Source organism: Sphingomonas olei, assembly GCF_045369765.1.
Classification (GTDB): domain Bacteria; phylum Pseudomonadota; class Alphaproteobacteria; order Sphingomonadales; family Sphingomonadaceae; genus Sphingomonas; species Sphingomonas panaciterrae.
In genome coordinates this window covers 1-56614 of sequence record NZ_JBIQEU010000003.1, presented here as the reverse complement: position 1 = coordinate 56614, position 56614 = coordinate 1, and the positions used below count along the sequence as shown (strand labels likewise).

Annotated in this window: 53 protein-coding genes and 1 tRNA gene (1 of these 54 cut by a window edge); 21 read left to right on the top strand and 33 right to left on the bottom strand. The window is 66.5% G+C overall.

Annotated elements, in window-relative coordinates:
- On the top strand, positions 1–163 hold the 3' portion of the coding sequence (locus ACH0BU_RS04730; RefSeq protein WP_046411562.1) for a RidA family protein. It extends 302 nt beyond the left edge of the window; 163 of the gene's 465 nt are visible here — the last part of the coding sequence; its start codon lies beyond the left edge, outside the window; it ends in the stop codon at positions 161–163.
- 149 nt (positions 164–312) lie between these two features.
- Positions 313–1440, top strand: a complete 1128-nt coding sequence (locus tag ACH0BU_RS04725; protein ID WP_145119942.1) for a GNAT family N-acetyltransferase — start codon at positions 313–315, stop codon at positions 1438–1440.
- Between the two features lie 3 nt (positions 1441–1443).
- Here ACH0BU_RS04725 and ACH0BU_RS04720 read toward each other — a convergent pair whose 3' ends face one another.
- The 9 genes from ACH0BU_RS04720 to ACH0BU_RS04680 all read right to left on the bottom strand — a co-directional run bounded on the left by ACH0BU_RS04720 (position 1444) and on the right by ACH0BU_RS04680 (position 12101).
- Positions 1444–1650, bottom strand: coding sequence for a hypothetical protein (locus ACH0BU_RS04720; RefSeq protein WP_296220515.1), 207 nt, complete (start codon positions 1648–1650; stop codon positions 1444–1446).
- A gap of 22 nt (positions 1651–1672) precedes the next feature.
- Positions 1673–2179: a DUF2490 domain-containing protein gene (locus ACH0BU_RS04715; protein WP_296220513.1), complete on the bottom strand. Its 507-nt coding sequence runs from the start codon at positions 2177–2179 to the stop codon at positions 1673–1675.
- A 152-nt stretch (positions 2180–2331) separates the two neighbouring features.
- Positions 2332–3993: a hypothetical protein gene (locus ACH0BU_RS04710; RefSeq protein WP_500263832.1), complete on the bottom strand. Its 1662-nt coding sequence runs from the start codon at positions 3991–3993 to the stop codon at positions 2332–2334.
- A gap of 18 nt (positions 3994–4011) precedes the next feature.
- A complete protein-coding gene (locus ACH0BU_RS04705) occupies positions 4012–5898 on the bottom strand; it encodes a hypothetical protein (protein WP_296220508.1) in 1887 nt (628 codons plus the stop codon).
- A gap of 31 nt (positions 5899–5929) precedes the next feature.
- Positions 5930–7444: an NAD(P)/FAD-dependent oxidoreductase gene (locus ACH0BU_RS04700; protein ID WP_296220506.1), complete on the bottom strand. Its 1515-nt coding sequence runs from the start codon at positions 7442–7444 to the stop codon at positions 5930–5932.
- Positions 7445–7531: 87 nt separating this feature from the next.
- A complete protein-coding gene (locus tag ACH0BU_RS04695; RefSeq protein WP_314470024.1) occupies positions 7532–9124 on the bottom strand; it encodes a L,D-transpeptidase scaffold domain-containing protein in 1593 nt (530 codons plus the stop codon).
- A gap of 2 nt (positions 9125–9126) precedes the next feature.
- On the bottom strand, positions 9127–9390 hold the full coding sequence (locus tag ACH0BU_RS04690) for a hypothetical protein (RefSeq protein WP_046411568.1): 264 nt from the start codon (positions 9388–9390) through the stop codon (positions 9127–9129).
- A gap of 160 nt (positions 9391–9550) precedes the next feature.
- Positions 9551–10774, bottom strand: a complete 1224-nt coding sequence (locus tag ACH0BU_RS04685; protein WP_046411570.1) for an argininosuccinate synthase — start codon at positions 10772–10774, stop codon at positions 9551–9553.
- A 43-nt stretch (positions 10775–10817) separates the two neighbouring features.
- Positions 10818–12101 carry an MFS transporter gene (locus ACH0BU_RS04680; RefSeq protein ID WP_432431018.1) on the bottom strand — a complete coding sequence of 428 codons (1284 nt, stop codon included), beginning with the start codon at positions 12099–12101 and terminating at the stop codon, positions 10818–10820.
- Between the two features lie 200 nt (positions 12102–12301).
- Between ACH0BU_RS04680 and ACH0BU_RS04675 the strand changes: the two genes are divergently transcribed.
- Entirely contained in the window at positions 12302–12916 is a 615-nt protein-coding gene (locus ACH0BU_RS04675) for a class I SAM-dependent methyltransferase (RefSeq protein WP_125946104.1), read from the top strand.
- A 164-nt stretch (positions 12917–13080) separates the two neighbouring features.
- Here the strand turns inward: ACH0BU_RS04675 and ACH0BU_RS04670 are convergent.
- The 3 genes from ACH0BU_RS04670 to lon all read right to left on the bottom strand — a co-directional run bounded on the left by ACH0BU_RS04670 (position 13081) and on the right by lon (position 16062).
- A tRNA-Val gene (locus ACH0BU_RS04670) sits at positions 13081–13155 on the bottom strand.
- Between the two features lie 77 nt (positions 13156–13232).
- Positions 13233–13505: an HU family DNA-binding protein gene (locus tag ACH0BU_RS04665; protein WP_046411576.1), complete on the bottom strand. Its 273-nt coding sequence runs from the start codon at positions 13503–13505 to the stop codon at positions 13233–13235.
- Between the two features lie 160 nt (positions 13506–13665).
- Positions 13666–16062, bottom strand: coding sequence for an endopeptidase La (gene lon / locus ACH0BU_RS04660; protein WP_500263831.1), 2397 nt, complete (start codon positions 16060–16062; stop codon positions 13666–13668).
- A 123-nt stretch (positions 16063–16185) separates the two neighbouring features.
- Between lon and ACH0BU_RS04655 the strand changes: the two genes are divergently transcribed.
- Positions 16186–17871, top strand: a complete 1686-nt coding sequence (locus ACH0BU_RS04655; RefSeq protein ID WP_296220460.1) for a M1 family metallopeptidase — start codon at positions 16186–16188, stop codon at positions 17869–17871.
- A 6-nt stretch (positions 17872–17877) separates the two neighbouring features.
- Here the strand turns inward: ACH0BU_RS04655 and ACH0BU_RS04650 are convergent, their stop codons facing one another.
- The 12 genes from ACH0BU_RS04650 to ACH0BU_RS04595 form a co-directional block, all read right to left on the bottom strand.
- A complete protein-coding gene (locus ACH0BU_RS04650) occupies positions 17878–19770 on the bottom strand; it encodes an XrtA/PEP-CTERM system amidotransferase (protein ID WP_314470013.1) in 1893 nt (630 codons plus the stop codon).
- Positions 19770–21299, bottom strand: coding sequence for an exosortase A (gene xrtA, locus ACH0BU_RS04645; RefSeq protein WP_296220464.1), 1530 nt, complete (start codon positions 21297–21299; stop codon positions 19770–19772). The genes ACH0BU_RS04650 and xrtA overlap by 1 nt, the downstream gene beginning before the upstream one ends.
- Positions 21296–22435 carry a TIGR03087 family PEP-CTERM/XrtA system glycosyltransferase gene (locus tag ACH0BU_RS04640; protein ID WP_136452183.1) on the bottom strand — a complete coding sequence of 380 codons (1140 nt, stop codon included), beginning with the start codon at positions 22433–22435 and terminating at the stop codon, positions 21296–21298. The genes xrtA and ACH0BU_RS04640 overlap by 4 nt, the downstream gene beginning before the upstream one ends.
- A gap of 1 nt (position 22436) precedes the next feature.
- Positions 22437–23462 (bottom strand): FemAB family XrtA/PEP-CTERM system-associated protein, encoded by a 1026-nt coding sequence (locus ACH0BU_RS04635; protein ID WP_500263830.1) that lies wholly within the window; start codon positions 23460–23462, stop codon positions 22437–22439.
- Positions 23459–24298 (bottom strand): XrtA system polysaccharide deacetylase, encoded by an 840-nt coding sequence (locus ACH0BU_RS04630; protein ID WP_296220468.1) that lies wholly within the window; start codon positions 24296–24298, stop codon positions 23459–23461. Before ACH0BU_RS04630 ends, ACH0BU_RS04635 begins: the two co-directional genes overlap by 4 nt.
- Position 24299: 1 nt before the next feature.
- Positions 24300–25364 (bottom strand): AAA family ATPase, encoded by a 1065-nt coding sequence (locus ACH0BU_RS04625; protein WP_046411587.1) that lies wholly within the window; start codon positions 25362–25364, stop codon positions 24300–24302.
- Between the two features lie 11 nt (positions 25365–25375).
- Complete coding sequence (locus ACH0BU_RS04620; RefSeq protein WP_500263829.1) at positions 25376–27016, bottom strand: hypothetical protein; 1641 nt, start codon at positions 27014–27016, stop codon at positions 25376–25378.
- On the bottom strand, positions 27000–28133 hold the full coding sequence (locus ACH0BU_RS04615; RefSeq protein ID WP_125946111.1) for an AAA family ATPase: 1134 nt from the start codon (positions 28131–28133) through the stop codon (positions 27000–27002). The genes ACH0BU_RS04620 and ACH0BU_RS04615 overlap by 17 nt, the downstream gene beginning before the upstream one ends.
- A complete protein-coding gene (locus ACH0BU_RS04610; protein ID WP_136452186.1) occupies positions 28130–29653 on the bottom strand; it encodes an XrtA system polysaccharide chain length determinant in 1524 nt (507 codons plus the stop codon). The genes ACH0BU_RS04615 and ACH0BU_RS04610 overlap by 4 nt, the downstream gene beginning before the upstream one ends.
- Before the next feature lie 12 nt (positions 29654–29665).
- On the bottom strand, positions 29666–30313 hold the full coding sequence (locus ACH0BU_RS04605; RefSeq protein ID WP_046411593.1) for an XrtA/PEP-CTERM system exopolysaccharide export protein: 648 nt from the start codon (positions 30311–30313) through the stop codon (positions 29666–29668).
- Between the two features lie 100 nt (positions 30314–30413).
- Entirely contained in the window at positions 30414–31634 is a 1221-nt protein-coding gene (locus ACH0BU_RS04600; protein WP_500263828.1) for a pyridoxal-dependent decarboxylase, exosortase A system-associated, read from the bottom strand.
- The gene (locus ACH0BU_RS04595; RefSeq protein ID WP_296219998.1) at positions 31631–33154 is read right to left on the bottom strand and encodes an AMP-binding protein; all 1524 of its coding nucleotides are present in this window, start codon (positions 33152–33154) and stop codon (positions 31631–31633) included. The genes ACH0BU_RS04600 and ACH0BU_RS04595 overlap by 4 nt, the downstream gene beginning before the upstream one ends.
- Positions 33155–33234: 80 nt before the next feature.
- On the opposite strand from ACH0BU_RS04595, the gene ACH0BU_RS04590 reads away from it, so the two are divergent.
- Genes ACH0BU_RS04590 through ACH0BU_RS04580 form a run of 3 tightly spaced genes read left to right on the top strand, consistent with a single transcriptional unit; the run spans position 33235 to position 34971 of the window.
- The gene (locus ACH0BU_RS04590; protein WP_500263827.1) at positions 33235–33507 is read left to right on the top strand and encodes an acyl carrier protein; all 273 of its coding nucleotides are present in this window, start codon (positions 33235–33237) and stop codon (positions 33505–33507) included.
- Positions 33508–33511: 4 nt separating this feature from the next.
- Complete coding sequence (locus tag ACH0BU_RS04585) at positions 33512–34180, top strand: alpha/beta hydrolase family protein (RefSeq protein ID WP_296219995.1); 669 nt, start codon at positions 33512–33514, stop codon at positions 34178–34180.
- Positions 34177–34971 (top strand): hydrolase 1, exosortase A system-associated, encoded by a 795-nt coding sequence (locus ACH0BU_RS04580; protein ID WP_296219993.1) that lies wholly within the window; start codon positions 34177–34179, stop codon positions 34969–34971. The genes ACH0BU_RS04585 and ACH0BU_RS04580 overlap by 4 nt, the downstream gene beginning before the upstream one ends.
- On the opposite strand, the gene ACH0BU_RS04575 is transcribed toward ACH0BU_RS04580, so the two are convergent.
- Entirely contained in the window at positions 34958–36472 is a 1515-nt protein-coding gene (locus ACH0BU_RS04575) for a S10 family peptidase (protein WP_296219991.1), read from the bottom strand. The two genes, ACH0BU_RS04580 and ACH0BU_RS04575, sit on opposite strands and share 14 nt — an antisense overlap.
- 128 nt (positions 36473–36600) lie before the next feature.
- A complete protein-coding gene (gene trxB / locus ACH0BU_RS04570) occupies positions 36601–37569 on the bottom strand; it encodes a thioredoxin-disulfide reductase (protein ID WP_296219989.1) in 969 nt (322 codons plus the stop codon).
- Between the two features lie 77 nt (positions 37570–37646).
- Between trxB and ACH0BU_RS04565 the strand changes: the two genes are divergently transcribed.
- Positions 37647–39032: a leucyl aminopeptidase family protein gene (locus ACH0BU_RS04565; RefSeq protein ID WP_125946119.1), complete on the top strand. Its 1386-nt coding sequence runs from the start codon at positions 37647–37649 to the stop codon at positions 39030–39032.
- Between the two features lie 51 nt (positions 39033–39083).
- On the opposite strand, the gene tpiA is transcribed toward ACH0BU_RS04565, so the two are convergent.
- Entirely contained in the window at positions 39084–39818 is a 735-nt protein-coding gene (gene tpiA, locus ACH0BU_RS04560; protein ID WP_046411606.1) for a triose-phosphate isomerase, read from the bottom strand.
- A 78-nt stretch (positions 39819–39896) separates the two neighbouring features.
- On the opposite strand from tpiA, the gene ACH0BU_RS04555 reads away from it, so the two are divergent.
- Genes ACH0BU_RS04555 through ACH0BU_RS04540 form a run of 4 tightly spaced genes read left to right on the top strand, consistent with a single transcriptional unit; the run spans position 39897 to position 44805 of the window.
- Positions 39897–41840 (top strand): SurA N-terminal domain-containing protein, encoded by a 1944-nt coding sequence (locus tag ACH0BU_RS04555; RefSeq protein ID WP_145119978.1) that lies wholly within the window; start codon positions 39897–39899, stop codon positions 41838–41840.
- A complete protein-coding gene (trpE, locus tag ACH0BU_RS04550; protein WP_314470158.1) occupies positions 41833–43341 on the top strand; it encodes an anthranilate synthase component I in 1509 nt (502 codons plus the stop codon). The genes ACH0BU_RS04555 and trpE overlap by 8 nt, the downstream gene beginning before the upstream one ends.
- Complete coding sequence (locus ACH0BU_RS04545; RefSeq protein WP_296219984.1) at positions 43338–43652, top strand: YciI-like protein; 315 nt, start codon at positions 43338–43340, stop codon at positions 43650–43652. The genes trpE and ACH0BU_RS04545 overlap by 4 nt, the downstream gene beginning before the upstream one ends.
- Positions 43653–43707: 55 nt before the next feature.
- A complete protein-coding gene (locus ACH0BU_RS04540; RefSeq protein ID WP_296219983.1) occupies positions 43708–44805 on the top strand; it encodes an alpha/beta fold hydrolase in 1098 nt (365 codons plus the stop codon).
- A 53-nt stretch (positions 44806–44858) separates the two neighbouring features.
- Here ACH0BU_RS04540 and ACH0BU_RS04535 read toward each other — a convergent pair whose 3' ends face one another.
- A complete protein-coding gene (locus ACH0BU_RS04535) occupies positions 44859–45380 on the bottom strand; it encodes a hypothetical protein (RefSeq protein WP_206430579.1) in 522 nt (173 codons plus the stop codon).
- Between the two features lie 142 nt (positions 45381–45522).
- Between ACH0BU_RS04535 and ACH0BU_RS04530 the strand changes: the two genes are divergently transcribed.
- From ACH0BU_RS04530 to lexA, 6 genes are all read left to right on the top strand, one after another.
- Positions 45523–46101, top strand: a complete 579-nt coding sequence (locus ACH0BU_RS04530) for an anthranilate synthase component II (RefSeq protein ID WP_125946146.1) — start codon at positions 45523–45525, stop codon at positions 46099–46101.
- Positions 46098–47087, top strand: coding sequence for an anthranilate phosphoribosyltransferase (gene trpD, locus ACH0BU_RS04525; protein WP_296219980.1), 990 nt, complete (start codon positions 46098–46100; stop codon positions 47085–47087). The genes ACH0BU_RS04530 and trpD overlap by 4 nt, the downstream gene beginning before the upstream one ends.
- 20 nt (positions 47088–47107) lie before the next feature.
- Entirely contained in the window at positions 47108–47911 is an 804-nt protein-coding gene (gene trpC, locus ACH0BU_RS04520) for an indole-3-glycerol phosphate synthase TrpC (RefSeq protein ID WP_296219978.1), read from the top strand.
- The gene (moaC, locus tag ACH0BU_RS04515) at positions 47908–48375 is read left to right on the top strand and encodes a cyclic pyranopterin monophosphate synthase MoaC (protein ID WP_145119988.1); all 468 of its coding nucleotides are present in this window, start codon (positions 47908–47910) and stop codon (positions 48373–48375) included. Before trpC ends, moaC begins: the two co-directional genes overlap by 4 nt.
- A 66-nt stretch (positions 48376–48441) precedes the next feature.
- A complete protein-coding gene (locus ACH0BU_RS04510; RefSeq protein WP_296219976.1) occupies positions 48442–49626 on the top strand; it encodes a molybdopterin molybdotransferase MoeA in 1185 nt (394 codons plus the stop codon).
- 55 nt (positions 49627–49681) lie between these two features.
- Positions 49682–50344, top strand: a complete 663-nt coding sequence (lexA, locus tag ACH0BU_RS04505; protein WP_296219974.1) for a transcriptional repressor LexA — start codon at positions 49682–49684, stop codon at positions 50342–50344.
- Here the strand turns inward: lexA and ACH0BU_RS04500 are convergent.
- Positions 50335–51636 carry a ComEC/Rec2 family competence protein gene (locus ACH0BU_RS04500; RefSeq protein ID WP_500263863.1) on the bottom strand — a complete coding sequence of 434 codons (1302 nt, stop codon included), beginning with the start codon at positions 51634–51636 and terminating at the stop codon, positions 50335–50337. The genes lexA and ACH0BU_RS04500 overlap by 10 nt on opposite strands.
- Positions 51637–51645: 9 nt before the next feature.
- On the opposite strand from ACH0BU_RS04500, the gene ACH0BU_RS04495 reads away from it, so the two are divergent.
- Entirely contained in the window at positions 51646–53421 is a 1776-nt protein-coding gene (locus tag ACH0BU_RS04495; RefSeq protein ID WP_500263826.1) for a recombinase family protein, read from the top strand.
- A gap of 92 nt (positions 53422–53513) precedes the next feature.
- Here the strand turns inward: ACH0BU_RS04495 and ACH0BU_RS04490 are convergent, their stop codons facing one another.
- Positions 53514–53693 carry a hypothetical protein gene (locus tag ACH0BU_RS04490; protein WP_500263825.1) on the bottom strand — a complete coding sequence of 60 codons (180 nt, stop codon included), beginning with the start codon at positions 53691–53693 and terminating at the stop codon, positions 53514–53516.
- Positions 53694–53876: 183 nt separating this feature from the next.
- Here ACH0BU_RS04490 and ACH0BU_RS04485 point away from each other — a divergent pair, with 183 nt between their 5' ends.
- Positions 53877–54236 carry a DUF2958 domain-containing protein gene (locus ACH0BU_RS04485; protein WP_500263824.1) on the top strand — a complete coding sequence of 120 codons (360 nt, stop codon included), beginning with the start codon at positions 53877–53879 and terminating at the stop codon, positions 54234–54236.
- 48 nt (positions 54237–54284) lie between these two features.
- Here the strand turns inward: ACH0BU_RS04485 and ACH0BU_RS04480 are convergent, their stop codons facing one another.
- The 3 genes from ACH0BU_RS04480 to ACH0BU_RS04470 all read right to left on the bottom strand — a co-directional run bounded on the left by ACH0BU_RS04480 (position 54285) and on the right by ACH0BU_RS04470 (position 55810).
- Positions 54285–54701 (bottom strand): hypothetical protein, encoded by a 417-nt coding sequence (locus ACH0BU_RS04480; RefSeq protein ID WP_500263823.1) that lies wholly within the window; start codon positions 54699–54701, stop codon positions 54285–54287.
- Position 54702: 1 nt separating this feature from the next.
- Complete coding sequence (locus ACH0BU_RS04475) at positions 54703–55266, bottom strand: hypothetical protein (RefSeq protein WP_500263822.1); 564 nt, start codon at positions 55264–55266, stop codon at positions 54703–54705.
- 112 nt (positions 55267–55378) lie between these two features.
- Positions 55379–55810, bottom strand: a complete 432-nt coding sequence (locus ACH0BU_RS04470; protein WP_500263821.1) for a hypothetical protein — start codon at positions 55808–55810, stop codon at positions 55379–55381.
- 224 nt (positions 55811–56034) lie between these two features.
- Here ACH0BU_RS04470 and ACH0BU_RS04465 point away from each other — a divergent pair, with 224 nt between their 5' ends.
- Positions 56035–56511 (top strand): hypothetical protein, encoded by a 477-nt coding sequence (locus ACH0BU_RS04465; RefSeq protein WP_500263820.1) that lies wholly within the window; start codon positions 56035–56037, stop codon positions 56509–56511.
- Positions 56512–56614 lie beyond the last annotated feature (103 nt).

Sequence of the window (56614 nt, the reverse complement as noted above, 5' to 3'; positions counted from 1 at the left end):
CCCCGGCTTCGGCGATCAGCCCGAAGTCGCCAATGGCGCGTCGGACCTGATGGTCGCGCTGTTCGGCGATGCCGGCAAGCACGCCCGCGCCGCGGTCGGCGTCGCTGCCCTGCCGCGCAACGCTGCGGTCGAGATCGATGCCATCATCGAAGTGGCGCGCTGAACCTTCGCGCTACCCGGTCGTTCCGGCCAAGCCGTGCGCTTGCCTGACCAGATCTTTTCCGAATCGGCGCCAGCCGCGGCTTATCCCCGCGCGCTGGCGCGCTTCCTCCATCCTGTCTGCCCCCCGGACATGACGGGGACTGTGGCCGAATGAACCTCTCGGCCCGCATGATGCACGGCGTCGCCAGCATCGCGGCGGAGCAGTGGGATGCCTGCGCCGGCACCGCCCATCCCTTCGTCAGCCACGCCTTCCTCTCCGCACTGGAGGATTCGGGCAGCGTCGGCGGTCGCACCGGGTGGCAGCCGGTACCCGTCGTCGTCGATGGCGCGGATGGCGCGCCGATCGCCGTCGCCCCCGCTTATGCAAAGGCGCACAGCCAGGGAGAATATGTCTTCGACCATGCCTGGGCCGATGCGTGGGAGCGCGCAGGCGGGCGCTATTATCCCAAGCTTCAGGTCGCCGCCCCCTTCACCCCCGTGCCCGGCCCCCGGCTGCTGTTGCGCGATCCCAGCGCCGCGCCGGCGCTGATTGCGGCGCTGGAGGCGGTGACCGATCAGCATGATCTGTCCTCCGCCCATGCCACCTTCGTCGCCCCCGATCAGATCGACGCCTTCGAAGCCGCCGGCTGGCTGATCCGCGAGGGCACGCAATTCCACTGGCGCAACCAGGGCTTCGCCAGTTTCGACGATTTCCTCGCCACCCTCGCCAGCCGAAAGCGCAAGGCGATCCGCAAGGAACGCGCCGCCGCCGTTGAGGGGCTGACGATCCGCCACCTTGTCGGCGATCAGATCGGCAAGCGCGAATGGGACGCCTTTTGGACCTTCTACCAGGATACCGGCAGCCGAAAGTGGGGCCGCCCGTATCTCACCCGCGCCTTCTTCCCGATGCTGGGCGAACGGATGGGCGATCGCGTGCTGCTGATCCTCGCAGAGCGTGACGGCCAGCCAATCGCCGGCGCGCTCAACCTGATCGGCGCCGACACGCTCTACGGCCGCTATTGGGGCTGTACGGAGGACGTGCCGTTCCTGCACTTCGAGCTGTGCTATTATCAGGCGATCGACATTGCGATCGAACGCGGGCTTTCGACGGTGGAGGCCGGCGCGCAGGGCGAGCACAAGCTGATGCGCGGCTATGCGCCCGTCCCCACCTGGTCGGCGCATTATTTCCCCAACCCCGGCTTCCGCCGCGCGGTGGCCGATTTCCTCGCCCGCGAACGCGTCGCGGTGGAGGCAGACCAGGAATTCCTCGGTCAGCTCACTCCCTTCCGCAAGGGCTGATCGCTACCGCACGCGCTCGCGGTCGGGCAGCGGCTGCAATCCCGGCCCGGTCGTCGGCACCACCTTGGGCGGGACGATCTTGGTGGACAGCTGGAACGATATGCCGATCACTGCGGCATGGTTCATGTTGGCGCGGCCGTTCACTGCCCGCTGTCGCTGGTTCAGATAACCAAGCTCCAGCGCCGCCGCCTCCGAAATGGGCGTGCGCACCCCGGCGAAGGTCCACAGGTCGTCATATCCCTTGCGCGCCCCAGTCGGCGTCGGTCAGGTTCCAGTACAATTCGACCGAGACGACGCCCACCGGCCCGCCGCTTTCCTTCTTGGTCAGCGGCGTCGCCAGCAGCAATTGCTGCGCCACGCGCAAATTCCAGTCCTTGCCGGTCGATCGCTGGCGCTGCTCGAAGCGCGTTTGCGCGCGGACGCCGACCCGCCCGATCGCCCCGATGCGATAGGATGCCTGTTGCAGGAACCGGTTCTCGTGCAGGTCCTGCGGCAGCCGCGCACCATCAATGAAGGCATAAAGATACCCCGCCGACAGGATCAGCGACTCGCTCTTTCGCCAGGAAATGATCGGCGGGATGACCGTGATCGGTGCGGTTGCGGCATTCTTGGTCGACCAGCGTGGCTGGATCTCACTGGTGATGAAAACATCGTCGGAAAGCGGCGCCGTCACCTGGATCCCGCCCCAGATCTGCCCGCCGTGGTTGGTCTCGGCCGCCACCGGTAGCGCAACCCCCATCGCACATGCAGCCACAGCTGCCGCCCAGCATCGGTTCAATGGCCGGTCCTCCCCTCTCCTTCTTCAACACCTTAAGGATCGGAAAGGTGCCGCAGCGCGGCGCATTTTTTTGCGCTGCGGCTTTATGAGGGTTCAGCCCAGTGCTCGGCGCGTCACGAACGCGGTGGTGGCGGCAGCTCCAACTTCCGCTCGCGCATCCGCCGCTCCCGCAGCTCCAGGAACCATCTGGGGTACAGTTCCTCGTCGGCGATCTGCGGGGTGGGCCGGTCGCGGTTCACCTTCAGCAGCGCGCTCGCGCCGGTCGGCGACCGCCAGACCCGATCGAGGTCGCTGGCATAACGCGAATTGAACGGCGGCGTGCGGATCAGCCACACATAATCGAACGCCTCACGAGGGAATCGCGCCATCGAAAAATCGATCGGCTTCCACCATTCGCGCGGGCACCAGCCCGGCGTCACGATCTCCGAGGGATCATGCGCGAACATGCCCGCCTTGCTGTATTTCGCGGTCAACAGCTGGGCACCCGGCATCGACCATTGGTCGTTGGCATAGGCCAGCCGCCGGGTCAGCGCGATGGCCGGCAAATGCTCCAGCCGGCTCATCTTCCATTCGTTGCGGCAATTGGTGCCGACGAACGTCACGACCCGCGCGCCCTCCGGCAATTCGTCCAGCGCAGCAAGCTCGGTGTCGTAATCGCGATCGAACAGCCAGTAGCTGACCGTATTGCCCGCGATCCGCGCGACGAAGAAACTGGTCGCCAGCATCGCCAGGATACCGGCCTTGCGCGCGCTCATTCCCGGCAGCGGACGGATCGCGATCAATGTCACCGCCACCACGAACGGCGCCAGCCGCATGTCGGCATAGGCCGATCCGAACACGATCCGCGGCAGCAGCGCGTACACCGCCGCCAGGAACAGCGCCGACAGCACGAGGTTGCGCGAAAAGCCAAGCACCGGGTCCCGCACCGCGTAGAACAGCAGCAGCAGGTAAACCGCGGTCGAGGCGACGTCCCACAGCTCCCACCGATCGCGCAGCACCATCAGCAGCCAGGCGACTTTCGCCTGCCAGTTGAACCAGTCCGCCGTCTGGCCGGTGACATGGTCGCCCGACCGCCAGAAGATCATCAGCAGCATCGGCAGCGCCAGCGGCACGCAACCCAGCCCCGCGCGGATCCAGCTTTCCACCCAATGGCCCGATCCCGCATCCTTGCGGATATCGTGCTGGCGGATCATCTCGGCGGAAAATGCGAGCACGCCCAGCACGCCCCAGCCGAACGTATGGCACAGCCACAACAGGCAGGAGATCGGCACGAAGATGATCGCGCGCAGCCGCAACCGGCCAAGCCGCGCCAGCCGCAGCCACAGCGCGAACAGGCACAGCGCCAGCGCCATCGACAGCGAGAAATTCACGAAACCGAACTGGAACGGGTAGCAATAGGCCAGCGGCAGCGCGAACATCGCCGTCGGCGGGATCCGGCCATGCACTTCGCGCGCGATCCACAGCAAACCGGCCACCGTCAGCGCCGGGATCGTCATCACGATCAGCTTGACGCCCAGTTCCAGGCCGAAAACCTTGGCAAAGGGGACGACCAGCAGGTCGATCCCCAGGTTACCGATCAGCGACCATTGGAAATTATACCATTCGGCCAGCCACGGCGCCTGTTCCACCGGCGTCAGCTGGACGCGGTAGCGGCCCATATGCCCCGGCAGGTCGACCAGCGGCGGAATGTCCGGCCAGATCAGCGGCACGATCGAAATAAGCGTCGCGATCACGACAAACGTGCGCGTCTGCCACCAACGAAGGGGCGCCCCCATGTGATCCATCGCTTTGCCTTACGGGCGTCGGGCGACGGGGGGCAAGGGCCGAATGACCCGCCACGCCAGCGCCGGGGTGCCGGTCTCGACCGGCTCCAGCCAGTCGAACCGCTCGCCAGCTTGCAACCGCGCCCAGAAGCCTTCCGGAAAATCGCGGCGATAGATTTCCGTCTCGCTCAGCCCCGGGCAACCGGCGATATACGCTGCCCCGCTCGCCATCACGATCCCCCGCGCCTGTTCGGGCGACCCGGTGAAGGCGGTCAGCACCTGCTCCATCGGGCGCGGCGCGCGATGGTATCCGCCCGCGATCGCGTCATGATGGGTGGTCGCGATGATGTCCGGTCCAATGTCGATGGGGGCAAAGACAATGCCCGGCGGCAGCCGCCCGATCACGCGAACGTCGCCGACTTTTTCGCATGACGGGCGCTGCTGGCCGGACGCCGTCCCGGCGCGGCCGATATTCGCCGGGGACAGGCCGGATGTCGCCGCCGATCGGTCGTCCGCGGCCACTGCCTTCCCGGCCACCACGCCGATCGCCGCGACCTGTCCGGGGGACGCGACCAGCAACGCCCCCGCCGTCGCGACCAACCGCTTGCCCGCCCCCGACACCGCCCGCGCCCGCGTCAGCAGCGTCAGCAACAACGTCGCCACCCCCGGGACGGCCAGCGCATTGGCCGTCGCCCCCGCGCGATTGACAAGCACCGCCACCAATGTCGCAAGAGCTAGAATAGCAAGCAAAAGCAACCACCTGACCCTGACGTCGCCCTTTGTCGAACGATAGCCGCGCCACGTGGCGAAAAGGCCCACCAGCGGCAGCCCGATCGTCATCGCCGCCCAGTGCGGCTTCTGCTCCCACAAGGGCCGCCCCTCGCTCACCCCAACATACCAGATGTCATGAACGATCGGCGGCAGGCTCGCGAACGGCCCCGCCAAACACCCCGGCGATACCACTACCAACACCCCCGCGGTAAGCACCCCGGCCCCCAGCAATCCGCCGAGTCGAACGCCCGCCGGCTGGCGCTGAAACACCGTCGTCACGACGCTCGTCCCAACGGCCGCCGTACCCAGCATTGCCAGCCAACCAGGAGCAACCGCGTCGCAGGCAGGCGCGAAAAAGCCCGGCCCGCGTGTTGCCACGTGAAGCAGCAGCGCGCCGCCAAACAGGCTCCACACCAGCCCAAGCAGGAACCCGCGCCGCTCCGGCTGCCACACCCAGGCCAGCGCCGCGACGCCGGCAATCGCCGCCGCGATCGGCATTCCTTCGAGCGAGATCGTCAGCAGCATCGCCAGCGCAACGCCGGCCACGGCGCCATCACGCGCCCTCCCGCGCCCGATCAGCATCGCCACCGCGACCAGCGCCAGAACGATCTGCCAGCCATGGTGATCGATCCGCAGCGGCCGCAGCTGGTACACCAGCGGCGCCGACAGCGGCACCAGCAGCACGGCGTAGCGCGCCGCCTCCGCGCCCGAGAGCCGCCGGGTCATCGCCGCAACCAGTGCCATGACGGCCAGCAACGACAGCAAGGGCACGATCGCCATCGTCACGCGCGTCGCCGCATCCTCGCTCATGACGAGGCGCGTCGCCGCCAAAACAATCGCCAGCGGAAGGTCCACCAGCCGCGACCAATGCATCGGAAAGTCGCCGCCGTTCAGCCGATACTGCGCCACATCCCACCAGCTTTGCCCTGCAAGCCAGTCGCGCACCTCCATCAGGCGCATCGCGTCATCGGGATCGGGAAAGCGCAGCGACATAATATCGCCGGCAGTGGCGAGCAGCAGAACGATGGTGGAGAGCAGCCACCCGATCAGGACAGGGCGGACGATCCCGCGGCCCCGTTTTCGCGCGCCGGAGGCTAGGATTTGTCCATCCGACGCACGCCCGCCCCCGACGAGGGCGCCCGTCACCGCGTCGCCTGCTGCCGGGTGGCCCACAAGGTCACGCCGCCTTCAGGCGTTCCGGCACGGCGCGCACGCTTGCGAGCGCGGCGCGCTCCCCCTCGTTGCCGCTCTCATGATATTCGGCGTCCTCGTTCACCGCCCAGATGTCATAGACCCGCGCGCCGGCTTCGATGTTTCGCACGGTCAGCATCGCGGTCATCATCGCGTGATCCTGATTGTTGTAGCGGTGCATCCCGTTGCGCCCGACACAATGCAGCGTCGAATAGCGTGTCTCGATCTCCTGGCGCAGCACCTCGACATTGGCGGCATAATCCTCGTCATAGACGGGATAGGCCTTCTCCTGCCGTACCACCGTTCCGCCGACCACCTGCTCCGCCTCGCATAGCCCAAGCTGCGCCATCTCCTTCGTCGCCAACGCAACGAGTTCGTCGTCACTTGCTGACCAGAGCCCGTCGCCCTCGAAGCAGAAATATTCCAGGCCGACGCAGGCAAGATCGGGATCGGGCACCATCTCCGGCGACCACGACCGGAAGTTCTGAACCCGTCCCACCTTCACCTTGGAATCGTGGATGTAGATCCAATTGTCCGGGAACAGGTCGGGCGAGCGGATCATCAGCGCGACCGTCAGGAAGTCGCGATACTTGAGGTTCGCCGCCTCCGGCAATGCAGCCGGCAGCGGATGGAGCCGGCTCGCCAGTTCGCGCATCGGCGCCGAGGAAATGACGTGCGCCGCCTTTATCGCGACCTGCGCACCCTCGCCGTCCGTGGCGGTCATCGTCCACTGTTGCGTGACGTCGTTGAACGCCAGCTGCTTCAGCTTGTGATCCATCAGCACATGGTTACCGTGCGCGACCACATGATCGCGCGCCGCTTCCCACATCATGCCCGGCCCGAGCCGCGGATAGCGGAAGCTTTCCAGCAACGTCTTCACCGCCATCCCGTCATTCGGCCGCTTGTTGAGGCCAAGGCTGCGCTTCAGCCCATCGGTTACCGCGCCCCACAGGCTTAGCCCCTTGATCCGCTGCGCCGCCCAATCGGCGCTCATCGCATCGCATGGCATGCCCCACACCTTCTCGGTGTAGGTCTTGAAGAAGATCGAATACAGCTTCCATCCGAAGGCGTTGACGGTCCAGTCCTCGAAGCTCTTCACGCTCCTGTTGGGCAGAAGCTTGGCCTTGGCGAAGCTCGCCATGCACAACGCCGATCGCCACACGCCAAGGTTCCACAGCGCCTCGAACGCGCGCAGCGGATAGCTGTAGAATTTGCCCTCGTAGTAGATACGGCTCATCCGCGGCCGCTCGATGAAATCGTCGGGCAGGATCTCATTCCAGAGGTCGACCACCTCCTTCGATCGCGAGAAGAAGCGGTGCCCGCCGATGTCGAAGCGGAAGCCCTCATGCTCGACGGTGCGGCTGATCCCGCCGACGTAGCGCGGGTCCTTCTCGATCACCGTGACGGAATAGCCCGCCTCTCCGAGCAGATAGGCCGCCGTCAGCCCCGCCGGTCCCGCGCCGATGATCGCCACGTCCACCGTGCCGACAGGATTCGCCATCTGATGCTGCCCCATAGCAATGCAGCATCGGCAATGAAGGACGATGATTGAGGCGTGGTTAATGCGCCGCCCGCGCGGCGCACCAGATCACCGGCTGGCGAGATGCTGCAGGGCGGGCGAATCGCGATCATAGACATCGACGACATATTTCACGCCGCGTCCCGTCTCGGAGGGACTGGCCGTGAAATACATCAGATACACCGGGACCGGCTCGGGCACCGGCACATGCTGCTCGGGCTGCGAGCTGTCGGGCTTCAGCGGGCGATCGAACAGCCACCGGCCCAGCCGCGGCGCATCCTCCAGCCGGACGCAACCGTTGGAGAAATGCCGGTCCGCCTTGGCGAACAAATTCTTCTGCGGCGTATCGTGCAGGTAGATGCCGTGATCGTTGGGGAACATGAACTTGACCGACCCCATCGAATTGCCCCGCCCGGGCAGCTCGCGAACGCGCGGCTCGACCGTGCCGTCTGCCACCCCCTGCCAGTCGATCGAGGCGGAGGGAATGACGGTGGCGTCATGCGTCCAGTCCGACAGCGCCTCATAGCCCTGCCGCTCCAGCGAGGTACCCGCCAGCACCTTGGGGGCGATCCGCTTGCGCACGAGGTCGACCGGGACATTCCAATAAGGGTTGAGCGTCGCGTAACGCACCAGCCCCGCCATCATCGGCGTCTGCGTCTCGGGCGTGCCGGCAACGACGCGCATCGTGCCCTGCTCCGCCCCGCCACCGTAATACCACAGGCGCGCGGCGGCCGCGTCGACCACGATATGCCGGGTATAGGCATCGGGCAGCAGCCGTGCGCGCTCCAGGTTCAGCCGCAATTGCGCGATAGGGTCCTCGCTCGCCCCGCCCTCGCCGTTCAACGCGGCGATCGTCTGTGCGCCCGCAATGCCATCGACCGGCAAGCCGCGCGACGCCTGGAAGCGGCGCACGCTGGCCCTCAGCTCCGCATCGTAAGTGCCGCCATCCGCCAGCCCCAGTCGCTGCCGCAGCAGCATCACGCGCTCGCCGGTCATGCCTGGCTTCAGCAACGGCCCGCCGGGCACGGTGACGTCGCTTCCAGGCACATCACGGTCATCGTCCGGCGCCGTCGTCGGCAATGCCGCGCGCAGCTGCACGTACAGCGGGCTCATCCAGCCCATGTTGCGCACATAATCGGTCATCGACTTGGCCAGCGCCGCGCGCCGCAGCACCTCTTCCGGGCGCAGGCGCTTCGGCTTCAGCGATTCCTCGAGATATTCGATCTCGATCGTCGGCTCGCGCATGTCGCGGACCAGATTGCCGAGCGCGCCGCTCAATGCCACCTCAAGATAGGCGAGCGCGCGCGGATTGCCGTCCTGCCCCTCATCGATCAACCGGCGCAACCGGTCCGGCGAATAGCGATCGGGGTTGAGGCCATCGACGCGCACGCTTTCGATCACGCCGACCAGTGCTTCGGCCTGCGGGCCGGGCCGGTCATCGACGATCCACAGCGGCCAATAGCCGCGCGCGCGATAGAAATCCTTCAGCCGGCCGCCGACCTGGCCCCGAATTGCCTGGGCAACCGCGTTGGTCGACTCGCCGACCGGAACATCGTCCTGCGCGGCGGCGACGCTGGGAAGCGCCGCCACCGGCAGGAGCAATGACAGGATAAGCGCCAGCCGGCTCGCGCGCCGCGCCGGCGCGCCCTCGCCGGCCGACAAGCTCAGCCTCGTTCGCCGCGCGGGGTGGGCGGCGGCGGGGGCGGCGGCGGCGGCGGGCACGGCGGCGCCTGGAACGCTACATAGACGCCGTCCGGCGTGTAATAGCCATCGACGAGGCCATCGCCGTTGCGATCAGCTGCGACCGTTCCGGCCAGTGCACCCGGGCCAAGCGGCGGCGCCGGAGCGACCACGTCCTGGCGGTTTTCGGCGCAGGCGGTGAGCACGGTGGCCCCCAGCAGCAATGCGCCAAATGTTGCACCCTTCATCGCAATCTCCCTCAGACTCGGGGCCTTGAGCCGCCCCAGGCGCGGAAAGAACGTCGATGGCGGCAGGATCGTTCCTGATCGACAACGATCATACGCGTTGTCCGCAGTGGCCGGCACGCCGGAGATGGCAGGAATCCTCCCCCGGCGTGCGATAGGCCGATTACAGGCGGTCGCGACGGCCGAGCAGGCGCAGGCGCAGCGCGTTCAGCTTGATGAAGCCTTCCGCGTCGCGCTGGTCATAGGCGCCCTGGTCGTCCTCGAACGTCACCACCTTCTCGCTGTAGAGCGAGTTGGGCGACTTGCGGCCGACCACGTTGACGCTGCCCTTGTACAGCTTCAGCCGCACCGTGCCGGACACCTTCTCCTGGCTATAATCGATCGCCGCCTGCAGCATCTCGCGCTCCGGCGCGAACCAGAAGCCGTTGTACACCAGCTCGGCGTAACGGATCGCCAGCTCGTCCTTCAGGTGCGCCGCGCCGCGATCCAGCGTCAACTGCTCGATGCCGCGATGCGCCAGGTGATAGATGGTGCCGCCCGGCGTCTCGTACATGCCGCGGCTCTTCATGCCGACGAAGCGGTTCTCGACCAGGTCGAGCCGGCCGATGCCATGCTTGCGGCCAAGCTCGTTCAGCTTGGTCAGCAGCGTCGCGGGCGAACATGCCTCGCCGTTCAGCGCCACGCCGTCACCACGCTCGAAATCGACCGTGATATATTCCGGCGCGTCGGGCGCGTCCTCCGGGTTCACCGTGCGCGAATAGACGTAATCGGGCACTTCCTCCCATGGATCCTCCAGCACCTTGCCCTCGGACGAGGTGTGCAGCAGGTTCGCGTCGGTGGAGAACGGCGCTTCGCCGCGCTTGTCCTTGGCGACCATGATCTGGTTCTGCTCGGCGAACTCGATCAGGCGGCTGCGGCTGGTGAGATCCCATTCACGCCACGGCGCGATCACCTTGATGTCGGGTGCAAGGGCATAATAGCCCAGCTCGAAACGGACCTGGTCGTTGCCCTTGCCGGTCGCGCCATGGCTCACGGCATCGGCGCCGACCATCTTGGCGATCTCGATCTGGCGCTTGGCGATCAGCGGCCGGGCGATGGAGGTGCCCAGCAGGTACAGTCCCTCGTACGTCGCGTTGGCGCGCATCATCGGGAACACGTAATCCTTGACGAACTCCTCGCGCAGGTCGTCGATGAAGATATGCTCGGGCTTCACGCCGGCCAGCTCCGCCTTGCGGCGCGCTGGTTCCAGCTCCTCGCCCTGGCCGAGGTCGGCGGTAAAGGTCACGACTTCGCAGTTATAGGTCTGCTGCAGCCACTTCAGGATGACGCTGGTGTCGAGGCCGCCGGAATAGGCGAGCACGACGCGCTTGATGGAGGAGTCGGTCATGGCGCGCGCGTCTATTCGCTCGCCGCCTTGACGGCAATCGCGTTTAGATCACCGGGTCGTCGAATGCCGCGACTTCCTGCTCATCGGGCTCCTGCAGCGCGAACCAGCAATAAGCGAACAGCGCGACGCAGCCGACCGCCGCGATTAGATACGGCAGCGAATGCCAAAGGCCGTACAGGCCGACGCCGATTGATGGCCCCAGCACGAAACTGGCGCCATTGACGCTCGTCACCTTGCCCGCGACCGATCCTTGTGCGGCGGGCCCGACGGCAAGGCTCGAGCCCGCGGTGAAGCCCGGCCGCGTGAAGCCGAAGCCAAGGCTGGCGAGCGCATAGCCGGTGGCGATGCCGTACAGCGACGTGGCAAAGCCGGTCATCACCGTCCCCGCCGCAGCAAAGACGAGGCCGACAAGCACCAGCGCGCGCGGCGCGAGGTTCAGCGTCGGGATAATGCCCCATTGCGCCAGCAGTGCGGTGCCGGCACCCATCATCAGCACGATACCGGTCGGCTCCAGCGCCTGCGAGGGCGGCAGGTTCAGCCGATCGATCACCAGGAATCCGATCGCCTGGCCCGTCATCGCCTGCGCATGGCCCATCACCAGCCCGGCGATCATCCAGCCACGAATCCGCCGATCGAAATAGCTGACCTTGATGCCGCCCTTGGGCGCCGTTGCGCCGCGCACGCTGGCCCCCGTGCCCTGCCCGCCGATCGACGGATACCCGGTCGTCCCGCCGTGGCCGCCCAGCGGCGTGGCGCGATCCTCCGGCAGCATCGTGCGCACGGTCAGGAACATCGCAATGCCGAACAGGGTGAACACGAACGCCGGCCCGGCCAGCCCGATCTCGATCTCCCCGATATGCCCCAGCAGCAGATAGGGCGCGATCGCTGGGCCGAGGATCGTGCCGAGGCCAAAGGCGCTGGCGATCAGCGTCAGCGCGCGCGTGCGCTCTTCCCGCGTCGTCTCGCCCGCCACGATCGCCTGCACCGCGGGCGGCGCGGCCGATCCGAACGTGCCGTAGATCAGGCGCGCCATGATGAAGAGCAGGAATGCCGCCGATCCGCTGATCCACCCGTTGATCCCCGCGGCCAGGAATAGCCCGCAGGTCGCGAGGCTCACGCAGAATCCGCCCATCCCCAACAGGATCATCAGTCGCCGGCCATAACGGTCCGATCGATTGGCCCAGAACGGTGCCGCGATCACCCACAGCAGCGCCGATACCGAAAATGCCGCCGCGACCGCGCTGTCCGCCACGCCCAGCGAGCGGCCCAATGCGGGGAGTACCGATTGCAGTGCCGTATTGCCCGCTGCGATGGTGAGCATCACCATGAACATCAGCGCAAACCGGCGGTCGAACGCGCGTCGAATCCTCGGGCGCCTGGGGATGGCGCTCTGCTTGTGCCCCCGTTCCTCTACCATGACGCTCGATTAGGCGCTTGGGAGCGCCGCGCAACCCCGCTATGGCAACTGTCTAGGCCGTGCCGCGTTCGGCACAATTGACGACTTTTCCGGGGAGTTACTTTTCCTCCATGCCCAGCTCAACCAGTGCGGTGCGCCGCGCCCGAACCAGCAAGGCCGGCGTGCCGAAGCCGTGGCAGATGTTCTTCTCCGGCTTCCTGAAGCATCCGGTGATGGTGGGTTCGGTAATCCCGTCCTCCGCCAAGCTGATCGACAAGATGCTGGCGCCGGTCGACTGGGCGAATTGCAAGGTGTTCGTCGAATATGGTCCGGGCGTCGGCACCTTCTGCCGCCCGATCCTGGAGCGGATGGCGCCGGACGCGACGCTGATTGCGATCGACACCAATGCGGATTTCGTTCGCTATCTCGATCACACGATCGTCGATTCCCGCTTCGTGGCCGTCCACGGGTCTGCGGCCGACGTTGAGGCGATCGTGGCCGAAAATGGCCACGAACAGGCCGACTTTGTCCTGTCTGGGCTCCCCTTCTCGACGCTGCCGGCCGGGATCGGCCCGGCGATCGCGGAGGCGACGCACCGCGTCATCCGCCCCGGCGGCGCCTTCCTCGTCTATCAGTTCAGCCCCAAGGTGCGCGACTTCCTGTCCCCGCACTTCGCCCGCATCGACCATGACATGGAATGGTGGAACGTGCCGCCGGCGCAGCTCTACTGGTGCTGGAAAGACTGATCGCGGCGAGGATCTGGCCCGTCTGGGGGGGAGCAGGCGCATCGCCGCTCCTCTCCCGCCGGGCCGCGTGACAAATCGCGCCACCACAATGGCTTGAGGCACGAAGCTCAGGCCCCGTGATACAGGAAGCCCCGCCGGTCGATCGACCTGCGGGGCTTTGTATATGGTGGGCGCGACAGGGATTGAACCTGTGACCCCACCCGTGTGAAGGGTGTGCTCTACCGCTGAGCTACGCGCCCGGAGAGCCTTTCAGCTCGAAACCGGAAGCGGGCCTTTAGGAGGCATCGCGCCGCCTGTCCAGCCCGCCATCATCAAATTAGTTCAACGAATCCTTCAGCACCTTGCCCGCCTTGAACTTCGGCTGGCTCGACGCCTTGATCGTCATCGGTTCGCCAGTCCGCGGATTGCGACCCGTCGACGCCTTGCGCTTCGTCACCGCAAAGGTGCCGAAGCCGACCAGGCGCACTTCATCGCCCTTCTTGAGCTGCGCAGTAATCGTGTCGAACACGGCCTCGACCGCGCGCGTGGCATCGCCCTTGGCGAGTCCCGACGCGGTCGCAACCGTCGCGATCAACTCCTGCTTATTCATGCACCGACCCCCGTTTGGCTTTGCGGATATTCGAAAAAATACGGATTCGGCCCGCGCGAGGCCGCTCGTTCCAGTAAGACGGCTGGCCCGTTCAGTGTCAAACGAAACCACGGCGGTCGCGATGAACCGCCGTGTCCCGTTTTCGCTGCCTTAAAGGAACTTAGTGGTGAAGCTCCCCCCCGGCCGGCGCGATCGGGGCCGGCGGCTGCGCCGCCAGCTCGTCCGCGTCAGTCCAGTCGATCGCTTCCAGCGGCTCGGTCAGTGCGAGGCGAAGCACCTCGTCGACATGCGTCACCGGTACGATCTTCAGGCCGTCCTTGATGTTCTGCGGGATGTCCGCGAGGTCCTTCTCATTCTCCTGCGGGATCAGCACCGTGGTGATACCGCCGCGCAACGCCGCGAGCAGCTTCTCCTTCAGGCCGCCGATCGGCAGCACGCGGCCGCGCAGCGTGACCTCGCCGGTCATCGCCACTTCCTTCTTCACCGGCACGCCGGTCAACGTGGAAACGATGCAGGTGACGAGGCCGATACCGGCCGACGGGCCGTCCTTCGGCACCGCGCCTTCCGGCAAGTGGACGTGCACGTCCTTGCGGTGGAACAGGCTCGGCTTGATCCCGTAGGACGGCGCGCGCGCCTTGATGAAGCTCATCGCCGTCTCCGCCGATTCCTTCATCACATCGCCCAGCTTGCCGGTCAGCTTGATCGCGCCCTTGCCGGGCACCGTCACGCTTTCGATCGTCAGCAGTTCGCCGCCCACCTCGGTCCAGGCGAGGCCGGTCACGGCGCCGATCTGGTTCTCCTCCTCGGACAGGCCATGGCGATACTTCTGCACACCCGCGAACTCGTGGAGGTTCTCCGGCGTGATGGTGACGCTGGTCGCCTTGCCCTCAAGGATCTGGCGCAGCGCCTTGCGGGCGAGCTTGGCGATCTCGCGCTCCAGCGTGCGCACGCCGGCCTCACGAGTATAGCGTTGGATCAGCGCGCGCAGGCCCTCCTGGGTCAGCGTGAACTCGCCGTCCTTCAGGCCATGGGCCTCGATCTGCTTGGCGATCAGGTGACGCTCGGCGATCTCCACCTTCTCGTCCTCGGTGTAGCCTTCGAGGCGGATGATCTCCATGCGATCGAGCAGCGGCTGCGGCAGGTTCAGCGTGTTCGCCGTGCAGACGAACATCACGTCCGAAAGATCGATATCGATCTCCAGATAGTGATCATTGAACTTGCTGTTCTGCTCCGGATCCAGCACCTCGAGCAGCGCCGAGGCGGGATCGCCGCGGAAATCCTGGCCGAGCTTGTCGATCTCGTCGAGCAGGAACAAGGGGTTCGCCGCCCCTGCCTTGCGCAGGTTCGTCACGATCTTGCCCGGCAGCGAGCCGATGTACGTCCGGCGATGGCCACGGATCTCGGCCTCGTCGCGCACGCCGCCCAGCGACTGGCGGATGAACTCGCGGCCGGTCGCCTTGGCGATCGACTTGCCGAGGCTCGTCTTGCCCACGCCCGGCGGGCCGACGAGGCACAGGATCGGCCCCTTCAGCTTGTTGGTGCGCGCCTGGACCGCGAGATATTCGACGATCCGGTCCTTCACCTTCTCCAGCGCATAATGATCCTCGTCGAGGATCGCCTGCGCCGCGGCGATGTCCTTCTTCAGCTTCGACTTCTTGCCCCACGGCAGGCCGAGCAGCACGTCGAGATAGTTGCGCACGACGGTCGCCTCGGCGCTCATGGGCGCCATGGTCTTCAGCTTCTTCAGCTCGGCCGTGGCCTTGGTGCGCGCTTCCTTGGAAAGCTTCAGCGTCGCGATCTTCTGCGTCAGCTCGCCGATCTCGTCGCCTTCGCCTTCCTCGCCCTCGTTGCCGAGCTCGCGCTGGATCGCCTTCAGCTGCTCAATGAGGTAATATTCGCGCTGCGTCTTCTCCATCTGGCGCTTGACGCGGCTTTTGATCTTCTTCTCGACCTGCAAGACGCCGAGCTCGCCTTCCATGAAGGCATAGACCATCTCCAGCCGGCGGGCAGGATCGGACTCGATCAGCAGCGACTGCTTGTCCGCAACCTTGATCGAGATGTTGCCAGCCACCGCATCGGCGAGGCGCGAGGCGTCTTCGATCTCGCCCAGCTGCGAGGCGGTTTCCGCGGGCAGCTTGCGGTTGAGCTTGGCGTAATTCTCGAACTGGTCGATCACGGACCGCATCAGCGCCGACACCTCGGTGCCCTCGGCCTCAACCTCCTCGATCGGAGTCACTTCGGTCGTCACATAGCTGCCAGCGTCGACGAGACCGCCGAGCCGGCCGCGCTGCTTGCCCTCGACGAGCACGCGCACCGTGCCATCAGGCAGCTTCAGCAGCTGAAGCACCGTCGCGGTGACGCCAACATCATAGAGGTCGTCCGCCTTGGGATCATCCTCGGCCGGATCAAGCTGCGCGACGAGGAAAATCTCCTTGTCCGCGGCCATCGCTGCCTCAAGCGCAGCGACCGACTTGTCGCGACCGACGAACAGCGGCACGATCATGTGCGGGAAAACGACAATGTCGCGCAGGGGCAGAAGAGGGTAGGTCTGGGTCATGCAAACTCCGGCGCCGCTTCGAACAGGCGGCGATTTGCAGTGTATATGGGGTGGCGCGCTTGTCCATCAATCGCCGCATGTCGCTTGCGGAGCCGATAACGTGCTGCAGCATTCTTATTCTGCATGATCTCGCTTCTTCTGCTGATCGCGGCGGCATCCTCGCTGCCGGACAAGGGCCAGCCACCACTGACCGCCCAAACCCGAATGTCCGGCGGACCGAGGCCGGCCGAGCAGACTGCGGTCCGCTTTGACCACGCCGACCTGTCGTTCGAAGTCGTGCCGCGGCAGCGCCGCATCCGGGGCGATGCGCTCCTGACCTTCACCGCGCGCGCGCCATTGGCACGGCTGGTGATCGATCTGGATCGCAATCTTCCCGTATCATCGATCGCGATCGACGGATCGCCCCTGTCGAAACGGGCGTGGAGCAATCCCGAGGGGCAGCTGGTCATTGCGCTGCCGAAACCGTTGGCCGCCGGCGAGAAGGTGCAGGCGCGGATCACCTATGGCGGCACGCCGCACGTCGCGCTGAACGCCCCCTGGGATGACGGTATCGTCTGGAGCAGCACGCCCGATGGTCGCCCCTGGGTCGCCACCACCACGCAGGGCTATGGCTGCGACCAATTATGGCCATGCCTCGACTTCCCTTCGGGCGAGCCGGCGCTGGTCGATCTCCACATCACCGTACCACCGGGGCTGAAGGCGCCGTCGAACGGGCGGTTGATCGGCGTCGATACGCTCAGCGACGGGCGGACGCGCTGGAACTGGCGCGCCCGGCAGCCGAATACCTATGCCATCGCGCTCGCCGTGGGACCGTTCGAGGAACTCACCGGCACGTACCGCAGCCGCTACGGCAACGAAATCCCGCTGTATTACTGGTACTTGCCCGGAAAGACCGAACAGGCGAAGGCGTTGTTCGCCGAATTTGCGCCGACCCTCGACTTCTTCGAACAAGTCATCGGCCCCTACCCTTTTGCCGATGAAAAGGTCGGCGTCGTCGAAACGCCGCACATGGGCATGGAGCACCAGACCATCAACGCCTATGGCAACAATTACGCCAAGGCACCGGAAGGCTTCGACTGGCTGTTTCACCATGAATTCGCGCATGAATGGTTCGGCAACCAAGTAACGGCGGGGAACTGGGATGATTATTGGCTGCATGAGGGCTTTGCCCAATATATGCAGCCATTATACGGTCTCTGGCGCGAGGGCGACGCGCGTTACCTCACCATGCTGGAGACACAGCGCAACCGGATCACCAATCGCGCGCCGATTGTCCGGGACAAGTTGCTGAGCGAGGAGGAGGTGTATGAGCCGTCCCTCGGGGGCGCGGGGACCGACATCTACTATAAGGGCGCGCTGACACTGCACACGCTGCGAGGCCTGATCGGCGACGACGCCTTTTATCGTGCGGTACGCCGGCTGGTCTACGGCCGTAAAGATCCTGCACCCGGCAACTTTCGGCCGCGTTTCGGCTCCACGCGGGAGTTCGAGGCGATCGTAAAGGAGGAAAGCGGCCAGGATCTCGGCTGGTTCTTCGATGCCTATCTTCGACGCGCCGAACTGCCCGACCTGACCGTACGGCGTGACGGTGACACGTTGCGGCTGGACTGGCGCGAAGGCAGTCGCTTCCCCATGCCGATCGAGGTGAAGATCGGCGATCGCGTCGAACGGGTCGCGATGGCGGGTGGCAGGGGCACCTTGACCGTTCCCGCTGGTCAGCACGTCGTGATCGACCCGATGGCGCGGGTGCTGCGCCGCTCGCCCGCAGTGGAGCAATATCAGGCGTGGCAGGCCCGCGCGCGCCAGTAATGCTGATTAGCCGAACAGCCGCCGCAGGCTTCGTTCCAGCATCACGAACTGCCACAAGGTCCGTCCATGCTCGGCCCGGCCGGAGCGATGCGCTTCGGCGAGATCCGCCAGCGCGGCAAGATCGAACCAGCCGGTATCCGCGAGGGTGCGCGACCGTGCGAGAGCCGCGGCTTCCCCGGCGAGCGGCCCACGGAACCAGGCGCTGACCGGCGTCACGAAGCCCATCTTGGGCCGGTACAGCACCTGCTTGGGCAGATAGCGCTCCATCGCCTTCTTCATCAGCCACTTGCCCTCGCCCCGCCGCAGACGAAGCGAGGCGGGGAGCGACGCGGCGAAGGAGACCAGCCGGTGATCGAGCAATGGTTCGCGCGCCTCCAGGCTGACGGCCATGCTGGTGCGATCCGTCTTGGCCAGGATATCCCCCGGCAGCCAGATCTTGATGTCGGCATATTGCGCCCGGTCGATCGCGTCGCGAGCGGGGGCCGCAGCCATGGCGGCGACGTAGCGATCCTCCGCCCGATGCCCGCCGAGCGCCCGACGCGCGGCATCGGTGAACAGCCGGCGTCGCAGCGCTGGATCGGTCACGCCGACGGCGCGTGCATATCCCTCCCCGCCGTCCATCGCGAGCGACAGCAACGTCGTCTTCGCGCGCAGCGGCCGCGGCGCCCAATCCGCCTTCGGATAAGCGGCGCCTACCGCTCCAAAGACGCGGCGGCGCCACTCAGCGGGAAGGATCGCGCGCACGCGTTCCTCCGCCGCCTGGAAACGATAGCGACGGTATCCGGCGAATATCTCGTCTGCGCCATCACCCGACAGCGCCACGGTCACCTTCTCCCGCGCCAAGGCACAGACCTGATAGGTGGCGAGCGCGGAAGCGTCAGCGAAGGGTTCATCAAAGGCGGCGACGATGCGGTCGATCAGACCGAAATCGTCGGACCGGACCACCCGCTCGCTATGATCGGTGCGAAAGCGATCCGCGACCAGCGCAGCATAGCCACGCTCGTCATGGCCTGCCTCGTCAAAGCCGATCGTACAGGTGCGCACCGCCTGTGGGGTCGCCTCCGCCATCAGGGCAACCACCGCCGAACTGTCCACCCCGCCCGACAGGAACGCACCCAATGGTACATCCGCGACGAGGCGCGACCGCACCGCGGTGCGCAGATGGTCGACCAGTTCCTCTTCCAGCGCGCGCACCGAGCCGCGCCGCCGATCGGCAAAGGATACGTCCCACCATTGAATGGGTGCGGGGACAGGCTTGCCGCGCTCCACCAACAGGTAGTGGCCGGCCGAAAGCTTACTCACCCCGGCGATGATGCAGGCGTCATCCGGCACATAGCCAAAGGCCATGAAGTCCTCGACCGCGCGCACGTCTGCGACGCGGCGCAGCAGCGGGTGCGCCAGCAACCCCTTCAGCTCGGAGGAGAAGGCCAGCGCGCCATCAGCAAGGCGGGCATAGTGAAGCGGCTTCACGCCCAGCCGGTCGCGCGCCATGAACAGACGCTGCGATCTCGAGTCGTGCAGCACGAAGGCGAACATCCCGTCGAGCCGGTCGAGCATCGCCGGACCCCAGGCGGACCATGCCGCCAGCAGCACTTCGGTGTCGCCCGCGGTCTGGAACGCCCACCCCTTCGCGCCAAGCTCCGCGCGCAATTCGCGATAATTGTAGATGCAGCCGTTGAAGAGGACCGACAGCGCGCCCGAAGGATCGTGCATCGGCTGCCGCGAGCCTTCGACGTCGATGATCGACAATCGCCGATGACCAAAGCCGACGCCCGGCGCGGTCCATACTCCCTCCCCGTCGGGCCCGCGCGCGGCCATGGCGTCGATCATCGTGCGGATGCGCGCGGGATCGACCGGCTTGGGCGTCTCGGGATAATAGAGGCCGGCGAGGCCGCACATCAGCGCATCACCGCAGCGGTTACTTCGTCGAGCGGGCCAAGTGCCGCGCGGAAACGTGCCACGTCGGCAGCCGGATCGACATCGGGCGCCTTCACCGCGGACAGGTGAAGCGCGACCGCCCCCGGCTCACCACCGAGCAGACGGGCGTGCAGTGTGGCGAGTTTGACGATGGCGGGCTGGCTGGTCACGATTCCGCCGACCCGGTACCATGTGACTACGAGACGCTCCACCGGCTTCCCATCGCTTGCCGCCGCGGTGATCCGCATGGCCGAACCACCGTCTATTGGCGGCGGGTTTGCGATACGGACCCAGCGATCCCCTTCGCGCAGGACGCCGGTGCCATAGGAGATGATCTCCTTGCCCTCTTCCTGGTGGCCGAACACCGCGATCGCCACGTCGACGGCGCGCCCCTGAGCATCGACGTAGCGGCCGATCACCTGATGATCGGCAGAGGGATAGAAGGGTTGCCACGACGCCCGGGTGCTCAGCGGCGCGCGCGTCCAGCCCGGCACCTCCGGCAGGTCGATCCCCCTCGGCAACGGTTGCGTTCGCGCGCCAAGTCCGCCGGCCCATGCCGGGAAGATCGCGGTGGTGGCGATCACTAGAAGGGCGGCGACCGGCGCGGTAATGACCCTGGTCGAAGGCGCTGGAAGCGTGGCAGGATCAAAAGCGGGATCATCGGGCGCTCGGTCGAACCACCGCCAGCCGACCGCCATGACGACGGCCATGACAAGCGCGAAGAACAGCCAGCCGTACACGATGTGGTCAAATCCGGTGGCGGCCTGGAGCCCGACGAGTTGCGCAGCGTAGATCGTGCCGAACGCACGCACCCCGTTGGCGAGCACCGGCAGCACCAGCGACACCGCAAGGAATATAGCCCGGCGGCGGCGCGACCGGAAGCAAGTGTTCGCCACCAGCGCGGCGAAGGCGAGCATCGACAGCACGAACTTCGACCCGGAACATGCCTCTGCCACTTCAAAATAATAGGGGCCTGCATGGATCAGGACGCCGTCCGCCGCGGCCGGCACACCGGCCAGATGCAGGAGCGGCATGACGATCCGCACCGTCACCTGTTGCAGCGGCGGCTCAAGCCATTCGCCGAAGGGGATCGCGAAAAAAGCGTAAGCGAGAGGAAAGAGGAGCGCGCGGCCGACATGCGGCCCCAGAATGGTGACGACGGCACCCTCAAGCGTGATCAGAACGCCGAAATGACGCGCAGCCGCAACCCCGGCGGCCTCCCCCATCAGCCATCCCGCCCCGCCAGCCGCCACCAGCGCGAGGCCGGGCCACCAGGCGGCGGGGCGCAGCGCGGCAAGTTCCCGCCGCCGCGTCCAAACGAGCCACCCGACCACTGGCAGGATGAACAGGCAGTGGCCGTAGGTCGTACTGGTCCACCACAGCGTCAGCAGGTCGACAACGTCGCGACGGAACAGCAGGAGGATCGCCGCCGACGCCAGCACAAGCAACGAGAGATGCACCCTCCACGCTGCGGCTGCCGGGGCAGCGGGGCGAGAGAGCGCGAGCCTCATGCCGGCCCCAGACCGAGAAGCGTGTCGAGCGGCTTCAGCCGGGCATCCCAGCCGTAGCGGCCGATCACCTGCCGCCGCGCAGCTGTGCCGAGTTGGTCGGCCTGCTCAGGGCCGGCGAGTAGTTCCCGGATCGTGGCCGCATAATCCTCCGGCTGCACCGCGACACGAAGGGTGCCGGCATGATCGATGCCCTCCGCCGCGGCAGGGCTGGCAACCACCGGACGAGCCATCGCCATTGCCTCCAGCACCTTGTTCTGGATCCCGCGCGCGAGATGCAGCGGTGCAACGACGACGTCCGCAGCGGCCAGCCAGGAGCGAACGTCGGCGACCTCCCCCGTCACCGTGACGCGGGGGCCAGCCAATGCGCGAACCCGGGGCGTGGGCGCACGACCGACAATCGCGAAATGCGCATCGGGGAGCAGCGGCATGACCCGCTCGGCAAACCAGGCAACGGCGTCCACATTGGGGCGATAGTCCATCTGGCCCGTGAAGACGATCAACGGATGGTCTGCGGGCACCGGCGTGACCAGCGCCGGATCGTAGCGGAGCGTGTCGATGCCGTTTTCGACAGCCAGGCTTCCGGGAAGAAGCGCGGCCTCGGGTTCGCTGACGAACAGGCTGGCGGTAACGCGACCCGCAACCTGCCGCTCGAACGCGTGGAGCAGCCGTGCCTCGCGCTGCATCATCCACCGCATCGGTCCGTGTGCATCGGCGGCGTAGGCGGCGAACTTCGCGGAATCGAGATCGACGAAATCCATGATGACGCGCGGGAACTGCCCCGGCAGATATTGCGCCATCTGCCCCGAAAAGGCGTAGATCGCGTCGATCGACCGGCGGGCGAGCAGATCGTTCACCGCGGTCTTGATCCGGCAGTCGGCGAAGGCAGTCAGCGACACTGGGCGACCGGTGGCGAGTGCCTCGGCCGCGGCACGCACCTGCGGCTTGGTCCGGCGCACCAGGATGCATTCGTCGACCCGCGCTCGGTGCTCTGGCGCAATGGCTCCGTCCTCCTCGACAAAGGCGACCAGATGCACCCGCGCCCGCGCTGCCAGATACGACAGGATGTTGAAGCTGCGGATGCGATCGCCGCGGTCAGGCGGGAACGGCGCACGATGCGCCAGGAACAGGATCTCCACCCTAGCCGAGCCCGCGGCTGATCCAGGGACCGACAAGTGTCGCCAGCGGAAGCGGCAGTTTCTTCCACCCGCGCACCATCAGGGCATATTTCGGGTTGAGGGGATTAACCTCTCGCGCGGGGCCGTCCGACCATCGCGCGTAGGTCAGCGGCACGCCCTCGAACCCCCAGTTCTTCTTGAACGCCGCGGGCCCGGTCCCCGTCTTGGAGCGGCCAAAGTCGAAATGCGTGCAGCCACGCGCGCGGGCATGCGCCATCAGCGCGAAATACATCCGGTCATTGGCGCGCAGCGCACGCGCCGCCACGGTGCCGCCGCCCCAAAAGGGATAAGCCACGCCGTTGAAATACAGGCTGAGGACGCTCGCCACGGCGCGCCCCTGCCAGCGCACCGTCAGAATGTCACTGTCGAGACGCGCCAGCGCCTCGGTAAAGAGGCGGCGGGGAAACACAGGCGTGCCCAGGTTGCGAACCGATTCGGCGTATACCCGGTAATGTTCGCCAGCGAGTTCAGCGCCGCCGGTGACCACCTCAAGATCGCTGGTGAGCGACTTGCGCACCTCGGCGCGCTGCTTGCGGGGGATGGCGAGCAGTTCGGCGTCGTCATCCGCCGCGAGCGGTCGCGCAAAGCCGAGATAGCTGCTGCTGTCGCTCGACCAGCCGTCCGGCACCGGACCGCCGCGCAACTCCACGGAGGGACAGCCAAGCGCGCGGGCGGCGGCGGCGAGCGGCCGGGTGCCTTCGCCCAGCACGCCCCCGCCGACGGCGAAGCCAGCCGATACCAGCGCCTTGCCGAAGAGGGGGGACCGCATCTCGGTCAGCGGCAGCAGGCCGATAATTACTCCGTCGCGTTCGGCGATCAGGAAACGGCCACGCTGCCCGCAACCCACCTCCACCGCTTTCGTCCAGCCGGTCAGATGAAAGGGGGTGGCACTCGGGTGCGCGCGCACGAAGGCATCTATACGCTCATCCTCGCCGACGGCATCGCGAACGAGGACCCGGTCCGCGACGGCACCCAGCGCGCCGCTCACCAGCGCCGTTCCTGCACGGCCACGGCGTCGACACGGCCCCAGCGATGGCGTCCGAGCAGGCGGCGCAACTTGCCGGCCATGGCGCCGAGCCGGCTGTAGTGCCGCAGCCTGGAGCGAAGCGGGGCTCCAGCGACGCGCGGCTGGGCCGGATCGACTTCCCAGGGATGGAAGTAGAACATGCCCGCATGGCCGGCCTGGTTGGCCTGGCGTACCGCCGTGTCGGTCAACGCGGCCGGCAGCAGGCGGAAGAAGCCACCCCCAACGGCCATGCGCCGGCGCGCCAGCTCGGCAGTGGAAACCGGCAGCTCGATCAACGATGCGTCGGCGAGGGGTCGCCACGGAAAACGTGGGCTCTCCCGCCAGCCATAATGGTCATGCGCCACAGGGGCCACGCTGGAGGAATAGGCATAGCCGTCCTCCGCCAGCACGGGATGCGCCCATGGCGTGCGCGTGTCGATGGAGAAGCTGGGCGCGCGATAGCCCGTCACGGCGACGCCGCCGGCATCCTCCAGCGCGATCCGTGCCCGCTGCAGATCGGCACGGAACTGGTCCGCGGTCATGGTGAAAACCCGCTGATGATCCCAGCCGTGGCTAGCGACCTCATGCCCTTCGGCAACGATCCGCCGGATCAATGCCGGGTGACGATGCGCCACCCAGCCGAGCGTGAAGAATGTGGCCGTCACCCCTGCCTCGCCGAACAGGTCGAGGACGGTGCCGGTGTTCGCGACGACCCGGCTTTCGAGGCGATCCCAGTCGTTCTTGTCGATGGTGCGTTCGAAGGCGCCGACCTGGAACCATTCCTCCACGTCGACCGACATTCCGTTGACGATGGTCATGTCATGCAGCCGCGCCGCGTACTGCCTCCAGGCTGCCGCGCGGGGCGGGCGTGTCGCTTTCCACCCAGTCGACCAGCAGCGTGAGGATGCGGCGCAGGGCGGCATCCTGCTCCTCCACCCGCGACTCCAGCGCGGCAATGCGCTGCCGCAGCTCGGCGTCGGTGTCGGCGCTAGGAGACACTGCCTCCAACGGCGCGGACCGGATCGGGTCGGGCACGGCGCGCACCGCCGGCGTCACCCGTGCAGCGCTCGGCAGGTCCTTGGCGGCGTCGGCGCGCACGGTGTTGACCAGCGCCGCATCGATCACCGTCGCGTCGGTGATCGCTGCGTGCAGCAGGACACGGCCCATCAACTGGTTCAACCGCCGCGGTACGCCGCCGGTCGCACGGTGCAAAACCTGGAACACGTTGTCGGCGAAATCGGGTGTGCCCTTCCACCCCGCAATGCGTAGCCGGTGGGCGACGTAATCGGCGACTTCCTCTGGCTCCATCGGGTCGAGATGATGGATGGCGATCACGCGCTGGCGCAGTTGCTCCAGCCGGTCGGATCCGTTCAGCCGCTCGCGGAACTCGGGCTGACCCAGAAGGAATATCTGCAGCAGCGCGCGGTTGCCGGCCTGGAAGTTGGACAGCATGCGAAGCTCTTCGAGCGCCGACACAGGAAGCGCCTGCGCCTCGTCGACGATCAGCAACGTGCGCCGGCCAGTCCGCGCGACTGCGTGAAGCCCGCGTTCGATCAGCGTCAGCAGCTCGGCCTTGGTTCGGCCTACGGGATCGATATCAAGCCCGCTCGCCACCACCCGCAACAGATCGTCCGCCTCGATCGCGGTCGACACGATGGTAATGACCGAAAGGTTCGCCGGATCAATCTGTTCGGTCACGTGGCCCACCAGCGTCGTCTTGCCGGCGCCGATGTCGCCCGTGATGACGATGAAGCCCTCACCCTGCGCAAGGCCATAGCCGAGATAGGCCATCGCCTTCTTGTGCGTGGCCGAATCGAACCAGTAACGCGGGTCCGGCGTCAGCTGGAACGGGCGTTCGGTCAGGCCGAAATGATCCTCGTACATACCAAGCTTCCTCAGAAGGTATAACGCGCGCCGAGCAGCGCCTGTGCCGACCATTGGCTATCGAAGCGTTCCTGGTCGAAGGTGTAAACGCCCAGCGACGCCACCGTGCCGATCCGGCCGAACTGGTGGCTGTAGGTGCCCGTGGCGCCCAGGTTGAACACGCCATCCGCGCCCGGCAGCCCGCTTTCATAATAATTGGCGAACAGATTGGCATCGACCTGCGACACGCGGCTGAGCGCGCGTGACCAGAAAAGCTGCGCATAATAGCTTTCGTCGGTGATCCCGTAGGCGACGGTCCCCTCCGCAAGCTGCGGCACGTTGAGCCGGCGGTTGGCGTAGCCCGCGCCAAAGCCATAAGCGGTTCGGCCACGACGGGTGGAGATCACGCCGTCGATGCCCCGCGCGCGATAGCTGGCGGTGGAGATCGACTGGAAGACGTCGTTGAGACATGCCCCTGCCCCGCCGCCGGCGCCTCCGCCGGGGTTGCCGCCGAAGACACAGCCGTTGAACTGCTGGCCGAACGGGTTGGCCGAGCCCTGAAAGGCGGTGGGCAGATCGCGCAGGCCGTTGCGCAGCTGTCGCCCGAACGTACCGATGCCATCGTACAGCACGATCTGGAGCCCGCTGTCGCGCGCGATGTTCCAGTTGAGCGAGCCGAAATAAGTGTCGCCGCCATAGCGGTATCCAGCGTTGGCCTGAAGCTCGAGCCGGGGGCTGGGCCGCCAGATCACCCCGGCATCGTAGATGAGGCCGTCGGTGTTGTAGGCGATCCGCGCTGGTGAGCCCGGATCAGTCACGAAGCGTCCGTTGCGATCGATCACCGGATTGCCGCTCGCGTCGAGCAGCGCGTCGCGCTGGGTCGTTTCGATCTTTTCGTAGCCCGCGCCCGCCCGGAGCGCGACGGTGCGACTGACCGGCACCGTCACGTCGCCCCGCGCGAAATACCCCTCGTATGTCTGGTCGAGCTGGCCCGCCTCCTCGCGTTCATACGCGCCACTGACCGTCACGCCGACGGGCAATACGGTGCCCGCCGCAACGCCGGCCGACGCCTGCGCCACGACGTTGCGCGAATCATCGTAGTAATCGAGCCGCTGCTGCCCTGGTGCGACCCCAGTCGCACGCGGCGCTTCCACCTTCGTGTAGCCGGCAAAGGCGGATGCTGCGATCCGCACTGGCCCGGCCTGCGTCGTGACGCTGGGACCGGCGTAGAGCGAATAGACCTGGGTCAGATTGTCGGCCGGCCCGACAAATGTGCCTGGCGCCGCACCGCGAATGTCGCTGCGCGCCCGCGTCGCGATGGCACCGCCCTCGATGGAAAAGCCCGGGGCGACCCGCGCCGAGGCACGGGCGAGGCCGGTGTGCACGCTATCGTCGGCGTAGCGATCGTTCCACTGGATCCGCCGTTCGTAGCGGTAGCTGACCTGCCCCTCGACATTCCGGCCCGAGACGCCGGCATCGACCCCGACCGCAACCTGAGAATAGGTCAGCACTTCATCGTTGGTGAGATCCGCTGCAACGACCTGCGAAAGCTCAACATAAGGCTGCACATAGCGGGTACGCGCCTCGGCTCCGCCGGACGCCACCAGCGCCGCCAGAGCCACGCCGCCGGCCAAGTGATGCCGCACGCCCACCGGGTTACCCCTGATGACCATAATAGCTGCCAAAGCGGCCGCCGCCCGGCTCATAGGACCGCGAATTCAGCACCAGACTGATCTGTTCACAACCGTCGAGCAGCGCGACGGCCTCGCGCACATCCGCTTCCGTGGTCCGGTCGGCACGAACGACCAGCATCACCTGGCCGACCAGCAGGGCGAGGACGGAGGCTGGCGACGCGGCGAGCGCCGGCGGCGTATCGAATACGATGATGCGGCGAGGATCGTTGGCCAGCAGCTGATCGATCACGTCGCCGGTCCGCGCGCTGGCGAGCAGTTCCGTATCGGAATGGCTGCGCTTGCCGGCGGGCAACAGCGACAGTTGCGGCACGTCGGTGCGGACGACAAACGCCTCGGGATCGAGCGTTTCGTCCGCCAGGATGTCGAGCAAGCCGGTTGAATCATCGAGCCCGAGCGAGGCCATGATGTCGGGCTTCGCGAAGTCGCTGTCGACGAGCAGCACCTCGACATCGCGCTCGGCGGCGAGGCTGATCGCGAGATTGATCGCGCAGAAGGTCTTGCCGTCACCAGGCTTGCCGGACCCCACCAGGATCGTGCGGGACCGCTCGCCCAATGGCCCTTTCGCGATGGCGCGGGCGTTGAGCAGCAGCTGCCGCTTTACCAGCCGGAACTCCTCGGCCAGCGCGCCGATCGGTGCGCCCGGGACGAGCATGCCCTTCTCCGCCAGCATTGCCCGATCGATCCGCGCGATACCGTCGTCGTAGAGGATCGGCGCATCTTCTTCCTCGGCCCCAGCGCGAAGCTCGGGCGGAATGGCCATCAGCGTTGCGGCGGCCATCGGTGACAGCGCCTCGGCCCCCTCCGGCGCAGGCGGCGCAGCAGCGAGAAGGTCAAAGGTGAGGTCGAGCGGCTCGTCGTCAGCCGACGGTTGATCATGCGGCGCCGCCTCTGGCACGGTAGCGTCGACCGGGTCGTCCGCAGCGGGGGGCAAAGCAACAGGATCGTCGGCGAGCAACCGGGTGGCGACCGGATCCTGCGCTGGCGCCTCCGGCTCCGACGCCGGCACCACGTCGCGGCGGCGGAGGTGAGCGCCAAAGTCATAGACCTGCGCTGCACGCTCGATCAGCGACTCTTCGCGCTTTCTGGCGTTGGTCATGCCGCTAATCCCCGCTGGAGCATTTCGACGCCAAGCAGCGCCACGTAGCTGACACCCAGCGCGCCGACGCCGCCAGCAAACAGCTTCAGGCGCTTGCGCCGCAGTTCGGCCTGCCGACGCGTCAGCATTTCGCCGATCGACCCGATCACCGGCATGCCTGACGCCTTCTCCAGCCGCTGCGCCGTCGGGAACGTCGCCTGCACCCGGGACATGGCGAACGCGCCGCCGATGCCGCCAAAGATGCCGGCGATCAGCACGCCCGTCAGCAACAGCACCCGGTTGGGCGCGGACGGAGCGCGCGGTTGGGTGGGCGGATCGATGACCGAGAATTTGACTGCGTCTGTCTGGGTCTGGGCCTGGCTGCGCAGGTTCACCTGTTCGCGCTGTGCGAGCAGACGATCGTATTGATCCTTGAGCACCGTGTAATTGCGCTCGATCTCCCCCTGTTGCGCGGCGACCTCGGGATCCTCGGTCAGCTTCGCGTTCAGCGTGTCGAGATCACCCTGCAATTGCTGGCGACGGATGCGCAGCGCAGCGACATTGGCCTGACGGTCCGCCATCATCGATTGCAGCGACACATGGGCGGGATTCGGGACCCCGCCGGCGGCAGCGGCGCCCGCCGGTTCGCTGCGCGCAGCGGCCTGTGCCTGGGCGAGTTGGGCCTTCAGGGCCACCACGTCCGGATGATTATCGGTATAGCCGCGGCCACGCGCGTCGGCGAGCTGGCCCTGGATCGCAGCGACCCGCGCGCGTGCAGGGCCAACACCCGGCGCACCGCCCCCGCCGCCCGCGATCGTTGCAGGCGTACCGGCGAGTTGCCCCTGCAACGCAGCGAGGCTGGTCGAGGCAGCGGCGAGATCGCCGTCCACCTGGCTCAACTGAGCGCGCGCCGCGCCGATGCGGTCGCTGACCGATCCGGTGCCCGGCAGCGAGCCGAGGTAGCGGTTCTGAAAATCGGCGCGCTTCGCCTCGGCATCCTGCAGCTTGCCGCCGAGCGTTTCGAGCTGGCCGTCGAGGAACTGCAGCGTCTGGCTGCTCTGCTGGCGGTCGTCCGACAGGTTGGTTTCGACGAAGATGTCGATCAGCTTTTGGGTGATGCTGGTGGCGAGCTTCGGCGACGCTGCGGTCGAGACGATCTCGAAAAGATTGTCCTGCTGCGCGGTGATCTTGATCGCATTCTGCAGCCCGGCAGCACGATCCGCGATGTCGCGATCGGACGAGACCGTCTTCGCCAGGTCGGTGCCGCGCACGACCTTCTGCAGGTTGACCGACGAGGTCAGCGTCTGGCGCACGGTGTCGATGTCGCGCTGCTGGTCGCCCATCGCCGAAGGGTCAGCGCCGGCGGGCAGGATGGAGCGCATCTGAACGAAGACGCGCGCCCGGCTTTCATACCGGCTCGGGATCTGGCTGACGGCGAGCCAGCCCAGGATGCAGATGCCCCAGGCGATCGCGAGCGCCAGCCAGCGCCGCGTCCAGATCGCATGGGCCGCGATCCTGATCTCTTCGTAAAGGCCGGTCACGCGATCGTCCCTTTAGAACATGCTCTCGGGGATGATGATCACATCGCCCGGTTCGAGCCTGACGTTGGCGGACGAATCGCCGTTCTTCAGCAGCCGGTTGATGCTGAGCTTGTATTCCTTCTGCTTGCCGGTCGCGCGATCGTAGCGGATCAGCCGCGCGCGGTTTCCGGCGGCATATTCGTTCAGCCCCCCGACGGCGATCATCGCGTCGAGCAGCGTCATGTTGGCGCGATAGGGTAGCGCGGCCGGCTTTTCGGTCGCACCGACGATGCGGACCTGCTGGCTATACGTTCCCGAGAAACTGTCGACGATGACGCTGACGATCGGGTCCTGGATATATTCGGCGAGCGCCAGCTTCATGTCGTCGGCGAGCATCGCCGGGGTCTTGCCAACCGCCGGCATGTCGTTGACGAGTGGCGTCGTGATGCGGCCGTCGGGGCGCACCTGAACCTTGGCCGACAGTTCCGGGTTGCGCCACACGAAGATCTGGAGCGAATCGAGCGGGCCGATGACATATTCCTCGCCCGGTTGCTCCTTGCTGGCGACAAAGGCGGCCGGCGGCAGTTCGGGTCGGGCGCCGCCATTCGTCGCGCAGCCCGCCAGCATGGTGGCGGCCAGCAAGACCGGTGACAGCAAACTCAACCCACGCGAAACACGCATCGAAAAACCTCCGTCGGGCGCACACAACCGGCACGGAAAACATGGTTCCCGACCAGCATCGCTCACGGTCAACTATGTAAGTAAGAGGTGAAGATAGCGTTTAGGGGCGCTGGACGACACACTCTACCGCCGGGGGGTGTCCCAGAAAGAGACCGGGGCTCGCCGTCGCGCCATAGGCACCAGCGATAAAGATCGCAATCGTGTCGCCGACATCGGCACGCGGCAGGGCGACCTTGTCGGCGAGCCGATCGAGCGGGGTGCACAGGCAGCCGACCACCGACACCTCCTCGTCGCCCGCCTCGGCCATGCGGTGCGTCACAGCGACTGGATAGTTGCGCCGGACGACGGTGCCGAAATTACCGCTGGCGGCGAGCTGGTGGTGAAGCCCGCCATCGACCACCAGGAAGGTTTCGCCGCGGCTTTCCTTCCGGTCGATGACTCGGGTGAGATACACGCCGCTTTCGCCGACCAGCCAACGGCCCAGCTCGATGGCAAAGGTCGATCGAAGCCGGGTGCGACTTAGGGCGTCACCAAGCGCCGCGCCGATCGCTGCCAGATCGATCGGCGTGTCGCCGGCAAAATGCGGGATACCGAAACCGCCCCCAAGATTGACCAGGGGCGGCATATGCCCCGCTTCGTCGCTGAGACGTTCGGCGAGCGCGAGCGTCGCGGCCTGTGTCTCGATCAGCGCCTGGCTGTCGAGCGCCTGGCTGCCGGCGAAGATGTGAAAACCGCGCCAGTCACCCCCACCAGCGACGATCGCCCGCACGAGAGCGGCGGCCCGTTCCGCATCGACGCCGAAGGGTGATGGGCGCCCGCCCATCTTCATGCCGGACCCCTTGAGCTCCATGTCCGGATTGACGCGAACCGCGAGCCGCGGCGCTGTTCCAAGTCGCCCGCCGATCGCCAGCGCGCGCGCCGCCTCCCCTTCGGATTCCACGTTAAGCGTGGCGCCCGCAGTGATCGCAGCCTCCAGTTCCGCATCGCGCTTGCCCGGACCGGCAAAGCTGATTGCGCCGGCTGGCTTTACGCGCAGCGCCTTGTCGAGTTCGCCGGCCGACGCGACGTCCAGACCGTCGACCAGCGGCGCCATCGCCTGAAGCAGCGCCGGGTGCGGATTGGCCTTGATCGCATATTGAAGATCGACAGCCGGGAAGGCCGCGCGAAAAGCGCGTACCCGGTCGGCCACGATCGCTGGATCATAGACAAAGAGCGGCGATCCGTGTGCGGCCACCCATGCCGACGCGGCGCGATCGCCGATCATCAGCTCACCGCGCTGAGCGGCAAATTCCGGGGGTAGCGGCCCGAACGGCTTGCTCATGCTTTTTCCTCGCCCAGCGCAGCAGGCGCCTGCCGCGACAGCATCGCCGCGCGCAGCCCCGCACGGTCCAGCTTGCCATTGGCGTTGCGCGGCAGATCGTCGCGCCACTCGAACTGCGCCGGCTGCATGAAATTGGGCAGATCACGCCGCAGTCGGTCGCGCAACGCGGCTTCGTTCGCCGGATCACCCCGCACGATGACCATGATCGTCTGGCCCAGGCGAGGATCGGGAACGCCGATCGCCACCGCCTCCAACGCCTCGCCGCCGGCGACGATTGCTTCCTCCACCTCGCCCGGGCTGATCCGGTTGCCCGCCGATTTGATCATCTCGTCGTCGCGGCCGACAAAGCGGAGCAGTCCGTCCGTCCCGCGCAGTGCGGTGTCGCCCGACCAGACAGCGACGCCGCCATAGCGCGAAAAGCTCGGGGCCGCGCGAAAGCGTTGCGCGGTCCGTTCGGGATCGCGCCAATAACCCTGCGCTACCAACGGTCCAGCATGGACTAGCTCCCCCGCCTCTCCCGGACTGGCCTCGCCGCCGTCGGCGCGGACGATCATCACCTCGGCATGGGGGACGGCCGCACCGATCGCATCCGGATGAGCATCGACCAGCGACGGATCGAGGAAGGTCGACCGAAACGCCTCGGTCAGGCCGTACATCGGGTACAGATCAGCCCGCGGAAAACGCGCGCGCAGTTGGCGGACGAGCCGGGGCGTCAGCGCGCCGCCGGAATTGGTCAGCCGTCGCAGCCTGGCCGCCGTTTCGGTTGGCCACTCCGCCTCCAGCAACTGCACCCACAACGGCGGTACGCCTGCCAGCGTGGTGGCACCGACACGCTCCACGCCCTTCACCACGTCGCGCGGCGTGAGATAATCGAGCGGAGCGACGGTGGCGCCGGCCGCCCAGGTGGAGAACAGCTGGTTCTGCCCATAGTCGAAGCTGAGCGGGAGGACGCCGAGGACCACGTCGTCTGCGGCGAGGCGCAGATAATGCGCCACGCTGTTCGCGCCGAGCCAAAGGTTCGCGTGGCTGAGCATCACGCCCTTCGGCCTGCCGGTGGAGCCGGACGTGTACAAAATGGCCGCAAGCGAGTCCGGATCGGCCGCGGACGGAGGCATGGGCGGCCCGTCTCCGGCCAGCAGGTGAACAGCGATGTCGAGCGTGTCCGCCGCGTCGAGAGTCGCCGCCCGCGCAGGCTGGGTGAGCAGGAGCCGGGTACCGCTGTCGGCGAGGATGTGCGCCACCTGCGCCCGCTTGAGCAACGGGTTGATGGGCACGTGCACCAGACCGGCGCGGGGCGCGGCGAGCGGCATCAGACATGCCTCACGCGTTTTGGGCAGCCAGGTGGCGACTCGGTCGCCCGGCGCGAAGCCCTGTGCCGCCAGCCAGCCGGCGAGCCGCGCCACGCGATCCTCAAGCTCTGCGTAGCTCAGCGTGCCCGAACGATCGACCAGTGCGGGCGCGTCTGCTGCACCCGCGAGAACATGGTCGATCGGCTGCGGAACGGGGTCGATTGGCACCATATCGGCTGACCTTGCCCCGGAAAGTTGCGGAATTCATCCCCCCGGCTTAACGGCGGTGCAACAAAATTGAGGGGACGCAGGTGATTCCTGAAGGCAAGCCCGAAGTTGACGCCACGTTGCGCGCGATACTCAAGGACGTGCTTGGTCTGTTGAACGAACAGGTGGCTGGGTTCGACGATAGCACCCCGCTGTTCGGCGCGTTGCCGGAGCTCGATTCGATGGCGGTCGCCGGCGTGCTGACCGAGATCGAGGATCGGCTGGGCATCGTGATCGACGATGACGAGGTCGATGGCGAGATGCTGGAGACATTCGGCGCGTTGAGCACCTTCGCGTCCGCCAAGGCGCTGGTCTGAGCGAATGGCCGGGGCGTCCGGCCTGACCATCAGACATTATGACTGGTCCGGTGGGCGTGAGGCGATGCTTCGCTTCGGACCGGATCGGGGACCGGTCGTGGTCGCCACCCTGCCCTTTTACGAAGAATCCAACCGGACGCGCGCCGCGCTGATCGATGTGCTTCGGCGACTGGCCGCACGGGGGATCGCCGCCGCCCTGCCCGACCTGCCGGGCACCAACGAAAGTTTGCTGCCGACACGCGAGGCGACGCTGGCGAGGTGGCGCGATGCCTTTGCCGCTGCCTGCGCCAGCATGTCGGGGCCCGTGCACAGCATGGCGTGGCGGGCGGGCGCGCTGGTCGACGGGACCGCCGAGGTGACGAGCCGCTGGTATCTGGCGCCGCAGACCGGGGAAGCGGCCGAGCGCGAGCTGCGGCGCCTGCAACGGGCGAGCGGTGGCGAGGACGCTGGCGGCAATATCATCTCGGACGCGATGCTGGCGCAGCTGGCCGGGGCACAGCCGACGACCGAGGGCAGCGTCCGCGTGGTGCGGCTGGAAAGCGACCCCAGAGCCGCCGATCGCAAGCTTCCCGGCAGCGCCCTGTGGCGTGCGGCCGAGCCGGGCGTGGACCCGGCGCTACAGACGCTGATCGCGGACGACGTGGCGCGCTGGATCAACGGGGATACCGCTTGAGCCGCCGGCTGCTGACCTTTCCCTGCGAAGGCGACACGCTGGTCGGGACGCTGGATGGTCCACCGGAGGGGGGAGGCGGCGCGACCGGGTTGCTGATCGTCACTGGCGGGAACGAGATACGCGCCGGGGCGCATCGCGGTATGGCTGAGCTTGCCGCGCGGCTGGCGGCGGACGGCACGCCCGTCTTTCGCTACGATCGGCGGGGCGTCGGCGATTCCAGCGGAATCAACAGCGGCTTTCGCGGCGCGCGCGACGATCTGCTCGCTGCGGCGGCGACATTCCGTGCGGCGGCGCCGCAGGTCACGCGGCTGGTCGGGTTCGGCAATTGCGATGGCGCGACCAGCCTGGCCTGGTGGGGCCGCGAGGCCGGGTGCGATGCATTGGTCCTTGCCAACCCCTGGGCGGTCGAGCCGACCGACGCGCTGCCACCGCCAGCCGCGGTTCGCGCGCATTACGCAGCGCAGCTACGCGATCCTGCGGCATGGGCGCGGATTCTGCGCCGAGGCCTTTCGCTGCCCAAGCTGGTGCGCGGGTTGCACAGCATCGCAGCATCGCCGCGCGACGATGGCGTGACCGGCCGCACCATAGCGTCGATTGCACAATGGGGGCCGGACGCGACGATCGTGCTGGCGCGCGGTGACGGCACCGCCATCACCTATGCAGATGCGGCGCGGCGCGCGGGGATTTCCCCGCGCACCGTCACCGTGGATACCGGATCGCACAGCTTCGCCCGTTCCGGCGATGCGGTCGCGCTGGAAGCGGCGATCCGGCAGGTCCTCAGCGCGCCTTGATGAAGGCGCGGATGTCGTTCGACAGCTTCCGCAGATCCTCGTCGCGAACGTACATCATGTGGCCGGCATTGTACCAATGCCAGCTGATGCGCCCGTCGTTGGGGATGCCCGTGCGGTTGAGCGAATATTCCGCGCCGAAGAAGGGCGTCGCGAAATCATAATAGCCCTGGCCGACGAACACGCGCAGGCCGCTGTTCTCGCGCAGCGCCTTGCCGATGTAGGGCGCCACGTTGAGATAGCCCTCCCCGCCGCGCGGGCCGCCGATCTTCCAGTCCCAGTCACGCACGCCACCGATCGACACGTACGTCACGTCGGGCGAGTATTTCAGCGTCTCGCGCGAGTAGGCGTTCATCGCCGCGGTATAGGCGCCGTCGATGGCGTAGAAGCTGGGATCATTGTCGGGCGTTTCGCCGGCGTCGTCATAATCCTTGCCGACGTAGCGCGTGTCGAGGCGGCCGATCGTCTGCCCACGATCGCGCAGCAGTTCCTTGTAGAAACGACCCGGCGAGAGGCGAAGATCGGCGCGGGCAAGGTAATCCTGCGAGACGCCGGTGTAGCGCGACAGCTGCGGCAGAACCTGCTGGCGCTCCTGCGCGGTGAGTGAATTGCCCCTCAGCAGCGCCGAGGCGTAGGGACCGATGGCAAACGCCTTCGCCTCGGCGATGAATTCCTCGACCGTCGCGGGGCGATTGGCGACCTTGTTATGATACCAGGCGGTCGCCGCCATCGACGGCAGGTTGGTGACATAGCCAAGCTCGTTGCCGGGCGAATCCGCCGCGACGCTGAAATCGAGGATCGAGGAGATCAGCAGGATGCCGTTCACCGCCACGTCGGTGTAGGTGCCCTCCAGCTCGTTGATCACCGCCGCCGAGCGCGTGGTGCCGTAGCTTTCGCCACCGATGAACTTGGGCGCGTTCCAGCGGCCATGTTCGTTCAGCCAGAGGCGGATGAAGTCGGCCATCGACTTGGCATCCTTCGTCACGCCCCAATAATCCTTGGGATCGGTCTTCCCCAGCGCGCGGCTGAAGCCGGTGCCGACCGGATCGATGAACACGATGTCGGTGACGTCGAGCAGCGAATCGACATTGTCGATGACGGGATAGGGCGGCGCGCCATCGTCGCGGGCGTCCGAGGGAAGCACGACGCGCTTCGGCCCGAAGGCGCCCATGTGGAGCCACAAGGAGCCGGAACCCGGGCCGCCGTTCCACAGGAACGTCACCGGACGCTTGGGATCAACCGGGCCTTCCTTGATGTAGCTGTATGACGTGATCGCGGCGAGCGGCTTGCCGGCCTTGTCCTTCAGATAGGTTTCACCGGCGATCGCGCGATAATTGATGCGGGTGCCGCCGAAGGTGCCGGAATGGCGGGTGACGGAGACGACCGGCGGCGGGATGCTGGTGTCGTCGGCGGCCTGTTCGGCCTTGCTGTTCGGCTTGTCCTGCGCGCTCAACGGCGCGGCAACGAGCGCGGCGCCGAGCGCCAGCGCGATGCGTAACTTCATGCAATCCCCCAAATAGGCCGTGCCGGCCCTACCCCGGCATCCACTCTTTTTCCGCGTGATAAACGCGCGCCGAGACTGCGGCAGGGTGGATGCCGGGACAAGCCCGGCACGGCTATTTTTTTGGAGATTTACTCTGCGGCTTCGGCCATTTTCTCGAAATCGGCCTCGGCGAGGAAGCGCTCGGCGTCGAGCGCGGCCATGCAGCCGGTGCCGGCCGCCGTGATCGCCTGGCGATAGGTCTTGTCCATCACGTCGCCGCAGGCGAACACGCCGGGCACGCTGGTCCGCGTCGATCCGGTATCGACCTTGATATAATGATCCTCGTCCAGCTCGAGGTGGCCGCGGAACAGCTCGGTCGCCGGATGGTGGCCGATCGCGACGAAGCCGCCCTCCACGTCGAGGCGGCTGTGCTCACCAGTGACCGTATCGACGAGGTCGAGCGCGACGAGGCCGGCATTGCCGCCGCCGTCGACGAACTCACGCACTTCCTTGTTCCACAGCACCTTTACCTTGGGATGCGCGAACAGCCGCTCCTGCAAGATGCGCTCCGCACGGAGTGAATCGCGGCGGTGGATCAGCGTCACGTCGTCCGAGTGGTTGGTGAGGTAAAGCGCCTCCTCCACCGCGGTGTTGCCGCCGCCGATCACCGCGACCTTCTTGCCGCGATAGAAGAAGCCATCGCAGGTGGCGCAGGCGGAGACGCCCTTGCCCTTCATCGCATCCTCGCTGGCGAGGCCGAGCCACTTGGCCTGCGCGCCGGTGGCGATGACGAGCACGTCGCCTTCATAGATATCGCCGCTGTCGCCGGTGAGGCGGAACGGGCGGCGCGCCAGATCGACCGAGACGACCGTGTCCCACACCAGCGTGGTGCCGACATGCTCCGCCTGCTTCTGCATCTGCTCCATCAGCCACGGGCCCTGGATCACCTCGGCAAAGCCGGGGTAATTTTCCACGTCGGTGGTGGTCATCAGCTGGCCGCCGGGCTGGATGCCCTGGACGAGGATCGGCTTCATGCCCGCGCGGGCACCATAGATGGCGGCGGACAGGCCAGCGGGGCCCGAGCCGAGGATGAGCATGCGAGTCGAGTGAGTGGTCATGCCCGCGATGTAGGATGCGGCGCGACCCAAGGGAACCGCGCGTTGCGCCGACGGTGAAGTCCTGCTTTGCTGGCCCCATGACCGACTTTTCCAGCCTGCTCGCCCCCGACCGGGGCCAGCCTGCCCGCACCATCCATGTCGTCCACCCCGACCGGTTCGAGGAATGGCTCATCGCCCAGCCGGCGCGCACGCGCACCGCGGTGGCGGCCAACAAGGTGGTGGGAAAGCCGGGCAATCGCGCGATCCTTCCCGGCGATGCGCCCGACGACTGGGCGATGCTGCTGGTGTGCAACGAGGATGTGACATCGCCGTGGCGGATTGCGTCGCTGGGTGATGGCCTGCCCGAAGGCACGTACCGGCTGGCGGAGGGCGAGCCGGGCGCGGCGATGCTGGGCTGGTGCCTCGCGCAGCATCGCTTCACCCGCTATCGTAGCGCGCCCGACGCGCAGGGGCCGCGCGTGCTGCTGACCGGCGAGCCGGGGCGGATCGAGGAGATCGTCCGGCTGGCGGAGGCGACCGCGCTGGTCCGCGATCTGGTCGACACCGGCGCATCGGACCTGGGGCCGGCGGATCTGGAGGCGCAGGTCGAGCTGCTGGCGAAGGCGCATGGTGCGACGACGCGAGTGACGCGCGGCGATGCGCTGGCGGTGGAATATCCGATGATCCACGTCGTCGGCCAGGCAGCGAGCAAGGAACGTGCGCCGCGGCTGATCGAGCTGGAATGGGGCGATCCTGCCCACCCCCGCATCGCGCTGGTCGGCAAGGGCGTCTGCTTCGATTCGGGCGGGCTCGACGTCAAGACGTCGGGCGGGATGCGGCTGATGAAGAAGGACATGGGCGGCGCGGCGCACATGATCGCGCTTGCCGGGCTGGTCATGGGCGCGAAGCTGAAGGTGCGGCTGCACCTGCTGGTGCCGGCGGTGGAGAATGCGATTGCCGGCAATGCCTTTCGTCCCGGCGATGTGCTGCGCAGTCGGGCGGGGCTGATGGTGGAGAATACCAACACCGATGCCGAGGGGCGACTGATCCTGGCCGACGCACTGACCCGCGCGGTGGAGGATCGGCCGGAGTTGATCGTGGACTTTGCGACGCTGACCGGTGCGGCGCGGGTTGCGCTGGGGCCGGACCTGCCACCGTTGTTCGCCAATGACGAGGAGCTGGCGGCCGACTTCCTTGCCGCAGGCACCGCCGCGCATGACCCTTTGTGGCGGTTGCCGCTGTGGGATGGCTATGACGACATGCTGAAGTCGGACGTCGCAGACATGGTCAATGCGCCCGATGGCGGCTTTGCCGGTGCGGTGACGGCGGCGCTGTTCCTGCGGCGCTTCGTGCCCAAGGATATCGCCTGGGCGCATGTCGATACATTCGCGTGGCGCCCTGCCCCCCGGCCGGGCAGGCCCAAGGGCGGCGCGGCGCTGGGGCTCGCCGCCGCCTGGGGTGTGCTGCGCAAGCGCTACGGCTGACGCTTCTGCCAGCGTCCGGCGTCGCGCACGGGCGCGACGCCGTGGCGCGGATCAGCCGGCTGCTTTGATGATCGGGACGAACTTGGCCGCGGTCAGGCTGGCGCCGCCGACCAGCGCGCCATCCACATTGGCCGCATGGAGAAGGCCGGCGGCGTTTTCCGCCGTCACCGAGCCGCCGTAGAGCAGGCGGATGCTGTCCGCCTGATCCACACCCAGCGCCTCTGCCAGCGCCGCGCGAATGGCGGCGTGCATCGCCTCCACATCGGCGACCGTCGCAACCTTGCCCGTGCCGATCGCCCAGATCGGCTCATAAGCGATCGACAGCCAGTCACCCGACGCGCCATCCGGCAGTGAGGCACGCAGCTGCGCCGTGACGACTGCTTCCGCCTTGCCCGCCTCACGCTGCTCCAGCGTTTCGCCGACGCACAGGATGGCGGTGAGGCCGTGGCGGTGCAGCGCCTCCGCCTTGGCCTTCACGTCGGCGTCGCTTTCATGCTGGCCCTGCCGCCGTTCGGAATGGCCGACGATCGAGAAGGACGCGCCCGCCTCCTTCACCATCGGAGCGGAGACGCAGCCGGTATGCGCGCCGCTGTCGGCGCCGTGCACGTCCTCGGCACCAATCGGAAAACGCGCGCGGCCAGCGGCCGGATGGATCAGGGTCGCCGGGACCGCGATCGCCACATCGACACCGCCGTCCGCCGCGTCATTGATCGCATCGAGCTCGGCCAATGCCGCGAGGCTGCCGTTCATCTTCCAGTTTCCGGCTACCAACTTGCGCCGCATGATCTCTCCCCACTTGGTTGTGCCGTTGCGGTAACGAAGGCGGCACCCTAAAGCGAGCGTCGTTCAACGGATTGGCGCTGCATGCTCGGGTTCTTTCGTCGTATCATCAATTCGCGCGTCGGCGTGATCGTCACCATGGGTGTCCTTGGCCTTATCGCGATCGCGTTTGCGCTGGGTGACATCACCGGCCTCCAGACCGGCGGCGCGTCTGGCGCGACCGTCGCCAAGGTGGGCGGCCAGAGCGTCAACGAGACCGAACTGACCCGGCGCGTGCAGGACGAACTGCGCGGCGCGCAGCAGCGCAACCCGGGGCTCGAGATGAGCCAGCTGGTCGCCGAGGGCGGCGTCGAGGCGATCCTCGACCGGATGCTGAACGGCCTGGCGCTGCAAGCGTTCGGCCGCGACCAGGGCATGGTCGTCAGCAAGGCGCTGGTCGGCAGCGAATTGCGCAACATCCCCGGGCTGCAGGGCCCGACGGGCAAGTTCGACCAGGCGGTGTATGAGCAGGTGCTCGCCCGCAACCGGCTGACCGATGCGCAGGTGCAGGAAGACATTGCGCGCGAGACGATGGTGCAGTTCCTGTTGCGGCCGCAGATGGGCGCGACGCAGGTGCCGGAATCGCTGGCGCTGCCCTATGCCTCGCTGCTGCTGGAGCGTCGTGCCGGTCAGGTCGCGCTGATCCCGGCCGCCGCGATGCCGGGCGGTGCCGCGCCGACCGACCCGGAACTGCAGGATTGGTACAAGCGCAACATCGCGCGCTACTCGCTGCCCGAGCGTCGCATCGTTCGCTACGCCATGGTGACGCCCGAGTTCGTGAAGGCCCGCGGCACGCCCACCGATGCCGAGATCGCCGCAGCCTACAATGGCGACAAGGCCCGCTGGGCAGCGCGCGAGACGCGCACCGTGTCGCTGGTCACCGTGCTTGACCAGAATGCCGCCAATGCCCTGGCGACCAAGATCCGCGGCGGCACCCCTGTCGCGGATGCGGCGCGCGCCGCCGGGCTGGAGGCACGCCGCCTCGAGGCGCAGGACAAGCAGGCGCTGACCGGCGCGACCTCTGGCGCGGTGGCCGATGCCGCCTTCGCCGCGCCGGCCAATGGCGTGATCGGCCCCGTCCGCGGTTCGATCGGCTTCGTCGTCGGCAAGATCGAGAAGGTCGCGCAGGTCCCCGGCAAGACGCTGGCCGAGGCGCGCCCGACGCTGGTCGAGGAATTGACCAAGAAGAAGACCGCCGACGCTCTGACGGCGATGCGCGACTCGCTGGAAAATGCGATCGCTGACAATGCCAACTTCTCCGAGCTGGTGGCCGAGCAGAAGCTGAGTGCCGCGACCACGCCGGCACTGACCGCAACCGGCGCCAACCCGGAGGCTCCGGCCGCGCAGCCTGACGCGGCGCTGATGCCGATCCTGTCCGCCGCCTTCCAGTCCGAAGAGGGCGACGATCCGCAGGTGGTGCAGACCGGGCCTGACGGCAGCTTCGCCCTCGTCGCGCTCGACCGGATCGTTCGCGCCGCGCCGCGCCCGATCGCGCAGGTCCGCGACCAGGTGACCAAGGACCTGCAGGAGGATCGCGCCCGCCGCGCCGCGCGCACCGCCGCGAGCAAGGCACTGGCCGCGATCAACAAGGGTGTGGCGTTCGACAAGGCACTGGCCGAGGCTGGTGCCAAGGGCGCGAAGACCGACAGCGTGGTCGCCGCCCGCTCACAGATCAACGCCGATCCGCGTGGGCCGAACCCGGTACTGGCCCTGCTGTTCAGCATGAAGGGCGGCACCGCCAAGATGCTGGAAGCGCCCGATCGCAGCGGCTGGCTGATCGTCAAGGTCGACAAGATCTCGCCGGGTGACGCCGCCAAGGCGCCGCAGGTGATCGCTGCCACGCGTCAGGACCTTGGCCGTGCGATGGGGCCGGAATATGCCCAGCAATTCACCGAGGCGGTGAAGCGGGCGATGAAGGTGTCGCAGAACGCGGACGCGCTGGCCCGCGTGAAGGCCAGCCTCTCCGGCGAGGGGGGCTCCAATCCGTAACGCTGGGCAGGACGCAGCCGCGGCTGCGCTGACGAACGGGCGGCCGGCGCTGCTGTGGCGCCGCCGCATCGCGGACACCGAGACGCCGGTCGCCGCGGCGCTGAAGCTGATCGAGCCGGGGCGCGGCGATTACCTCCTCGAATCGGTCGAGGGCGGCGCGATCCGCGGTCGTTACAGCATGTTGGGGCTTGCGCCTGACCTCGTCTTCCGCGCCGAAGGAAACGACGCCGCGATCAACCGCCAGTGGCTGACGGATCGGTCGGCGTTCGCGCCATGCGACACCCCGACGCTGGCCGCGCTGCGCGCGCTGGTCGCCTCCTGCCGGATGGACGTGCCAGCGGAACTACCGCCGGCGCTCGCGTGCCTGGTCGGCTATTTCGGTTATGAGACGATCGGGCTGGTCGAGAGCCTGCCCGCGCCAAAGACCGATGCGCTTGGCCTGCCGGACATGATGTTCGTCCGCCCGACCGTGATCCTTGTTTTTGACCGGCTGGCGGACGCCCTGTTCCTGGTGGCGCCTGTTTGGCCCGACGACCAGCGATCGCCCGAGAGCGTGATCGCCGCGGCGGCCGAGCGGCTGGACGCGATCGAGGCGCGGCTGGAGGCCACTGCCCTGCCCCCGCGCGTTCGGGCCGAGGCCAGCGACGTGGCGCTGTCCCCGGTGCTGCCGGAGGGGCGCTATGCCGAGATGGTGCGCGCCGCGAAGGACTATATCGTCGCTGGCGACATCTTTCAGGTCGTCCTGGCGCAGCGTTTCACTGCGCCGTTCACGCTGCCGCCGTTCGAGTTGTACCGCGCGTTGCGGCGGATCAATCCGTCGCCCTTCCTCTACCATCTCGACCTGCCCGGCTTCGCGCTGACCGGATCGAGCCCGGAGATCCTGGTGCGGGTGCGCGATGGCGAGGTAACGATCCGGCCGATCGCCGGCACCCGGCCGCGCGGCAAAACCGCGACCGAGGATGAGGCGAACCGCGCCAGCCTGCTTGCCGACCCGAAGGAACGCGCGGAGCATCTGATGCTGCTCGACCTCGGGCGCAACGACGTTGGCCGCGTGTCACAAGCCGGGTCAGTCACGGTCACCGACAGCTACACGGTCGAATTCTACAGTCACGTCATGCACATCGTGTCGAACGTGGTCGGTGCGCTCGACCCCAAGCGTGACGCGATCGATGCGTTGTTCGCCGGCTTCCCGGCGGGGACGGTCAGCGGCGCGCCCAAGGTGCGCGCCTGCCAGATCATCGCCGAACTGGAGAGCGAGAAGCGCGGCGCTTATGCGGGGGGAGTTGGTTATTTCTCGCCCGACGGATCGATGGATTCGTGCATCGTCCTGCGCACCGCAGTGGTGAAGGACGGCACCATGCACGTCCAGGCGGGCGCGGGCATCGTGGCGGACAGCGACCCGGCCTATGAGCAGCGCGAGTGCGAGGCGAAGTCGGGAGCGTTGCTGGCCGCCGCGCGCGAGGCGATCGCGCAGGCGAGTGCCGGCGGCTTCGGCCAGTGAGCGACGGCGCAGCCACCGACGGCCATTTCCTGCTGCGATACGAACTGGCGGCGGACTATCTGGAACGGCGCGGTACGTTGCGCGACGCTCATCTGGCGCTTGCATGGGAAGCGGCGGATCGCGGCGCCTTGCTGCTGGGCGGCACGGTGGGAGAGCCGATCGAGTCCGCGCTGCTGCTGTTCACCGACCGCGCGGCGGTCGAGGCCTTTGCCAATGCCGATCCTTATGTGCGCGAGGGATTGGTGATGCGCTGGCAGGTCAGCCGCTGGCACACCGTCGTCGGATCGGGTGCCGCGACACCGCTGCGCTGAGCCGGCCGTAATCCGCGGGCTTCTCAACCGGCGATCCGCCCGATACGCACGGGGCATGCGCCTCCTTCCCCTGCTGCTGATCGCCGCCGCCGCGCCCGCCGCTGCCCAGACCACCCAGCCCGTCGCCACGCCGGCGAACCCTGCGCCCGCGCCGACGAACTGGCCCACCAGGGAAGGCGATGTGACGCTGCCGGGCTTTCGCTTCGGCACGGGCGAGACGATGGACCTGAAGATCCACTACACGACGCTCGGCACGCCGCGGCGCGGTCCTGACGGCGCGATCAACAATGCCGTGATGGTCCTTCACGGCACCGGCGGCACGGGCAAGCAGTTCCTCTCGCCGCAATTCGCCGACGAGCTTTACGGTCCCGGCCAGCCGTTCGACCTCAAGACGACCTATGTCATCCTGCCCGACAATATTGGTCATGGCGGATCGTCCAAGCCGTCCGACGGGATGCGAATGACGTTCCCGAAATATGATTATGGCGACATGGTCGCGGCGCAGAAGGCGATGCTGGAGAAGCTGGGCGTCACCCGGCTGAAGGTGATCCTGGGCACGTCGATGGGGTGTATGCACGCCTTTGTCTGGGGGCAGACCTATCCGGGCTTTGCCGAGCGGCTCGCGCCGTTCGCCTGTCTGCCGGTGCCGATCGCCGGGCTGAACCGCATGTGGCGCAAGCTGTCGATCGACGCGATCAAGGCGGATCCGGCCTGGAATGGCGGCAATTACACCGCGCAGCCGGCCCAGGGCCTGCGGACGGCGGCCAGCCTGTCGATCATCGCCGGTTCCAACCCGCTGGCGCTGCAACAGCAATATCCGACGCGCGAGGCCGCCGAGGCGTTCCTCGATCAGGCGTTCACGCGCAACAGCGCCAATCGCGACGCCAATGACTATATCTACCAGCTCGACGCGTCGCGGACCTATGATCCGTCGGCCGGGCTGGAGAAGATCACCGTGCCGGTGCTGTGGATCAACTCCGCCGACGATTTCATCAACCCGGCAGGCTATGGCATCACCGAGGTCGCGGCGAAGAGGATGCCGCGCGCCACGTTTCGCCTGATTGCCGCCACGCCCGAGACCAAGGGCCACGGCACGCATACCTGGGCCAAATTCTGGAAGGCTGACCTGTCGCGCCTGATGGCGACGAACTAGGCCGCAGGCGCATCATCGCGGCTGACGACTGGCCGCGATGATGGGGATGCGTGTCAGTCGCGCGGATCGTCCTCGATGTCGATGTCGGTGCGCGATTCGGGCGTCGCCTGCTCCACTTCGCGCTGTTGCTGGCGCTTTTCCGCCGCCCACGCCTGACCTGCCTGGATCCCGCAGCCGGTCTGGCCGCCGGCGCCGATCGGCGAGCAGGTGTTGGGGAGCCCGCCGGCGACGCGGCCGACACGATCGACGGTGGCGGCGCGGTTGACCCAGCTCTGGTTCTGCGCCGGCACCTCTGGCGGACGGCGCAGCGGCTTGGGCACACGGAACTGGTCGTTGGGATCGAGCCGGCTGCACACCACGATCTCGTCCGCCGCGGCGGTCGGGCACGCTTCATTCCCGGTCAGCGTCACCTGGCGGATTCGCTGCGGCGGCTGACCCGTTTCCGCCTGCGAGGATGCGCCTTCCTGCGCCTGAGCTTGGGGCTGTGTCTGGGCCTGGGCCTGGGCCTGGGCGAGCGCCGGCAGCGGCAGGAGCGACAGCGCCGCTAGCGGAACGAGATACACGGGGCGGAACATGCGAGGCGACCTCCTGGATGGTCCATCAACGATCACGCCAGCAGCTTTCTCCCCGCTGAACGTCGCGGCGGTGATTACGCGATCCGGCGGCGCCCGCAACAGCCGTTGCGGCGACGGCGGGTTACGCTATGTCGGGGCCAACATGATCCTCGTCATCGACAATTACGACAGCTTCACCTGGAACCTCGTCCATTATCTGATGGAATTGGGGGCCGAGGTGCGGGTGGAACGCAATGACGCGCTGACCGCGGCCGAAGCGCTGGCGTCGAATGCCACCGGTTTTCTGCTGTCGCCGGGCCCCTGCACGCCAAATGAGGCCGGGATCAGCCTGGACCTGGTCGCGGCCTGTGCCGAGAGCCGCCGCCCGTTGATGGGCGTGTGCCTTGGCCATCAGGCGATCGGGCAACATTTCGGCGGGCGGGTCGTCCGTGGGGGATTGATGCACGGCAAGACAAGCGCGATCGACCATGACTCCACCGGCGTTTTTGCCGGCCTTCCGTCCCCCTTCACCGCAACGCGCTATCACTCGCTGGTCGTGGAGGACGTGCCCGACGTGCTGATCCCCAATGCGCATGCGGCGGACGGATCGGTGATGGGGCTGCGCCACCGGGAGCTGCCGATCCACGGCGTCCAGTTTCACCCCGAAAGCATCGCGACCGAACATGGCCATGACCTGCTGGCCAATTTCGTGGCGCTGACGGGCGCGAAGGTGGCAGCATGACAACGATCGCCCTGCTGCCGGACCCGCGGTCGCCCTTGTCGCGTGAGAGCGCGGCGCAGGCGTTCGCCGACATTCTCGACGGACGCGCCAGCGAGGACGCGATTGCGCGGTTCCTCATCGACCTGTCCGATCGCGGCGAGACATCGATCGAGATCGCCGAGGCGGCACGTGCGCTGCGCGAGCGGCTGATCCCGATCAGCGCGCCGGCCAGTGCGATTGACGTCTGCGGCACCGGCGGTGACGGACACCATACGTTGAACGTCTCGACCGCGGTGAGCCTGGTCGTGGCGGCGTGCGGGGTGCCGGTGGCCAAGCACGGCAACCGCGCCGCATCGTCCAAGGCCGGCGCCGCCGACACGCTGGAAGCACTCGGCCTGGACATGGAGCGTGCCGGGATGCTGGCGGAGGAGACGCTGAACGAACTCGGCATCTGCTTCCTGTTTGCGGCCAATCACCACCCGGCAATGAAGCGGATCACGCCGATCCGCCGTCGCATCGGCAAGCGCACGATCTTCAACCTGATGGGGCCGCTGGCCAATCCGGCGCATGTCACGCGCCAGCTGATCGGCATCGCGCGGCCGGATTATGCGCCGGTGTACGCCGAGGCGCTGGAGCAACTGGGCACCGAGGCGGCGATCGTCGTGTCGGGCGAGGAAGGGCTGGACGAAGTATCGGGCGCGGGGCCGACGGTGGCGGTCGCGATCGGTGACGTGTTGCTGGGCAAGCGGATCGTGCCGGAGGATGCCGGGGTGCGCCGCCACCCGATCGAGGCGATCCGCGGCGGTGACCCGGCGCATAACGGCTATGCCCTGCGCCGGCTGCTGAAAGGGGAGCACGGGGCCTATCGCGATGCCGTGCTGATCAACGCCGCGGTGGCGCTGGCGCTGACCGGCGAGACGCTGACGAATGGCGCCGCCCGCGCGGCCGAGGCGCTGGACAGCGGGGAGGCCAACGACCTGCTCGACCGCTGGATTGCCTGGGCATGAGCGGCGCGAAGGGGAGCAGCATGACGATTCTCGACCGGATCCTGGCAACCAAGCAGGACGAAGTGGCGACGCGTCGACGTGATCGGTCGATCTCGGCGCTTGATCGTGAGGCGCGCAACCGGACGCCGCCGCGTGGCTTCAAGGCGGCGCTGGACCGGGTGGCGAGCGGCGGTGCTGGCAATGCGCTGCCGCGCTACGGCCTGATTGCCGAGATCAAGAAGGCCAGCCCCTCCAAGGGCCTGATCCGACCCGACTTCGATCCCCCGGCGCATGCACGCGCCTATGCCGAAGGCGGCGCGACGTGCCTGTCGGTGCTGACCGACCAGGACTATTTCCAGGGGCACGAGGATTATCTGATCGCCGCGCGCAATGCGTGCGACCTGCCGGTGATCCGCAAGGACTTCATGGTCGACCCGTGGCAGGTGGCCGAAGCGCGGGCGATCGGCGCCGACGCGATCCTGGTCATCATGTCCGCGCTCGACGATGCCGCCGCTGCCGAGATCGAGGCGGCCGCGATCGAACGGGGCATGGACGTTCTGGTCGAGGTGCATGACGCGGAGGAACTGGAACGCGCCCTGAAGCTGCAATCGCGGCTGATCGGCGTGAACAACCGCAACCTGCGCGACTTCTCCGTCAGTTTCGAACGAACGTACGAGCTGGTCGGCAGCGCGCCCAGCGATTGCACCTTTGTCGCCGAAAGCGGCCTCAACACGCGAGCCGACCTGGATGCGATGGCCGAGCACGGCGTGCGCTGCTTCCTGATCGGCGAATCCCTGATGCGGCAGGCCGATGTGGCGGCGGCCACGCGCGCGCTGGTGCAATGAGCCGCCTGACCCATCTCGACGAGCAGGGCGCCGCCCGGATGGTGGACGTCGGCGGCAAGACCGAAACCGCGCGCGAGGCGGTGGCGGGGGGCAGGATCACGATGTCGGCCGAGGCACGCGACGCGATTGCCGCCGGCGCAGTGGCAAAGGGCGATGTCCTGGCGGTCGCGCGGATCGCCGGGATCATGGCGGCAAAGCGCACCAGTGACCTCATCCCGCTATGCCATCCATTGCCGCTGTCGAAGGTGACGCTGGACCTGTCGATCGAGGACGACGGCGTCAGCGCGCAGGCCATCGTTGCCACCAGCGGCCGAACGGGCGTGGAGATGGAGGCGCTGACCGCCGTCTCCGCGGCGCTGCTGACCGTCTATGACATGGCCAAGGCGCTCGATAAGCGGATGACGATCGGCAACATCCGCCTGCTGAAGAAAACCGGCGGCAAGTCGGGCGATTTCGTCGCCTGACCCTCAGGGCCGCGCCGCGATTATTATGGGTGTTGCCGACAGCATGAATCTGTCACTCGCCGGATCATGAGCGAATTGCTTCCTGTCGCAGAGGCGCAGGCGCGCCTGTTGGCTGCGGCGCCCGCGCTGTCGACCGAAACGCTACCGCTGGCAGACGCGATCGGACGCTGGGCGGCGGTCCCGCTGATCGCGCGCCGTACCCAGCCCGAGCGCGACCTGTCGGCGATGGACGGCTATGCCGTGCGGTTCGGTGACCTGCCCGGACCGATGCGAGTGATCGGCGAGAGCGCCGCCGGACGGCCATTTGCAGGTGCCGTGAAGGCGGGCCAGGCGACACGGATTTTCACTGGCGCCGCCGTGCCCGAGGGCGCGGACACGGTGATGGTGCAGGAAGAGGCCCGTCGCGACGGCGATACTTTATGGCTCGATGGCGAAGGACCGGCACGCGAGGGCGCCAACATCCGGCGGCGTGGGCTCGATTTTGCGGACGGCGATACGCTGGTCGCGGCCGGCGAACGGCTGACGCCTGCGCGTCTGGCGGTGGCGGCCACCGGGGGGCTGGGCGACGTCACCGTCCGGCGCCGGGTTCGTGTGGCGATCGCCGCGACGGGCGATGAACTGGTCGAACCCGGACGGGCCGTCGAGCCCGGCCGACTACCGGAATCGAACCGCCTGCTGCTACGGGCGCTGCTCGCGGATCTTCCGGTGGAGATCATCGACCTCGGCATCCTCCCTGACCGGTTGGAACCGCTGACCGACACGTTCCGCCATGTGGCGGCCGACGTCCTCGTCACCACCGGTGGCGCCTCGGTTGGGGATCACGACCTGGTTCGTCCTGCGCTGCAGGCGGCGGGCGCCGCGATCGATTTCTGGCGCATCGCGCTTCGCCCCGGCAAGCCGCTGATGGCGGGGTGGCGCGGCGACATGGCCGTGCTGGGGCTACCGGGAAACCCCGTCTCCGCCTTTGTCACCGGCTTGCTGTTCGTGAAGCCGATGGTGGCGGCGCTTGCCGGGGCGGCGCAGCCCCTGCCGCAAACGACCACCGGCATCCTTGGCGAAGCGTTGCCAGCCAATGGCCCGCGCACTGATTATCTACGCGCAGAGTTGCGCGATGGACGGGCCTATGTTGCTACGATCCAGGACAGTTCCATGCTACGAACGTTGGCACGGGCAGGCTGCCTCGTCGTTCGTCAACCACATGCTCCTGCTGCGGCGATGGGCGACTCGGCAGAAATCCTCGTGATTGCTTGACGCGTCGGTTTACGTTCCTTAAAGGTTCCCAGTCTGTTCGCCGCGGAGATGATGCATGCTCACCAAAAAGCAGCACGAGTTGATCTGTTTCATCAATGATCGACTGGCCGAAACCGGCGTCTCCCCTTCGTTCGAAGAGATGAAGGATGCGCTGGACCTGAAATCGAAGTCCGGGGTCCACCGCCTCATTTCCGCGCTGGAAGAGCGCGGTTTTCTGCGTCGCTTGCCCAATCGCGCCCGCGCGCTGGAAGTGCTGAAGGTGCCTGATCGCCCGGAGAGCCGCGAGGCCGTCCGTTCATCCACGCCGGCGCCCGCACTGCCGGAACCGGCCAACGACGTGGTCGAGGTGCCTCTGCACGGGCGGATCGCGGCCGGCGCCCCGATCGAGGCGCTCGAAGGCTCCACCAGCCTTCCGGTGCCGGCGGCGCTTTTGGGCTCGGGCGAGCATTTCGCGCTTGAGGTTGCCGGTGACTCGATGGTCGAGGCGGGCATCCTCGACGGCGACTTCGCCTTGATCCGCAAGCAGGATGTGGCGCGCGACGGCGAGATCGTGGTCGCGCTGATCGAGGACAGCGAGGCGACGCTGAAATATTTTCGGCGCGAAGGCACGATGATCCGGCTCGACCCGGCAAATCGCTCCTACGATCCGCAGCGTTATGCGCCAGCGCAGGTGCGGGTGCAGGGCAAGCTGGCCGGGATTCTGCGGCGCTATTCCTGATTGGCCGGGCGCAGGCCCGCCGGCGGCGGGCTGAACGCTTTCTCCGGGCGAAACGTCGGTTGTTCATCCTTGCGCCAGCGATTCGTTGAGCGGCCCGAAAGGATTGGCATCCCGGCGAGCACCCAGGGGTGAGCATCGCCGGGGCGGATCACGGTATCGACGCGCCCGGTAGAGAGCGAAATCGCCACCCCGCCGGTTCGTGCGAGCATCTCACGATCGAGGCGCAGCCATCGCGGCGTACAGCGACGCGGCAGGCGGCGTTCGCTGACCACGATATCGGCATTGCGGCATGCCTGGGTCAGCGCGCCGGCGGGCACCAGATAGGCGCTGCGCGTCGCCAGCACGCGCCATACGCGGTCGCCGACGGGCAGATCGACGCGGCATAGATCGCGCGAACAGCGCGCCGCGCCCTGATCGGACAAGAGCACCGGTTCGGCGTCAGATCCGCCATTTTCCGCCAGCATGTCACGCGCATAACCGCCCGCCCGATCGCGCAGCAGCGCTACGCGCCCATCGGGCAGCCGCACGCCGAGATGCCGTCCGTCGCCGGTTACCAGAAGGTCGGGGGGTGGTGTCACCAGCGCCCAAAGCGCGCCGACCGCGACCGGGATCAAGCCGATCCGCCGCCAGCGCGTCCGCCAGAGCGCCAGCCACAGCCCGCCGCCGACCATCAACGCGAAGGCGCCCGCCGGCATCGCTGGCAGTGCCGCGACCGCCCCAGGCGCCGCCGCCGTCGTCCGGGCGATCCACAACAATAGCGATAACCCCTGCCCCGTCAGCCACCAGAAGGGCGCGCCGAGCCCCGTCGTATCGAACAGCAGCGCCAATGCCTCCAGCGGCATCACGACAAAGGTGGTCAGCGGGATGGCGACGATATTGGCCAGCGCGCCATAGATGCCGGCCTTGTGGAAGTGGAAGACGGCGATCGGCATCAACGCGACTTCGACGATCGCGCCGGTCAGCAGCAACGAGCCGCCATTGCGCAGGAGGCGGCGGCCCCATGATTCCTCGCGCGGCGCGAACCAGCGGCGGACCGCCGGATGCTCAGCCAGCGCGATGATCGCAGTGACGGCGGCGAAGGAGAGCTGGAAGCTGGGCCCCGCCAGGGACTCCGGCCAGAGCAGCAGCACGACGAGTGCGCCGGTCGCCACCAGCCGCAAGGTCAGCGCCTCTCGCCCCATCGCCATGGCGGCGAGCACCAGCAAGGCGGCGATGCAACTGCGGATCGTGGGCACCTCGCTCCCGGTAATACTGTTATAGGAGTTGGAAGCCGTTAACCCCTTCCGACGCAGAGATGGGAAATGACGCTACCGGCTACGATTTACGCGCGCTTCTCAAATCAGGAGCAGGCTCAGGGCAGCAGTAAGAGCCGACAGCTTACTCTCTGCCGGGATATGGTCGCCCGGCACAAGTGGCAGGGTTCAACAGATCGCGAGCTGATTGACGAGGGCGTATCAGCGTACAGTGGTGCAAACCGTGCTCCTGGCGGCCTCCTGTATGCGTTCGAGCAAGAGGCCGAAGCTGGCCGCTACCGGAACGGCCATGTCCTCGTCGTTGAGAACTTGGACCGCATCAGCCGTCAGGGCTACGATGCAATCCTCCCATTCCTTCAGAAGCTAACCACTCAGGGCGTCACAGTTGCGACCGTCGATGGCGACCGCGTCTATCCGGCTTACGAGCGCGTCACGATGGCATCGGTCATCGAAGCGGTGGTCAAATCGGAGTTGAGCCGGGAAGAGAGCGAGAAAAAGAGCCGCCGCCTGAAGGCCGCACAGAACAAGCGGATCAGTGACGCACAGGCAACCGCCGGCCAGCACATCAGCCACACGGCAACGATCCCCGCATGGATCGACGCTACGCGCATCAGCAAGCCGACCGAACGACCGGCGTACAAGATGACGCTCAATGACGTCCGCACGGCGGTGCTGCGGGAGATATTTCAGCTAACCATCGACGGCTTCGGCACTCCCGCTATCGCGAAGAAGCTGAACGCTCGCGGCGAACCCGTGTGGAGCCATCTTGGTCAGCGCAGCAACAACGGCTGGACGGTCGGCTATCTCACCAAGATCGTGATGAACCGCGCTGTCATGGGCGAGTACCATCCCATGAACCGCCCCCGTTCGGGCGCGCAAACCAGCAAGGGCATCGCTGTACTCAACCACTTCCCGCAAGCCATCGACCCGGTGACGTTTGCTAAGGCGCAAGCCGCTCGTCAGGAGCGTAAGGGCACCAGCGGGGCGTGGCAGATCACGCACAACAATCTGTTCAGCGGCATCGCCAAGTGCGCGCACTGCAATGGCAGGATGAAGCAAGAGGTGACGGTCAGAAAGGGCGGTGCTCGTCGCAACTCGAAGAACAAGCGCCTCATCAATCCGTCGAAGCAGGACTTCAGCTACCTCAAATGCCACAACGCCCTTAACCGCGTATGGGACGAGGAGAACAATCGACCGCGCTGTGAGAACCGCGCCACTGTCCGATATGAAAAGCTGGAAGCTGCGGTGGTCAGCATTGCAGTCGGATGGCTAGCCAAGCACCGTGAAGCTGCACCATCTGCCGACGTTGCAGAGCTTGAGGTTCAGATAGCAGAAGCGCGCCGCTTCCTAGAGGACAAGCAGAAGCAGGCCGAGAGCGCAGCGGCCAGCTTCGTTCGTACCAACAGTCCGACGATGGAGCGCCTCATGCTCCAATTGGAGACGGAGGTCGCAGACGACATGAAGGCGATCCGATCACTTGAAGATCGCCTAGCTACCGCGCGCACGAACGCCCCCTCGCCCGACTTCATAAAGCAAATGCAAGCGCAGGTTGAGGCACTTAGCAGCGAGGATGACGAGGAACGTAACCGCACTCGGGTAGCAATGAAGCAAACGCTCGCTCGGCTCGTCACCCGCATGGTCTGCCTCGATAGTCGCCTGACCTCCGTCACGCTCGGAGGCTCTCTGACGATCGTCATCGACAACGAGGGCAACGAGGTCGCTTCACGCATCAGCGAAACGAACACGATCTTCACCGGGCCGAATGGCGAACTCGATTGGAGTCCCGACGATCCCGAGGACAAGGAATACGAGTACGCCGCATAACGCCTGAGAGCGTCTGTGAGGCATACAGGGAGAGGATGCTACGCGGAGTAGCATCCTCTCGTCTTGGCCCCCTGTGGGCTTCCTAGCGCAGTTTAGAAGCGCGGAAGTTCAAACACCTCGGCGTCGATCTCAAGCGCGAACGAGTGACGCTTGCGGGTGCAGAAGACGCGATGGCCGGCGAACGAAAAAGCGAATTGGTCGTCTTCATACTCAGGCGAGTAATCTAGAGTAGCTTCGACGTAGTTTGCGAGGGCTGCGAGGTCGATCTGCACTTTCTATCTCCTTCCCACAGCTTGTGCTGCCAGAGTGGAAACAGGGCGAGCGAAGAGTGCCGCAGAGTAGATGTAGAGTGGTCGCGCTTGTAGATTGAAAAAGCGCAACTTGTTCTCGGTTTTTGGTTGCCCAGAGTTTCAGTTGGTGTTCGATATTCTAGCGGCACAAAGGGAGTTTGCCGCATGGAATGGATTAAGATGATCGGGACCGACGTTGTTCAGCAACTGGTTGCAAACGGCAAAGAGCAAGCGCCCCTCAAGGGCACCCGTCGCGAACGGGACTTTGAGCCCGTGTGTAAGCTCTTCCTGCCGTGGGCTGCGGGAACGTGGCTGCTCACCGAAATGGACGACGAGGGCCTAGCGTTCGGGCTGGCCGACCTGGGATTCGGAACGCCGGAACTCGGCTACATCAGCATAGACGAGATTTGGGAGGTAGTCGGGCCGGGAGGTCTGCGCGTCGAGCGCGACATTCACTGGAAGGCGAACAAGCCGCTTTCCGCTTACGCTGCTGATGCCCGACGCGACGGTCACATTCGTGCTTAAACGAGAAGCCCCGGAGGAAATTTGGGGCTTCTGAACCGCAGCCTTCAATCAGGATTTTGTATCGAAGTTGGTGCCTTCTGGAGCGTCTGGGTGAGCGCACCTACCCAGTTTCTCAATCTGCTCTTTTGCCCCAACTGTGATGCCCATATAAACACGCAGCCACAGCTTGATCGTCCGGTGATCTCCGTCATCAGTAACGTCTACAAGAAAGTCACGGCTATCGCCGTCATTCTGGTAGCTGACGCCGTTCTCGATCCTCATGGGGACCACGTGTGTGTGCAAGGTCCCAACGTAGCGAGATCCAAGGCAGCCCTCCAGATCATTAAGGCTGCGCTGCGTTGTGGTTTTCCAACGCGGCTCCTTGGCTCGCCACTTTTCAAGCCCAGACTTTGCGTTGGCCCCTGACGAGAGGCTCAACGCCAACACACCAGCCATCGTGGCCGCGCGACACCATGCGAGCGTCACGTTAAGCTCCCTCAGCAGCGCGCTTTTCTGCGATAACGGTATCAATATCGGCGGCAGAATACTTGCCATCAGCCTTTAGCGAGGCTTCGATCTCATCGAGCGGACGGCCATTGCTAAGGCTCTTGCCCACGCTGCGACGAACGCCCGTGATCGACGGCGCAGCCTTGCCGCTAGACGCACTGGCCTTGGGGATGCGGACCTTCGCATCGCCATTGCCCTTGTTCTTCAACTCGGTATCAAACTCGCCCGCGTTCACGGCCTGCTCGAACTTGTCCAGAAACTCACCGAAGCGCTCTTCCGGCATATGGTTCGTGGCTACGCCATTGATATCGAAGGTGTCGCCGTTCACCTTCACGGTGAGAGCGACGACGCCGTTCTTGACCTGCCACCACTTGTTCGGTGCCTTGCTAGTGGTCGTTGCTCGTGCTGCAAACTGGTCGCGCGTGCGCTTGATGCCATCGAGAAGCGGCTTGCGGGCCTTCGCAGGATCGACGGGGGTCAGCTTGAACTTCTCTGCTAAGCCCGTGTTGTCGATGAAGCCTGCTAGTGTGTCCCGGATGCCCATTAGTACCTCCACAAGTGTGCTGCACTCGTAGTTCCTACTGCGCGTGCAGAAGTCAATCACATACGACAAAGCCCCGGCCTTTCGACCAGGGCTGGAGTAGTCGCTTGTTCGGTTAAGCCGGCTTGTCGGCCTTCTTGGAAGCGCGCGTTGCCCGCATCTTCGTCGTGCGCTGCTCCTTCTTCTCGGTCAGCGCGGTCAGCTGGGCGTCGTACTCGCCGGCCTTGATGCGATCCGCGTAATAATCGAGACCTTCGATGAAGTTGGCCTTAGGCACGCTCATTTCACGCACATCAACGTCCGTATCTTGCACCTTCAAACGCTCCAGTACGAGGGCACTGTTCGACACGCGGATCGTGAAAGCGACTTTCTCGCCAGCGACCTTGAAGTTCTTCTTGCCCTCGGCGGCGTCACCAGCGGCAAACTGCTCCTTCATGCGTGCGATGTTGTCGAGTTCGACCTGTTGCACCGTACGGGCTGCGCTGCCCTTGCTGAACTCCGGAGCCTGCTGCGCGGGGACGAGCATTGCGGGGTTGAACTTCGCCATCTTGTGTAACTCCGATCTTTAGCAGTGCCCTAGTGCCCTGCTTCTGATCGTATGTTTCCAGCGTCCAACCAGGGCGAGCACAGATTACCAAATATCTGCTCTTGACGGCTACTCAGTCAGAGCACCGCGGTTTTCACTTGCCTGCACTGCACTCCCAGAGGCCAAAAACCGGACCTGAGCACTTTCACTAAGTATGTGTGTCAAAAAGAGAGAGGACGACGCACATGACTGACCAGTACCGATTTAAGTTCAACGTCTCGACCTTGGAGCACGCGAAGGTCTTCGATTATCTCGTAACGATCCCAAGCTATCGCTACACGATTGCTCGCCGCCAGATGGTCGGAGAACTAACGCTACGAGAGTGGAGAATTGTTCGCGAAGCCGCTCTCGCGTTGGAAGCGACCAAGCTGAACGACGGCGACAAGATCACTAGCACGGAGCAGATTGAAGCATTGCTCGCCACCGACAGCGATGCGAAAGTCGATGTGACGGTCTTCGGACTTCCAACCACGACAACGCGTCGCCTCCTGAACCGCGTAGCTATCCAAGTTGGACTCAACGAAGCCGGTTTGGCGCTTGAGGATCAATCACTCATGTTCACGCGAGGCACGGAAGGCTACCTCATCCAGTTCAGCAATGCCGACGACGCCCGCGCTTTCAAGCTCACCATGTGGTCGGTTGCGCCCAGCGAGAGCGCATGAGCACACGCCGTTCTGACAGCTTCTTCTGTGGATCGGCGTGGAAAAGGGACCCCGGTAGCGGGGTGATCGGCGTCGAAAAGGGACCCCTCATCCCGTTGGTCTA

Coding starts and splice junctions, on each gene's coding strand:
- ACH0BU_RS04685 (WP_046411570.1), bottom strand. CDS start 10,774: ATGACCGACTCCTCCATCAAGCGCGTCGTGCTCGCCTATTCCGGCGGC.
- ACH0BU_RS04600 (WP_500263828.1), bottom strand. CDS start 31,634: ATGAGCAAGCCGTTCGGGCCGCTACCCCCGGAATTTGCCGCTCAGCGC.
- ACH0BU_RS04535 (WP_206430579.1), bottom strand. CDS start 45,380: ATGTTCCGCCCCGTGTATCTCGTTCCGCTAGCGGCGCTGTCGCTCCTG.
- ACH0BU_RS04625 (WP_046411587.1), bottom strand. CDS start 25,364: ATGTACGAGGATCATTTCGGCCTGACCGAACGCCCGTTCCAGCTGACG.
- ACH0BU_RS04675 (WP_125946104.1), top strand. CDS start 12,302: ATGCCCAGCTCAACCAGTGCGGTGCGCCGCGCCCGAACCAGCAAGGCC.
- ACH0BU_RS04470 (WP_500263821.1), bottom strand. CDS start 55,810: ATGGCGAAGTTCAACCCCGCAATGCTCGTCCCCGCGCAGCAGGCTCCG.
- ACH0BU_RS04680 (WP_432431018.1), bottom strand. CDS start 12,101: ATGGTGATGCTCACCATCGCAGCGGGCAATACGGCACTGCAATCGGTA.
- ACH0BU_RS04495 (WP_500263826.1), top strand. CDS start 51,646: ATGACGCTACCGGCTACGATTTACGCGCGCTTCTCAAATCAGGAGCAG.
- trpD (WP_296219980.1), top strand. CDS start 46,098: ATGACAACGATCGCCCTGCTGCCGGACCCGCGGTCGCCCTTGTCGCGT.
- ACH0BU_RS04690 (WP_046411568.1), bottom strand. CDS start 9,390: ATGAAGGGTGCAACATTTGGCGCATTGCTGCTGGGGGCCACCGTGCTC.
- ACH0BU_RS04555 (WP_145119978.1), top strand. CDS start 39,897: ATGCTCGGGTTCTTTCGTCGTATCATCAATTCGCGCGTCGGCGTGATC.
- ACH0BU_RS04540 (WP_296219983.1), top strand. CDS start 43,708: ATGCGCCTCCTTCCCCTGCTGCTGATCGCCGCCGCCGCGCCCGCCGCT.
- ACH0BU_RS04665 (WP_046411576.1), bottom strand. CDS start 13,505: ATGAATAAGCAGGAGTTGATCGCGACGGTTGCGACCGCGTCGGGACTC.
- ACH0BU_RS04715 (WP_296220513.1), bottom strand. CDS start 2,179: ATGGGGGTTGCGCTACCGGTGGCGGCCGAGACCAACCACGGCGGGCAG.
- trpC (WP_296219978.1), top strand. CDS start 47,108: ATGACGATTCTCGACCGGATCCTGGCAACCAAGCAGGACGAAGTGGCG.
- xrtA (WP_296220464.1), bottom strand. CDS start 21,299: ATGAGGCTCGCGCTCTCTCGCCCCGCTGCCCCGGCAGCCGCAGCGTGG.
- ACH0BU_RS04510 (WP_296219976.1), top strand. CDS start 48,442: ATGAGCGAATTGCTTCCTGTCGCAGAGGCGCAGGCGCGCCTGTTGGCT.
- ACH0BU_RS04575 (WP_296219991.1), bottom strand. CDS start 36,472: ATGAAGTTACGCATCGCGCTGGCGCTCGGCGCCGCGCTCGTTGCCGCG.
- ACH0BU_RS04620 (WP_500263829.1), bottom strand. CDS start 27,016: ATGGTCATCAGGGGTAACCCGGTGGGCGTGCGGCATCACTTGGCCGGC.
- moaC (WP_145119988.1), top strand. CDS start 47,908: ATGAGCCGCCTGACCCATCTCGACGAGCAGGGCGCCGCCCGGATGGTG.
- ACH0BU_RS04485 (WP_500263824.1), top strand. CDS start 53,877: ATGGAATGGATTAAGATGATCGGGACCGACGTTGTTCAGCAACTGGTT.
- trxB (WP_296219989.1), bottom strand. CDS start 37,569: ATGACCACTCACTCGACTCGCATGCTCATCCTCGGCTCGGGCCCCGCT.
- ACH0BU_RS04605 (WP_046411593.1), bottom strand. CDS start 30,313: ATGCGTGTTTCGCGTGGGTTGAGTTTGCTGTCACCGGTCTTGCTGGCC.
- lon (WP_500263831.1), bottom strand. CDS start 16,062: ATGACCCAGACCTACCCTCTTCTGCCCCTGCGCGACATTGTCGTTTTC.
- ACH0BU_RS04615 (WP_125946111.1), bottom strand. CDS start 28,133: ATGACCAACGCCAGAAAGCGCGAAGAGTCGCTGATCGAGCGTGCAGCG.
- ACH0BU_RS04530 (WP_125946146.1), top strand. CDS start 45,523: ATGATCCTCGTCATCGACAATTACGACAGCTTCACCTGGAACCTCGTC.
- ACH0BU_RS04700 (WP_296220506.1), bottom strand. CDS start 7,444: ATGGCGAATCCTGTCGGCACGGTGGACGTGGCGATCATCGGCGCGGGA.
- ACH0BU_RS04465 (WP_500263820.1), top strand. CDS start 56,035: ATGACTGACCAGTACCGATTTAAGTTCAACGTCTCGACCTTGGAGCAC.
- ACH0BU_RS04655 (WP_296220460.1), top strand. CDS start 16,186: ATGATCTCGCTTCTTCTGCTGATCGCGGCGGCATCCTCGCTGCCGGAC.
- ACH0BU_RS04595 (WP_296219998.1), bottom strand. CDS start 33,154: ATGGTGCCAATCGACCCCGTTCCGCAGCCGATCGACCATGTTCTCGCG.
- ACH0BU_RS04650 (WP_314470013.1), bottom strand. CDS start 19,770: ATGTGCGGCCTCGCCGGCCTCTATTATCCCGAGACGCCCAAGCCGGTC.
- ACH0BU_RS04475 (WP_500263822.1), bottom strand. CDS start 55,266: ATGGGCATCCGGGACACACTAGCAGGCTTCATCGACAACACGGGCTTA.
- ACH0BU_RS04630 (WP_296220468.1), bottom strand. CDS start 24,298: ATGACCATCGTCAACGGAATGTCGGTCGACGTGGAGGAATGGTTCCAG.
- ACH0BU_RS04725 (WP_145119942.1), top strand. CDS start 313: ATGAACCTCTCGGCCCGCATGATGCACGGCGTCGCCAGCATCGCGGCG.
- ACH0BU_RS04710 (WP_500263832.1), bottom strand. CDS start 3,993: ATGGGGGCGCCCCTTCGTTGGTGGCAGACGCGCACGTTTGTCGTGATC.
- ACH0BU_RS04585 (WP_296219995.1), top strand. CDS start 33,512: ATGGCCGGGGCGTCCGGCCTGACCATCAGACATTATGACTGGTCCGGT.
- ACH0BU_RS04565 (WP_125946119.1), top strand. CDS start 37,647: ATGACCGACTTTTCCAGCCTGCTCGCCCCCGACCGGGGCCAGCCTGCC.
- lexA (WP_296219974.1), top strand. CDS start 49,682: ATGCTCACCAAAAAGCAGCACGAGTTGATCTGTTTCATCAATGATCGA.